This is a genomic window from Pseudarthrobacter sp. MM222 (genome assembly GCF_947090775.1).
In the GTDB taxonomy this organism is placed as follows: Bacteria; Actinomycetota; Actinomycetes; order Actinomycetales; family Micrococcaceae; genus Arthrobacter.
The window spans coordinates 3,039,159-3,096,829 of the sequence record NZ_OX352321.1 but is presented as its reverse complement, the minus strand read 5'-3'; the positions used below and the strand labels follow the sequence as shown (position 1 = coordinate 3,096,829).

Here is a 57,671-nt window from a genome sequence, read left to right as displayed (position 1 = left end):
GAGTGACGCCGTCGAGGGCCACCACTTCCTTCTTGCCCTGCCGGTAGACCTTGCGAAGGTCGGTAACTGTGATCATTGATCCTCTGGCGTTTGGGGATTGGGCGCGGCATAACACACGCACGCGTCTGAACTAAATTATGTCAGCGCCGCGATTCGGCAGCCACTTACGCAGAAAATTCAGATATTCGCCGGGAACGGTACCGAATATTCGGAACCTGGAGGACCTCGGCCACGTGGCGGCGGTGGCAGGCCGGGCTGTGCGGAATCCCTGCCCTGCCCTTCCCGCGCGCGGGCGCCGGGAACGCCCTGTGATCTCCGTCCCAGCGGCCCCCGGGGGGAGGACCAGGAGCCGGGCTCGCTGGGCCGCAGCCAGCGCGCGCTGGGCTAGAAGTCCCCGCGGCTGGCATCTTCCGGGGGAAGCACGGGCCAGTCGCCTTCGATCACGGCGGCTGGCTTGGTCTTGCGCAGGTACGTCTGGAAATCCGTGGCCTGGGCGGAGGCCCAATCGACCTGCAGCTGGTGCAGGTGGCTGGCCGGCATCCTCAGCTTCGGAAACTTCCCGGCCATGGCATCGAGCACGCGCAGGGTGGCGAGGGCGTCCGCCGCGGAGGTGTGGGCGTTGTCCAGGTTGACGCCGTACTCCTCGCAGAGGGCGGTCAGGGTGCGCTTGCCTTTGCGGTAGCGGTCCACCTGTTTGTTCATGACGTAGGGGTCCAGCACCGGGAAGCGGCTCAGCTGAGGCACCCCGTACCGGGCCGATTCGGCGGCGAGCACAGTGAAGTCGTAGCTGGCGTTGAAGGCGATCACGGGCACGCCGGTGTCGAACAGTTCCTGGAGCACGGCCGCCAGTTCCCGTGTCACGTCCGCGGCCGGCCGGCCTTCGCTGCGGGCCTTTTCAGTGGTGACGCCGTGGATGTCACTGGCCTCCGTGGGGATCTCCACGCCCGGATCGGCAAGCCATTCATGTTCCTTGATGATCCCGCCGTGGGAATCCACCACGGTGACCGACGCGGTGACGATCCTGGCCGAGCGCGAGTTCCGGCCGGTAGTTTCAAGGTCGAAGGCTGCGCGGGGGAGGGTGTTCCAAGTGGTCATGCGTCAACGCTACCTGCTGCCACCGACAGTAATGCGCCACCCGCGCCGGCCGCGGCGCGGGTCCGTTGAAGGCCCCGGCCAGGACCGGACCGGCCGGTGCCGAGCAGACAGGGCGCCTGCCCGGCTAGGCTTGAGTCATGCGGATGGAGTATGTGGAGGCGGTGCTGGAACTTGTGGCATTGATCCCCGCAGGCACCGCGGTGGCGTACGGCGACGTGGCAGAACTCCTGGGTTCCGGCGGCGCCCGGCAGGTCGGGTCCGTTTTGAGCCACCACGGCAGTTCGGCGCCCTGGTGGCGCGTCCTGAAGGCCAGCGGAGATGCCCCGCCGGGTCATGAGCGCGAGGCGTTGGCGTTGTACGTCCTGGAAGGTACCCCGCTGCTGGGAAGCTACGCGGAGTACCTCCGCACCGGCGAAGGGCGGTGGCGTGTCGACCTGATGTCGGCGCGGTGGGCGCCTTCCGACGGTGACTTCGACCGGATTGACGCGATCGCCGAAGGGCTCGAACGTAGGCGGCATAAAATGTCGGCGCCCGATGATGAAATGACCGTGTGAGCACCTCCAGCCAGAACCCCACTCTCCGCCTGCTTCCGCCCCGCAAACAGCACACCACCGTTCCGTGTCTTTCGGCGGACCAGCGCGCCGCCGTTGACGTCCCGCATGGTTCCGGGCCCGTCCTCGTCCCTGGAGCCCCGGGCACCGGCAAGTCCACCGTTCTCGTGGAGGCCGCGGTGCGCCGCGCCCGGCGCGACGGCCTGGACCCGGAGCGGATGCTGATCCTGGCCCCGGGACGGCTCGCCGCGGACACGCTGAGGGACCAGTTCACGGCGCGGCTGGACCGGAGCCTGAGTACGACGCCGGCCCGCACCTGGGCGTCCTACGCTTTTGATCTGATCCGGCGTGCCAAGGCCGAAGGCATCCTGCCCCTGCCGCGTCCCCCGAAGCTCCTGTCCGGCCCGGAGCAGGACCTGATCATCAAGGAGCTCCTCGAAGGCCATGCCCGGCCCGGACTCGAGCTGCCCTGGCCGGAAGACCTGGGCGCCGCCCTGCAGACCCGGGGGTTCCGGCAGGAGGTCCGCCAGCTCTTTGACCGGATCATCGAATCCGGGCGCACGGCCGAGGATCTGGTGGTCCTGGCGGCGCGCTGCCACCGGCCGGACTGGGTGGCCGCGGCCGCACTGTATTCCGAATACCGTGACGTCCTGGACCTGCGGATGCCCGAGGCTTTTGACCCGGCGGGCATCATCACCGCAGCCCGCCAGATCTTCCAGGACGCCCCGGACTTCCTGGCGGCCGAGCGCGCCCGGCTGCAGCTGGTGCTGGTGGATGATATCCAGGAAGCGAACCCTGCCGTGTTCGAACTGCTCGCGGATATTGCAGCCGGCAAGGATTCCCTCATCACCTTCTCTCCGGACACGGTGGTTCAGGGCTTCCGCGGCGCCCGCCCGGATCTCGTGGCCGAGCTGCCGCGGCTGCTTGCGCCCGCTGGCGGAGCCGTCCTCGAACGCCCGCTCTCGACGGCGCACCGCCACACTCCCGCCGTGGCGGAGGCCTGGCTCTCGGTAGCCGGGCGCATCTCCCGCCGGGCGGGTGGGCAGTCCGCGCGCCGGCTCGAGCAGCCCGGCCCGAACGCAGCGACGGGTACCGGCAGCGGTCCCGCCCCCGCCGCCGGCCTGGAAGCGGCCCGTCCGGAACCGGGGCACCTCGGCGCCGGCCGGGTCGAGGCGCACCTGCTGCCGTCCCCGGTCCACGAACTGCGCTACGTGGCGCAGCGGATCCTCGAAGCCCAGCTGAACGACGGCCGGGAATTGGGCGAGATCGCCGTGATCGTCCGCAACGGCGGCCAGCTCGGACAACTGCAGCGGTACCTCTCGGGCCAGGGCATCCCCGTCCGGATCCCGGTGGCTGAATCCGCCGTCCGCGACGAAGTCGCCGTCCGGCCCCTGCTCGACGCCTACGCCGTGGTGCTGGATCCGGCTGTGCTGACTCCCGAGGCGGCGGTGGCCCTCCTGACGTCACGGATCGGCGGCGCCACGTCGATTGAACTGCGCCGGCTTCGGCAGTCGCTGCGCCGCGAGGAAATCCTCGGAGGTGGCGGCCGCACCAGCGACGCCCTCCTCGTCGAGGCCCTGCTGGAGCCAGGGGCACTGGCCACGCTCGGCATCGAGGGGTACTCCGCACGCCGGATTGCCCGGATGATCCACGCCGGCAGGGAAGCCGCGCAGGCGCCCGGCGGCAATGCCGAAACGGTACTGTGGGCACTCTGGAGCTCCACCGGCCTCGCTTCACGGTGGACTGAGTCTGCGCTGGCCGGGGGAGCCGCCGGAGCCCGCGCCGACCGGGATCTCGATGCCATGATGGCGTTGTTCCACACCGCCGAGCGCTACGTGGACCAGCTTCCCGGCTCAGGTCCCGAACAGTTCCTCGAGTACCTGCTTAGCCAGGAACTGCCCATGGACACCCTGGCGGCGAGGGCGCAGCTGGAGGACGCCGTGGAACTCATGACCCCCGCCAGCTCCGCCGGACGGGAATGGCCGGTTGTGATCGTTCCGGGACTTCAGGAGGGCGTCTGGCCCAACACCAGGCTCCGTGGAGAACTGCTGGGCAGCACCCTGTTTGCGGACGCGGTCGAACACGGGGTGGCGTATGCGCTGCAGCTGGACCCGCTCAGCAGGCTGCGGGAAATTCGCTACGACGAGCTGCGGAGCTTTTCCACCGCGGTCTCGCGGGCCCGGCAGGAGTTGATCTGCACCGCCGTTTCCTCGGAAGACGAGCAGCCCTCCTCGTTCCTGGACTATGTGGCGCCCCTGCACCCGGACCAGGACCGGCGAGGCTTCACCCCGGTGGAACGGCCCTTGACCCTGCGCGCCCTCGTGGCGGAACTGCGCCAGCATGCCCAGCTGGACGCTCCCGAGGCTGCCGAGGCGACCGCCGTGCTGGGCGCCCTGGCTGCCGCGGAACCTCCCGTGCCCGGGGCACATCCCGGCAGCTGGTGGGGTCTTCCGCCGCTGTCCTCCGATGCGCCCGTCGTGCCGCCGGGCGGCACCGTCTACGTCTCACCGTCGAAGGTTGAAACGGTGCAGAAATCGCCGCTGGACTGGTTCGTCCAGGCTGCAGGAGGCGAGGCGGCGACCGATTTCGCCCGCAGCCTCGGGACTCTCGTGCACGCCATCGCGCAGGACCTGCCGGACGCCTCGGGCAATGAATACGTAGCCGAACTGGTGCGCCGCTGGCCGGCGCTCGGGATGAAGGACAACTGGGAAGGCAGGCTCGACTTCCAGCGCGCCGAAGCCATGGTGCGGAAGCTGGCACAATACGTGCTGCTCATGCGCGCCGAAGGCCGCAGCCTGGTCGGCGTCGAGCAGGATTTCGAGGTGAAGCTGCCCGACGTCGCACCGGACTCCCCGGAACACAGCACGGGCAGCGGCGACGCAGGTGAGCGCTGGCCGGCCCGCCCGGCCGTGCTGCGCGGCCAGGTTGACAGGCTGGAGATCGACGCCGAAGGCCGACTGGTCGTCGTGGACCTCAAGACCGGGAAACGCCAGCCCGGCAAAGCCGACCTGGAGCGGCACCCGCAGCTGGGCGCCTACCAGGCCGCCGTCCTGGCAGGAGGCTTTGCCGGCCCTGACGACGGTCCGCCCCCACTTCCGGGCGGTGCCGTCCTGGCCCAGCTCGGGACCACCACCAAAAGCCCGGGCATCCAGGCCCAGGCAGCACTGGAGCCGGCGGAGAACTGGGCGCTGGACATGGTGGGCGACGCCGCGCGCGTGATGTCGGGCACCACCTTCGAAGCGCGTCACGACCCGTCCAAGAGCGGGCACGGCGGCCACGGCTGCCGGCTGCCCGAGGTCTGTCCGCTGTGCGCACGTGGAAAGCAGGTTACCGAATGACCACCGAGGCAACGCCGCCACCCCGGCAGGCGGTGCTTCCGGCACCCCTTCCCGTCCCCAGGTTCAGTCCCGAGGAACTCTCCGCGATGCTGGGGGAGAAGAACAGCCCGACGCCGGAACAATCCCTGATTATTTCGTCCCCCCTGGCACCCCGCCTGGTCATTGCCGGTGCAGGCTCTGGAAAGACGGCAACCATGGCGGACCGTGTCGTCTGGCTCGTGGCCAACGGCTGGGTCCGGCCCGAGGAAGTCCTCGGCGTGACCTTTACCCGCAAGGCCGCCGGCGAGCTCGCCACCCGCATCCGCGCAAAGCTGGCCGCGCTGCAGCGGATCGCCGCCGAGGACTCCGCGAACCAGGTCTTTCCGGCCGGCCTACTCAGTACCGACGCACTTGAGCCCAAGGTCTCCACCTACCACTCCTACGCGAGTGGAATCGTGTCCGACTACGGTCTCCGGCTCGGCGTGGAACGCGACGTTGTGCTGCTCGGCGGTGCCCAGTCCTTCCAGCTGGCCAGCGAGGTGGTGGAGGCGTTCGACGGCGAGTACGAGCATTTCCGCGCAGCCAAGTCCACCTTGGTCAAAGCGGTGATCCAGCTCGCCGGGGAATGCGCTGAGCACCTGCAGGACCCTGCCGGGGTGCGCGGCTGGCTGCTGGAACGGGTGGCGGAGTTCGAATCCCTGCCCTACCTCGCCACGGCCAAGAAGAACCCGAGCCAGGCCGCGGGCGAGCTCAGCGCCCTGCTCCGCACCCGGGCCAGCGTTGCGGACATGGTGGGACGCTACTCCGAGGCCAAACGTGCCCGCGGCGCACTGGACTTCGGCGACCTCGTGTCCCTGGCGGCGCGGGTGGCGAACGAAATCCCGGTCGCCGCGGAAACCGAGCGCCAGCGTTACAAGGTGGTGCTGCTGGATGAATTCCAGGACACCTCCCACGCCCAGCTGGTGCTCTTCTCCCGGCTCTTCGGCGACGGCCACGCCGTGACCGCGGTGGGCGACCCGAACCAGTCAATCTACGGCTTCCGCGGGGCGTCCGCGGGGCAGCTGTTCCATTTTGTCCGGGAGTTCCCGCTCCGGATCGGCGCCGCCGAAGGCGCCGATGAGGCCACCGGAAGCGCCGAAGGCGAGGCGGACCGGAACGCCGGAGCGCCCCGCTTCGCCGTGGCGCCGACGTCGTACCTCACCACCGCGTGGCGCAACGGCCGGAACATCCTCTCGGCCGCGAACGTCATTTCGGGACCGCTCAGCCAGGCAGCCGCCCATGCGGGAGCCGCCGGCGCGCGGGACACCGCCGAAACCGTCGAAGTGCCGCCCCTGCAGCCGAGCCCGGCCGCGGTCCAGGGCCGGGTGGTGATGGGCCGCTTTGCCACGGACGAGGATGAAGCCGCGGCCATCGCCGGCGACGTGCTGAAGTTTCGGGTAACGGACTTCGAGTCGTCGGCGGCGCATCCCGAGCCCCCCGCGATGGCGGTACTGTGCCGGCGACGGGCGCAGATGGAGTGCGTCCGCCGTGAATTCGAGCAGCGGGGCATCCCGTACGAGATCGTCGGACTCGGCGGATTGCTGGACACGCCCGAAATAGTGGACCTGGTTGCCACCTTGCGGGTCTTGGCCGATCCGGGGCGGTCGGACGCCCTGATGCGGCTGCTGGCCGGAGCGCGCTGGCGGATCGGGCCGGCCGACCTGATGGCCTTCTCCGACTGGTCCCGTTTCCTGGCCCGGCGCCGGGGACGCCCCGGCAGCCCCGACGCGGACGACGCCGACGCCGACACCGGCGCGGATGAAACGGTGATCGAGGGCGACCTCACAGATGCCGCCAGCCTGATCGAAGCACTGGACTGGCTGCCGCGCGAAGGCTGGGTTTCCCGCCACGGCCGCGCACTCACCCCCGAGGCCCTCGAACGGCTCCACCGCCTCTCGGCGGAACTCCGCCAGCTGCGCGGGTTCATGGGCGACGACCTCACCACGCTGCTCGGCGAGGTGGAGCGCGCGATGCTCCTCGACATCGAGGTCGCCGCGCGACCGGGCATCAGCATCCACCAGGCGCGACGGAACCTGGACGCTTTCCAGGATGCCGCAGCGGGATTCCTGTTCACCTCCCAGCGCGTCGACGTGCTGGCCTTCCTCGCTTGGCTGGAGGCCGCGGCCGCCGAGGAAAACGGCCTGGACGCCGCCGCACCCGAAGTGAACCACGAGGCCGTGCAATTGCTGACCGTGCATGCGTCCAAGGGCCTGGAATGGGATGTTGTGTTCGTCCCCGGGCTCAATGCAGGCGCCTTTCCCAGCAGCCGCGACTCGCGCTGGAGCAGCGGCAGCGCCGCCCTTCCCTGGCCATTGCGCGGGGACCGGGCGGACCTGCCGCAATGGGACGTGGACCAGCCGGACCAGAAGGGCTGGCTCGACGCCGAGAAGGAGTTCAAATCCGCCGTCCAGGTGCACGGCGAGGCCGAGGAGCGGCGCCTGGCCTACGTGGCCTACACCCGCGCCAAACATGTCCTCTGGGTATCCAGTGCAGCCTGGGTGGGATCCCGGGCGGGCATGGCGGAGATGTCACCTTTCCTGGCCGAGCTTGAGGTGCTCGCCGGCGACGGGCGCGCGGAGATCCATCCCCGGTCCGTCAGCGAGGAATCACTGCCGGAGAAGAGTCCGCTGACCTCGGAACTGGAACTGGCGCTGTGGCCCTACGACCCGCTCGAAGGTCCGGTCGACCCGCGCACTGGCTCGCGGCTCAGGCTCGTCGCCGGGCGGCGGGCGGCCATGGAGGTGGCCGCGGCACGAGTGCTGGCGTCCCTCTCCGGCGGCGCGCCCGAAGCCGTTCTGGACCCGATCGGCGCGGCGGAGGCCCACAGGAGCGGGGAACAGCCCCGGCTCCTCCGGGGACCGGCCGGTGGCTGGGCCCGCGAGGCAGCGATGCTGCTGGAGCGCCGCTCCCGGCGGAGCGTCGTGCAGGATGTCCACTTGCCGGGCCACATTTCCGCGTCCACCCTGGTGGACCTGGAAGACGACGCCGGCTCGGTGGTCGCCAGACTGCGGCGGCCCGTTCCGAGGGAACCGGGGATGTCCGCGCGCAAGGGCACCGCCTTCCACGCCTGGGTGGAAGAGTACTTCGGCGCCGCCGGAATGCTGGACCTCGGCGAGGCGGCCGGCTCGGACGACCACATCGATGAGGCCTACGGGCTGGACGCGATGGTGGAGACGTTCCGCCAGTCGGAGTGGGCCCACCGTGCACCGGCCCATGTCGAAGTGCCGGTGGAGACGCGCATCGGAGACGTTGTGGTCCGCGGCCGGATCGATGCCGTTTTCCGGGACGCGGACGGAGGCTGGGATTTGGTGGACTGGAAGACCGGGCGCCGGCCGGCCGCAGGCCAGCTCAAAGTCAAGGCCGTTCAGCTTGCTGTCTATCGGCTGGCATGGTCTCGGCTCAAGGGTGTTCCGCTGGACGAAGTCCGCGCCGCGTTCTACTACGTGGCGGACAACCAGGTGGTCCGCCCGCACGACCTGGGGTCAGTGGAGCGTCTTGAGTCAATCGTGGCGGCCGCCCTGGGCCAGGGCTAGCGCGGCTTGGCCTCGACGACGGGCAGCGCGGTGGTCGAGGTGTCCTCGGGGGGCGTGGCGGCCACCACGGAAATGGACTGCGTCGAGGTGTCGTCCGCGGCGACGACGGTTGCCTGCGGGGCCTGAACCACCTCAGACGGCTCCTCGGCAGAGTCAGTGCCGTCGGCAGCGGCTTCGCTGGACTCGCCGGGCGCGTCGGCGGCGTCGGCAGCGGCGTCGCTGGACCCACCGGGCCCGTCGGCGGTGTCGGCCGTAGCGTCGTCGGCAACAACACCTTCGGCATCGACCGGGACAGCGGGCACATCGTCGCCTGGTTCGTCCGCAGCGCTGCCGGCGCCACCGTCATTGCCGCTGACGTCGTCGAGCGGGATGGGGGTCACCTGGACGGCGGGCATCGCGCTGCTCGACGGAACCGCCGGCAGGCCGGAGACCGAGTCCGGCGCGAGCAGCGTCACTTTGCTCACGGCCGGCACCGGAATGCTCTCCGGGTCCGTGGGCTGGTCGGGGGCGGGCGGGACCACCGGCTGCGGCAGCGGTTCCACACTGATCGGCTGTCCGCCGTGTTCCGCGACGTCCTCGGCCAGCGCCGTGAGCATCGATTCGGCCTCGTCAATCATTTCCTGGTTCCCGGCGGAAAGACCCTTGACCAGGTACTGGGCCAGGGCGAATTCGGCGGACAGGGCGGCGCGCCGGAGCAGATGGGCGTCGGGGGCGTCCCGCCGGCTGGAGGTGTAGTGCTGAAGCACAGCGTCCACGAAGTCCTGGTCGTTCGAGGCGACCAGCCAGGCCATGTCGTCCGCGGGGTCGCCGATGCGCAGATCCGTCCATCCTGTTACGGCGGTCACCCGCTCGCCGTCGACGAGCAGGTTGTCCTCGTGCAGGTCGCCATGGACGACGCAGGGGTTGAACCGCCACAGCGACACGTCCTCCAGCGCGTGTTCCCACCGCCTGAGCAGGAGCGGCGGGATCTTGCCGGTGGTTGCCGCCTGGTCCAGCTCGTTGAGGCGGCGCTGGCGGAACTCGTTCGGCGTGTAGCTCGGGAGATCGGCGTTGCTGACGAGGGAGTGCGGCAGATCATGGATCGCGGCCATGGCGGCCCCGATCTCCCGGGCCAGGGCGGCGGATCCCTCGCTGAGGTCCTCGACGGAGCGGGTGGACCCGCCCAAATGCGAGTACACGAACGTGCTCAGCGGTCCCTGCCGCACGGTGCCGGCGACGGTGGGCATCAGGAAGGGGAGCTCGGCGCGGATGGCGGGGGCGAAGGCCCGCAGCACCATGAATTCCGTCTCCAGCCGGGCGCTGGCTTCGGCATGCCGGGGGGACCGGACGCGCCAGCGCTTGCCTTCGGAGTCCAGGAGGAGCGCCGAATCGAAGTCCGCCGGATCGTCAGGCGCAGAGCTAACGGCGGTCGGGGTCAGTCCGGGGACTGCCGCGGTTGCCACAGCTGCCAGTTCGATTGGTTTTCTTCTCACGCTTCCACGGTAGATTGAGCAGCGCCCAAGACTGCGATGCACCACGGCGAGTCTTCAGATCGGGAATAAATAGCACGCGGAGAGCATGCGCTGCGGCCCCTGCGTGCCCCCGGTCACCGGGCCACGTGACCGCTCCCGCAAACACCTCCTGCAAATGTCAATTGTCAGCGGGAGTCAGTACGGTGGGTACATGAGTCTTGCGGAGTCACCGTCATCATCATCGGCAGCATCGGCACCGTCACCGGCATCCAGGAACGAATCATGGTCGGGCACGCCAACGCCGCCGGGACCGGGCCTCCTGGCCAACCACCTGCAGAACACCGTTCTTCCCGTGCGCGCCGCGCTGATCGACCGCGGATCCGCCGCGCGGATGAAGCCGAACATGCTGGAAGACCTCGTCGGCTCCGGCACCGCCCGGGCCATGGTGCTCTCCGGACGGCAGGCCCTCATCGACGGCGACAGCCTGGTCCTCCTGGACGCGGCCGAACTTGTCGACCACCTGCGGGACACAGACTATGCTCCGGACCAGTTGATCTACCTGGGCTCGGCGCTGCCCGGCTCGGACCTCGAGGCGGGAACGCAGCTGGTCCTCTTCCTCCTGCCCCGGCAATTCGAGGTCAAGGCCGAGGAATTCGAGTCGCACATCGCGGGCATCCCGGCGGGGGCACAATGGGCCGGCTTCCGGGACGTCGCTGCCCGCCTGAACCCCACGGACGCTGCCCTTTTTGTGGAAGCCAGTGCCATCGCCAACTGGCATGCGAGCCACACGCATTGCCCGCGCTGCGGTACCGCCACCCAACCGGAGGCCGGCGGCTGGGTCCGCCGCTGCCCCACGGACAGTTCCGAGCATTACCCGCGCACTGACCCCGCCATCATTGTCACCGTGGTGGGCGCCGACGGGCGGCTCCTGCTCGGCGGCGGAGGACCCCTGGACGCCCGGAACTATTCCACGCTGGCGGGTTTCGTTGAACCGGGGGAGTCCCTGGAGCAGGCTGTGGTCCGGGAGATCGGCGAGGAGGTCGGCGTCCGCGTCACCGCCTGCCAATACCTCGGGTCCCAGGCTTGGCCGTTCCCGGCCTCGCTGATGCTCGGGTTCACCGCGACGACCCAGGACACTACCGCCACGCCCGACGGCGTCGAGGTCACCAGGGCGCGCTGGTTCAGCAGGAGCGAACTGCAGGACGCGGTTCTTAGCGGCGAAATCGTGATCTCCAGCCGGCTGTCCATTGCCCGGGCCCTCATCGAGCACTGGTACGGCGGCACCATCCAGGACCGACCGGATACTCAATGAGGTCCGGATGAACACCCTCAGCGATCGCGTGGCCCCGCGGTGCCGCCGGCTACCCGAAACCCACCAGCGACTAAAGCGACTAAGCAGCATGAAGTGACGACAGAGAACGTGAACACCAGCACCTTTCCCGGCCTCCTTCCAGGCGCCGAAACCCCGCGCGACATACCAGCCCAGGAACCGGACGGCCGTTCCCTGGAGGAGCGCATCCTTGGCGGCCTCGACGCCGAACAACGCGAAGTTGCCAGCACGCTGAACGGACCAATGTGTGTGCTGGCGGGTGCCGGTACCGGCAAGACCCGCGCCATCACCCACCGGATCGCGTACGGCGTGCACTCAGGCGTCTACAGCCCGCAGCGGCTCCTGGCCGTTACGTTCACCTCGCGGGCCGCCGCCGAAATGCGCAGCAGGCTCCGGGACCTCGGCGTCGGGAACGTCCAGGCCCGCACCTTTCACGCCGCCGCACTCCGTCAGCTGCAGTTCTTTTGGCCCCAGGCGGTAGGCGGCGCGCTGCCGAACCTGCTCGACCACAAGGCGCAGATGATCGCGGAGGCCGCGCGTCGGCTCCGCCTCAGTACCGACCGCGCCTCGATCAGGGACCTCGCCTCCGAAATCGAATGGGCCAAGGTGTCCATGCTGACCCCGGCCAACTACCTCGAAAATGCGCAGACGCGCGGAAACCCCGGCGGGTTCGACCTGACGGCCGTCGCCCGGGTTTTCCAGTCCTACGAGGACGTCAAGACAGACCGCAACGTGATCGACTTCGAGGATGTGCTGCTGATTACGGTGGGCATCCTGCAGGAGGACCCCAAGGTCGCCGCCACGGTCCGTGAGCAGTACCGGCACTTCGTCGTGGACGAGTACCAGGACGTCTCACCGCTGCAGCAGCGGCTGCTGGAACTGTGGCTCGGCGGCCGCGATGAGCTGTGTGTCGTGGGCGACGCCAGCCAGACCATCTACTCCTTTACCGGCGCCTCCCCGAAGCACCTGCTCGGCTTCAAGGCGATGTACCCGGAAGCAAATGTGGTCAAGCTGATCCGCGATTACCGTTCCAGCCCGCAGGTGGTGAGGCTGGCGAATGAGCTGCTGGCGGGCCGGCGCAGCGGCGGTCCGGTGGCGGACGCGGCCTGGGCAACACCCTTGCAGCTGGTGGCGCAGCGTCCGGCGGGCCCGGTTCCGCAGTTCACGGAATGCTCCGACGACGAGGCGGAGGCGGCCACGGTGGCGGTTAAGGTCCGAGGGCTGCTCGACGCCGGCACGCCCGCGAGCCAGATCGCGGTGCTGTTCCGCACCAACGGGCAGTCTGAAGCGTACGAACAGGCCCTGGCCTCGGCCGGGATCGGCTACCAGCTCCGCGGCGGTGAGCGCTTTTTCGCCCGCAAGGAAGTCCGCGACGCCATCCTCCAGCTCCGGGCCGCCACCCGCGCCGTCGCGGAAACCGCCACGTCCGAACCGCTCGGCCAGCTGGTCCGCGACATTGTCGCCTCCCTGGGCTACACGGACGCGGCCCCGCACAGCGGCGGCGCTGTCCGGGAACGCTGGGAATCGCTGGCGGCCCTCGTGGCCCTCGCCGACGAACTCGTGCTCAGCCGCGGCGAGCAGTTCAGCCTCTCCGAGTTCGTCAACGAACTTCAGGAACGCTCCCTCGCCCAGCACGCCCCGACCGTCCAGGGCGTGACCCTGGCCTCGCTGCACTCCGCCAAGGGCCTCGAATGGGACGCCGTCTTCCTCGTCGGGCTCAGTGAAGGACTCATGCCGATCTCCTTCGCGGACACCCCCGAATCCGTGGACGAGGAGCGGCGCCTGCTGTACGTCGGGATTACCCGGGCCCGCGAGCACCTGTTCCTGTCCTGGTCCACCGCGCGGACACCGGGCGGGCGCGCCAACCGCAAGCCGTCCCGCTTCCTGGACGGACTGCGCCCGGATTCGGTGGCCAGCTCCTCCGTGCGCGGCAAGGGTGCGGCGCCGCGCCGCAAGGCCGCCGTTCCGGCGTCGTGCCGGGTCTGCGGGAGCATGCTCTCCTCCGGCGCGGAACGCAAGGTGGGACGCTGCGGTCAGTGCCCGCCCAGCTATGAGGAGCAGACCTTTGACGCGCTCCGGCAATGGCGAAAGGACGTCGCCCTCGAGGCGGACGTCCCGGCGTTCGTCGTCTTCACCGACGCGACCCTCACGGCCATCGCCGAGGCCCGCCCCGAGTCGCTGGAAGAGCTGGCCAAACTCGCAGGAGTGGGTCCGTCGAAGCTGGAGAAATATGGCGAAGCGGTGCTGGCCGTGCTCGTCGAAAGCACGAGCCTCTGATGGCCGGCGGTGCGGACGGCCGGGCGGGTAACCGGACACCCGCCCACGCGGCCGCGGCGGCGGTTCCGCTGACCACGCCCGAGGGCGCACCCGTGGAGGTGCGACGCTCGGCCCGCCGTCGCCGTACAGTTGCCGCCTTCTGGGAAAACGGCACCGCCGTGGTCGCCATCCCCGCTTCCTTCACCCGCACCCAGGAGCGCGAGTGGGTCCACCGCATGCTGGAGAAGCTCCGGCTTCAGGGGGAGCGGGGAGCACCAGGCGCCGGCAAGCGCCGTCCGCGCAGCGATGCCGCCCTGGCCGGCCACGCCGCGGAGCTGTCAGCAAAGTACTTCAGCGGCCGCGCCGTGCCGTCGTCGGTCCGCTGGGTCAGCAACCAGAACTCACGTTGGGGGTCGGCGACGCCCTCGGACGGAAGCATCCGGCTCTCCGACAAGCTTCGTTCCATGCCGCAGTGGGTCATCGACTATGTGCTGCTCCACGAACTGGCGCACCTGCTCGTGGCCGGCCACAACGCCGCGTTCTGGCGGCTGCTGGAGGCCTACCCGGAAACGGGACGCGCCAAGGCTTTCCTCGAGGGCGTCTCCTTCGCCACGTCCCGCGGCCTCACCCCGGCAAGCGAGGAAGACGACGTGGACGGCCCGGACGCGGCGGCCCCGGCCGAGTAGCGCAGCCTTTGCCAGCGGCGCGGCCCGCGCGGATGACAGCGGGCACAGGAGAGCCCCGGCAGGAACCGAAGTTCCGGCCGGGGCTCTCCGGCTCAATTCCTAGGACTTGGGGCTTCCGCCTTCTCCGGGGGCATCGTCCGGTCCGGGTTCTCCCGGTTGTTCGGCTTCGCCGGATTCCCCGGTGTCTTCCCCGGGCTTTTCGGCGTCCTCCGGTTCATCGAAGCCGCCGTTCAGCAGCTTCTGCAGCGCGTCGTCCACCTCGGTGTCGCTCGCTTCGGCAAGCTTGCGGCGCCCGCTGAAGCCCTGCGGATCATCCAGGTCCTCCGCGGTCGGAAGCAGGTCCGGGTGCTGCCAGATCGCGTCCCGGCCCTCGGCGCCGCGTTCCTCCTTCAGGAAAGCCCACAGCGTGGCGGCTTCCCGGAGCCGGCGCGGACGAAGCTCCAGGCCGACGAGGGAAGAGAATGCATGTTCGGCCGGGCCTCCGGTGGCACGGCGCCGCCGGACGGTCTCGCGAAGGGCGCCGGCCGAGGGCAGCAGCTTCTCGGTGGCGGCCCAGGTCAGTTCATCAACCCAGCCTTCCACCAGGGCGAGGGCCGTCTCCAGCTTCTCCAGCGCTTGTTCCTGCGCCGGCGTGCGCTGCGGCATAAAGACGCCCTGTGAGAGCGCTTCCTGGATGCCCTCGGGATTGCTCGGGTCCAGTTCCCGGGCGAGTTCCTCGATCCGGGAGGTGTCGATGTGGATGCCGCGCGCGTAGGCCTCGATCGCGCCGAGCAGGTGGCCCCGGAGCCAGGGCACCTGCACGAACAACCTGGCGTGGGCCGCCTCCCGGACGGCCAGGAACAGCCGGATGTCGTTCTCGGGCAGGCTGAGGCCTTCCCCGAATTTCGCCACATTCGAGGGCAGCAGCGCCATTTCGAGGTCCGCGAGGGGAACGCCGATGTCCGTGGAGCTGACCACTTCGGCGGAGAGGGCGCCGATGGCCTGGCCCAGCTGCATGCCGAAAATCGCCCCGCCCATGTTCTGCAGCATCGACGAGGCGCCGCCCATCATGGACTTCATCTCTTCGGGCATCTGTTCGGTCATTGCGGAGGACAGCGCGTTGGCGATGCTGTTGGCGACCGGCTCGGTCAGCCGCTTCCACGTCCCCAGGGTCTCCTCGACCCATTCGGCCCGGGACCAGGCCCGGCCGATCAGCCCGGTGGCGGGCAACCCGGTGACCTGGTCGAGCCAGAGCTCGGCGAGGCGCAGGGCCTCGTCGACCTGGCGTGTCTGCTGGTCCGTGACGGAGGGGTCGGAGCCGCTCGCGGCCACCCGGCGCGCGTTCTCATGCGCGAGCTGCCAGTTGACCGGCCCTTCGGAGGGGGCGCTCATCATTGCCTGGACCTGGGAGAACATCTGGGCGAGGAGGTTCGGGTCATCCGGGAGCCCGGCCGCCTTGGCGAGTTCTGCGGGGTCGATATTTCCCATGCCCTGGCCCCCCATCAGGTTCTTCAGCATCTCTGCCAGCGGATCCTTGGGTTCCTCGTCACCATTGGACGGATTGAGTGGGTTGGAGGTCATGATCCCGCCGATCGTCGGTGTGGCTTCTTCTCAACTTCACGGTACCCCGCGTCGAGAGGGGCTGTCTGCCGAAAGTGTGCCCCGTTCGCTCTAGGCAAAGACCGCGTTCGCCGGGCCGTTGCGGCGGGTGAGCGCGTACTGTTAGAAGCTGGAATATTTGCAGGCAGCAGCCGCCGCTGCGGCGGCGGTGCGCTGTTCACGGGTTCCACACGGTCCCGGGCGCCGGCACGGAGAGGTCCTTCATTGACGATTACCCAAGGCGAGCAGCCCGCCAGCGAACCAGCGGCCGGCCAGACGCGGGGCCGCAGGGCATTGCTCGGTGGACCGCGTGCGCCCCGCAATGACAAACGGTCCTCCGCCATGCTCGTCTCGGGCCTTCTGGCGCTGGGCTTGGGCATCACAGCGGTGAGCCTGCCCGTCCCGTACGTGGTGGAATCGCCCGGCCCCACGTTCAACACTCTGGGCGATGACAGCGGCAAGCCGGTCATCAGCATCACCGGGCACGAAAATTTTCCCGCCACGGGCAACCTGGACCTCACCACCGTCTACGTCGACGGCGGCCCGAACGGGCCCGTCAGTGTCTTCGAAGCGTTCTCCGCCTGGCTCGACGGCACCAAGGCCGTGTACCCGGAGGAACTGGTCTTCCCCAAAGGTGTGACCAAGGAGCAGTCCCAGCAGGAGAGTGCCGTCGCGATGACCACCTCCCAGGAAAATGCGGTCGCCTCGGCGCTCAAGGAACTCAACATCCCGTTCGAGCAGAAAATGCAGGTCGCAGGTCTCCCGGAGGACTCCGCCTCCAGCGGCAAGCTGCAGGAGGGCGATGTCCTCGTCGCCATCAATGACAAGCCGATCACCGCCCTGAGTGTCGTCCAGGCGGAACTCGCCGCGGGCAACGGCGCGCCGGTGACGGTCGCCGTCGACCGGGCCGGCACCCGTATTCCGGTCGCCATCACCCCCGCCAAGGCCGCCACCGGTCGGTTCATTCTCGGCGTGATGCTGCAGTACAAGTTCACGTTCCCCTTCGAGGTCAAGATCTCGCTCGAAAAGGTCGGCGGTCCCAGCGCCGGGATGATGTTCGCCCTCGGGATCGTCGACAGGGTCACGCCCGGGGATCTGACCGGGGGCAAGCACATCGCGGGAACCGGGACCATCACCCCCGACGGCGCAGTCGGCCCGATTGGCGGCGTCGCCCAGAAGATGTACGGCGCCCGGTCCGGCGGGGCCACCCTGTTCCTGGCCCCCGCAGCCAATTGCGATGAGGTGACCGGGCACATTCCGGCCGGCCTGCAGGTGGTCAAGGTGGAGAATCTGGCCGAGGCGAGGAAAGCCGTCGAACTGGCCGCGTCAGGCGCCGACACATCCGGTCTGCCGGCCTGCTCCAGCAACTAGACTGGCCCCGGAACTAAGATCCGCCGCCACTCGTGGCACCTATGACAGTATTGCCCGCCCGGCAGGGCGGTGCCCGCTGTCGCTACAATGCAGCAACACCACGGCTTGACCGCACCGACTGATAATTAAAACCAGCAGCTCACGACCAGCTATGAGGTACCGAGTTTGTCCCGTCCCGCCAGCACCGTCCCGCCCGGAAGACCGCAGACACGACGAGGCGCCCTGACGCCGACGTTGATCGTCGTGGCATTGATCGTGGTTGGGTTCATCTTCTTCGCCAATGTCTGGACGGACGTCCTCTGGTACCAGCAGCTGGGCTTCTTCGAAGTCTTCCTGACCGAAAACCTGGCGCGCATCGCGATCTTCCTGACAGGCTTCGTCGTGATGTTCACGGCGGTGTTCTTCGCCATCCGGATCGCCTACCACGCACGGCCGGTCTACGCCCCGGATTCAGACATCCGGGACAACCTGAACCGCTACCAGGTCCAGCTGGAGCCGGTCCGCCGCGTCGTTATGGTCGGCCTCCCGATCCTGTTCGGCCTCTTCGCGGGCAGTGCCGCCGCAAGCCAGTGGCAGAAGGTGCTGCTGTTCCTGAACCAGGAGCCCTTCGGCAAGCCCGACCCGCAGTTCAACATGGACATCAGCTTCTACCTCATGACGCTGCCGTTCCTCGGCTTCATCACCGGCTTCCTGATCAGCGTCACCATCGTCGCGGGCCTGGCCGGAATCCTCACGCACTACCTCTACGGCAGCATCCGGATCATGGAACGCGGCATCTTCACCAGCCGGGCTGCCCAGATCCATCTGGCAGTCACCGGCGCGGCGTTCCTGCTCCTGCTCGGCGTGAACTTCTGGCTGGACCGGTACTCCGCCGTGCAGAACAACGGTGGACGGTGGGCCGGTGCGTTGTACACGGACGTCAACGCCGTCATCCCGACCAAGTCGATCCTGGCCGTTGCCGCGGCCCTCGTCGCCGTGCTCTTCGTCGTCGCTGCCGTGATCGGCAAGTGGCGGCTGCCCGTGATCGGTACCGCGATGCTCGTGATCACCTCGATCCTGGCCGGCGGCGTGTACCCCTGGGTGATCCAGCAGTTCCAGGTCCGTCCCTCCGAGCAGACCCTGGAGAAGCCGTTCATCGAACGCAACATCACCATGACCAGGGACGCCTACGGCCTGGATAAGATCCAGGAAAAGCGGTACAACGCCACAACGAACGCCGCCACCGGCGCGCTGGCGGCGGACGCCGAAACCACCGCCAACATCCGCCTGCTGGACCCGAACCTGATCTCCGATGCGTTCTCGCAGCTGGAGCAGTACCGGCCCTACTACCAGTTCCCAAGCGCCCTAAACGTGGACCGCTACGAGGTGGACGGCAAGATCCAGGACACCGTCATCGCAGTCCGCGAGCTCAACCCCGACGGCCTGGCCACCAACCAGCAGTCCTGGCTGAACCGCCACGTGGTCTACACCCACGGGTACGGCGTCGTTGCCGCCAAGGGCAACAAGTTCACCGCCGACGGCAAGCCGGACTTCCTGCAGGCGGGCATCCCGTCCAACGGTGTGCTCGGCAATGACTCCACGTACCAGCCGCGGATCTACTTCGGCGAAGACTCACCCGAGTACTCGATCGTCGGCGCTCCGGACGGTGCCCCGCACCGCGAGCAGGACCGCCCCGCCGGCAAGGAAGGGGACGCGGAAACGCAGTACACCTTCACCGGCAACGGCGGCCCCAACGTCGGCAGCTTCTTCAACAAGATCCTCTACGCGATCAAGTTCCAGTCCTCGGACCTGCTGCTCTCCGACGGTGTGAACGCCGAGTCCCAAATCCTCTACGACCGCAACCCCCGGGACCGCGTCGAGAAAGTCGCCCCGTACCTGACGGTGGACGGCAACGCGTACCCGGCCGTGGTGGACGGCAGGGTGAAGTGGATCGTGGACGGCTACACCACGAGCCAGTATTACCCGTACTCCCAGCAGGAACAGCTGTCCGCGGCCACCACGGACTCGCAGACGACGGCGGGCCGAACCGTGGCTCTTCCGAACAGCTCGGTGAACTACATCCGCAACTCGGTCAAGGCCACCGTGGACGCCTACGACGGCTCCGTGACGCTTTACGCCTGGGACGACCAGGACCCGGTCCTCAAGGCCTGGCAGAACATCTTCCCGAGCTCGCTGAAGCCGTTCTCGGAAATGTCCGGCTCCCTCATGAGCCACGTACGCTACCCCGAGGACCTGTTCAAGGTTCAGCGCGAACTCCTGGGCCGCTACCACGTCACCCAGCCGGACAACTTCTACACGAACAACGACGCGTGGAGCGTGCCCAACGACCCCACCGTCCAGGATGAGGTCAAGCAGCCCCCGTTCTACATGTCCCTGAAGATGCCTGACCAGGAGAAGCCGGCCTTCCAGCTGACCTCATCCTTCATTCCGCAGGTGGTCAACGGCACAGCCCGCAACGTGCTCTACGGCTTCCTCGCCGCGGACTCCGACGCCGGCAACCAGAAGGGCGTTAAGGCCGAGAGCTACGGCCAGCTGCGGCTCCTGCAGATCCCGCCGGAAGCCCAGGTGCCCGGCCCGGGCCAGGCCCAGAACAAGTTCAACTCGGACCCGACGGTGTCGCAGGCGCTTAACCTGCTGCGCCAGGGAGCGTCGGCGGTGCTCAACGGCAACCTGCTGACACTGCCTGTCGGTGGCGGCCTGCTGTACGTCCAGCCCGTCTATCTGCGATCCACCGGTGAGACCTCCTACCCCACGCTGCAGCGCGTGCTGGTGGCGTTTGGCGACAAGATCGGGTTCGCACCGACGCTTGATGCGGCGCTGAACCAATTGTTTGGCGGCGACTCCGGCGCCACGGCCGGCGACTCGGCGAACAACGGCCAGACTCCGGCGGTCACGCCGCCGGACGGTGCCGCGCCGCCGGCTACCGGAACGGTTGATGCAAAGGCGGAACTGAAGGCCGCGCTGGACGAAGCCAACGCAGCGATCAGGGCCGGCCAGGAAGCCCTCGCCCGGGGCGACTTCGCCGCCTACGGCGACCAGCAGCGGCGGCTCGCCGCGGCCTTGCAGAAGGCGCTCGACGCCGAGGCCAAGCTCGGGGCTACTCCAGCACCGGCGCCGGCTGCCACGCCGACGGCGACCCCGGCCCCGACGCCGAGCAGCTGACCCGAAGGATCTGACCGACGCCTGAAAGCCGGGCCCCGCTGCACAGGAGCGGGGCCCGGCTTTTTCCATGCGGGCTTTGCATGCGAGATGCAGATCACGCCACCTGGATTTGGCCTCAAGTTCACCGGCAGGTAGAGTTGATCTTGCGACGCGGGGTGGAGCAGTTCGGTAGCTCGCTGGGCTCATAACCCAGAGGTCACAGGTTCAAATCCTGTCCCCGCAACTGAAGAAGATGGCCCGGAATTCTGGAAACAGTGTTCCGGGCTTTCTGCTTTAAGGCCGGCCCTTGACTATCCGGCCCCTGACTATCCCGCGCCGCACGGTAGTGGTCGGGAGTCCCGGCAAACTAGGGTAGTGTTGATCTTGCGACGCGGGGTGGAGCAGTTCGGTAGCTCGCTGGGCTCATAACCCAGAGGTCACAGGTTCAAATCCTGTCCCCGCAACTGAAGAAGAATAGAAAGGCCCGGATCATCTGATCCGGGCCTTTCTCGTTCCCCGGCTAAAGGCGGCTGTCCCGTTGATCCCGTTGAATCCCGTTGCCGCGTGAACAGTCCCGGCTCAGGTGTCCTTGAGCCGCTGGTAAGTGTCCAGCGCCCGCGCCCGGGACTCCGGCAGCCCGACAATGGGGTCCGGGTAGTCCAGGGCGCAGTCCGCCTTCCAGGGTTCGTGGATCCGCTTGGCGTCCAGGCCTGACAGTTCCGGGAGGTAGCGGCGCAGGTAGCGGCCCTCGGCGTCGAACTTTTTGCTTTGGGTGATCGGGTTGAAAATGCGGAAGTAGGGTGAGGCGTCGGCGCCGGAGCCCGCCACCCACTGCCAGTTTGCGGGGTTGCTGGCCGCGTCCGCATCCACCAGGGTGTCCCAGAACCAGGCCTCGCCCAGCCGCCAGTCCGCCAGCAGGTTCTTGACCAGGAACGATGCTGCCGCCATCCGGACCCGGTTGTGCATCCACCCGGTCTGCCAGAGCTGGCGCATGCCGGCGTCGACCAGGGGATAGCCGGTGCGGCCCTGCCGCCAGGCCGTCAGTTCGGACTCCGACGGCGTCTGCCAGGCGAAGCGGTCAAATTCCGGCCGGTAGTTCCGGCTGGCAAGCTCCGGGTTCTCGTAGAGCAGCTGCCAGCAGAATTCCCGCCAGCCGAGCTCCGAACGGAAAATCCCGACGTCGGACGGGGCCTGCTGGGGAAAGTGTTCCCGGAGGGTGTGCCAGATCCGGAAGGGGCTGATCTCCCCGAAGCGGAGATGGGGAGAAAGCCGGCTGGTCCCTTCGACGCCGGGGATGTTCCGGCCGGTGCCGTAGTCCTCCACCGGTCCGTCGACAAATTCTTCCAGCCTGCTGTGGGCGCCGGATTCGCCCGGGGTCCAGGTCGCGCCGAGGCCAACGCTCCAGTCCGGCGTGTGGGGGAGCAGCCCCCAGTCCGCCAGGGACTCACTAGCCGGCGGCTGTCCGGAGGCGTCCGCGGCCGGCGGAGGGAGCCGCCGTGGGGCCTCCAGCGGGAGCCTGGGCTCAGTCCCGTCGAGACAGGCCCTCCAGAACGGCGTGAAGACCTTGTAGGGGCCGCCGGCGCCGGTGCGTACTGTCCACGGCTCAAACATCAGGTTCGCCTGGAAGCTTGTGGCGGTGATGCCGCGCCCCGTTGCCCACTCCTTGAGGCCGGCGTCGACGGCACGCTCCGGGCCGCCGTAGCGCCGGTTCCACAGCAGCGTTGTGGCGCCGGTTTCCTCGGCCAGTGCCTGGATGATGCCGGCGGCGGCGCCGCGGCGGAGCAGCAGCCGGGAACCGGCGGCCGCCAGGTCCGCACCGAGAGCGGCCAGTGAGTGGTGCAGCCACCATTTTGCTGCGCCGCCGAGCGGACGCACTCCGGGGGAGGCTTCGTCGAGCACGTAGACGACGGTGAGCGGGCCGTCCAGCGAGGCGGCCTTGACGAGGGCCGGGTTGTCATCGAGGCGGAGGTCATCGCGGAGCCAGACAAGGGACGAAGGATTGGATCCGGAGGGCATGGACCCACGGTACACGCGTAGCCGCAGGCGGGGCCCGGCACAGCACTGCCCGGCACGGCAGAGGCCGGGTCTCCTGAACGTCCAGGAGACCCGGCCTCGGGCACCAGTGCGGTGGCTGGCCGGTCGGCGGCAGCTTTGCCGGGCGGCCTACAGCTTGTCGAAGTCGGCTTCCTCGATGGTGGCCTCGGTGCGCTTGCCCTCGCCGGCGCCAATGGCTGCTGGGGAGCCGCCGGACTTCAGCGCGGCCAGCCGTGCTTCAATCTCGGTCTGCTCGCCAAGATCCTCGAGCGAGTTGAACTGCGCGTCCAGGCTGGAGGCGGCGAGCTCCTGCTGGCCCCGGACCTTGGCTTCTTCGCGGCGGATCTTCTCTTCGAAGCGGCCCACCTCGGACGTGGGATCCATGAAGTCGATGCTCTTCAGGGCATCGTGCACCTGGGACTGCGCCGCGGCAGTCTTGGAGCGTGCCACCAGCTGGTTGCGCTTGCTGGTGAGCTCGTTGAGCTTGCCCTTCATCTGGTCCAGGCCGTGCTTGAGCTTGTCCACAACCTCGCTCTGGGAGGCGATGCTCGGCTCGGCGGCCTTCGCCTCGTTCTCCGACGCCATCTGCCGCTGCAGCGCGACCTTGGCGAGGTTGTCGAACTTTTCGGCGTCGGTGGCGTCGCCGCCGGCGCGGTACTCGTCGGCCTTGCGGGACGCGGCGAGGGCCTTCCTGCCCCAGTCCTGGGCGTTCTTGATGTCCTCGTTGTAGTCGTCCTGCAGCATGCGCAGATTCCCAATAGTCTGGGCCACCGCGGACTCGGCCTCCGCGATGTTGTTCGTGTAGTCCCGGACCATCTGGTCCAGCATCTTCTGCGGATCCTCCGCCTGGTCCAGAAGGGAGTTAATGTTGGCCTTCGCCAGCTGCGCCATGCGGCCGAAAATGGACTGCTTCATGGTGTTACCTTTCGTCCTGCTCAGTGGTTCCCACTGAATTCAGTGAACAGTGAATGTACCGCTTCTATCCGCCGGTCGGAACCTTCCTGCCGGCGCTTAGTCTCTAGGGGCTAGAAGTCGCCGCCGCCGCCGAAGTCGCCGCCCCAGCCGCCGCCGGAGTCGCCGCCACCGCCGAAGTCCCCGCCGGAGTCGCCTCCGCCGCCCCAGCCGCCGCCACCGCCGCCATGCAGAATGGAATTGATCAGGATGCCGCCGAGGATGGCGCCACCGAGGCCGCCACCTCCGCCGCCGCCGAACATCCCGCCGCGGCCGTAGCCCTGGCCCTGGTTGGCGTAGCCGCCGAACTGGTCGACGTCGGATTGTGCCTGCTGGGCTGCCTGCGCGGCCAGCGAGTGGGCCTGCTGCGCGTACTGCAGGGCCGTGACCGGGTCATTCCGGGAGATCGACAGGGCATAGTCCAGGTTTCGCTGGGCTTCGGCGAGGCGCGTGCGCGCCTCGGTTCCCACGCCGCCGCGGCGCGCGGTGATGTAGTCCGACGTCGCGCTGATCTGCGCCTGGGCCGACATGATGCTCTGCTGCAGCGAGGCCTGCGCCCGGCGGGCCTGTTCCTGCTGGTCGCGGATGCCGGTCAGGGCCGTGTCCAGCGACTGGTGCGCCGCTTCGACCCGCTCCAGCGTGGCGATCGGGTCGATCTTGCCGCCCTGGATCTCGGCCTTGACCCGGGCCAGTGCGGCTTCCACAGCGGCGACCGGGCCGGCAAGTTCCGGGTGCGCCCCGGACTGGATCATCGCGCGGGCCTGTGCCAGGTCCTGCGAGGTGTCAACGACGGCGGACTCCAGCCCGCTGCGTGCCTCGTCCAGATTCGCGGCGACCTTGTTGATGGCGTCAATCAGAACGTTCGTCTGGTGCAGGCTCTCTTCCGCCGCCCGGACCGCCACGGCGGCGAGGCTGCCCTCGCCCGTGCTGAGCTTCTCCCGGGCCGTCGTGGAGGCGTTCTGCACAAACTCCAACCGATCCTTGGCCTGGCTGATGTTGTCGGCAACCTGGACCAGCGCGCTCTCGGCGTACTTGTTCCGCAGCCCGGCCAGCAGCTGTTCGGCACTGGCAATCTTGGCTTCGGCCTGCGCCGCGCCGGCGCTGACCGCGGCAAGGGCCTGCGGGGCGTTCTTCTCGAGTTCGCGCAGCGAATCGAAGTCGGCTTTCTGCTCCTGGAGCGAGGACAGGGCGGCCTCGGAACGGCGGATGATCTCGCCGAGCCAGGCGCGCTGCTGCTCCTCGGTGTCGGGGATGTGGTCGTCGAGCTGCTGCTGCAGTTTGAAGGATTCCGACATGTGGCCCTTGGCATCCTGCAGCGCCTTGGTGAAGTTGCCGACGGCGGCGTCGCCGTACTGCGCCTGCGCGAAGCCGAGTTCCTGTTCGCTGGACTTGATGGCGTCGTCCGCTTCAATCAGGAGCGAACCGCTCTTGCGGCGCAGGTCCTCGACACTCATCGACGCCAACGGGTCCGGCTCCGTGCCCTGCTGCCCTTGGCCCGGGCCGGCGGCCAGAGCCGCCTTCTTCCGCTTGTTGCGCAGGTACAGGTAGGCGCCGACACCGCCGGCGGCCACGACGCCGGTTCCGACCAGGACGGCGCTGCCCGCGCCGTCCGCGGAGGGTACGTTGCCGGCCCCGCCGCCGGCCGCATCGCCAATGGCTGCGGCGGCATCGATGGCCGCCTGCGCGTAGTCACCCTTCCGGAGTTGCGGGTCCACCGCTTTATCCCTGATGTTGTCGCGCTGGGCGTTGGTGATCTTGCTGTTGGAGGGCTTGCTCAGCTGGTACTGGCGGGTGTCCGTGGCGACCGTCAGCAGCATGGCGTTCGCTCCCAGGCTCGCCTTCTCGGCCACTGCGTTGGCCCAGGCAACCCGGTCTGTGGGGTTCTCGAACTTCTTGACGTAGACGACGTGGAAGGTCATCGCGTGGTCGGTGCCGAGCTTCTGGATGGCTGCCTGGACGTCAGCCTTCCGGCTGCCCAGCACTCCCGCGGAGTCCACAACCTTCGTGGCCGGATCAAGGGCCACCGGATCTTCGGCCAGGGCCGGAGCGGCAGGAAGCGCCAGCAGTCCGGCGACGCCAAGAACAGCGAGGATACGTTTGAACTTAGACCGCATGTGCAACCCTTCAGCACTTCTGCGACCGATTCGGCCGAACCAGTCGTTTTCGAATGCAGCAGCGCCCCCACGCAGGTGTGAAGCCGCAGGTCGCTGTGGCGATTCAATTTGATTCTATGGTCCACCCATTTGGCCGTCCACCGGTGGGAATATGCCACCAGCGAAACGCGCTGAAAGCTGTAGAACGGGCCGGAGACGGGGCTGCCCTGCGGCCGTTCAGGAACCTCCCAGCAAATGTCCGCTCTAGTATCAGTCAAAGCGTCCATAGTTAATCCAGACGAGGATGAAAGGAAGTCCCATGACTGAGAACCCACTGCAGGGTGCGTCACCAGAGAACCGGGAGCCGGCGAAGCCGCACGAGGGCTCGTCGGAGCAGCGGCAGGCCGCGCCCACACCGGACTCAGCTTACGAAAACCCAACCCTCCGGCTGGACCGAACGGACGAAGGCGCCCCGCGGCCGGTCTACCCCCAGCGCCCGCCGTTCTACGGCGAGCAGTCTGCGCCCACAGGGCCCCAGCAGTACGGCGCGCCGCACCACAGCCAGCCGCAGAACCGGTCCCAGTATGGTCACTCCCAGCACGGACAGCAGTACACCCAGCACGCTGACGCCCAGCCCCAGCAGACCCCCGCCCCGTACGGCCAGCCCCAGTACGCCTCGTCCGCGAACGCCCCCAAGCGCAAGGCCGCGTTCGGCGTTCCCACCCTCGTCGCCAGCATCCTGGCCGCCGGACTGGTCGGCGGCGGCGTCGTTGCCGGCACCACGCAACTCCTGGGCGACGCACCTCCCCTTTCCTCGGCCAGCAGCAACAGCAGCCAGGCCGGCCCCGTCATCGTGAACAACAAGGATGACGTCAACGCCATCACGGCCGCCGCCGTCAAGGCCAGTCCAAGCGTCGTCACGATCAAGGCCACCAGCGGCAGCGAGGGCGGGACGGGCTCCGGGATCATCCTGGACGGCGAAGGCCACGTCCTGACCAACACCCACGTCGTCACGCTCGACGGCACGGTGGCCAACGCCAGCATCGAGGTGCGGATGAGTGACGGCAAGGTCTACTCCGCCAAGATCGTCGGAACGGATCCGCTCTCTGACCTCGCGGTCGTCCAGATCCAGAACGGCTCCGGACTGGTCCCGGCAACGCTGGGCGACTCCGGCAAGCTCAACGTCGGCGACACCGCCGTCGCGATCGGCTCGCCCCTGGGCCTCACGGGAACGGTCACCGACGGCATCGTCTCCACCCTTAACCGGACCATCAGCGTCGCCTCCTCCGCGGCGCCCAAGGAGGGCGCCGACAATTCACAGGGCGGCGACCAGGGCTTCCAGTTCGCCCCGCCGGACGGCGGCCAGGGCCAAAGCACGGCGAACCAGGGTTCCATCTCCATAAACGTGATCCAGACCGACGCGGCCATCAACCCCGGCAACTCCGGCGGCGCGCTGGTCAACACCAAGGGCGAGATCATCGGTGTCAACGTCGCCATCGCCTCGGCGGGCGGGGACAGCACCAGCAGCGGCAACATCGGCGTCGGCTTCAGCATCCCGATCAACCACGCCAAGCGCGTGGCGCAGGAGATCATCAGCAGCGGCAAGGCCACCCACGGCCAGTTCGGCGTCAGCGTGAAGCCCAAGACCGCGAGCACCTCGTCCTCCGGGTTCTCGGTCGGGGCCGAAGTCGCCACCGTCGAGCCCGGATCCGCCGCGGACAAAGCCGGCATCAAGGTCGGTGACGTGGTCACGAAGTTCCAGAACCTGTCCATCAGCGATCCGAACCAACTGACCGCCGCGGTCCGCGAACAGGCCGCCGGAGCCACGGTGAAGGTAACCGTCCTCCGCAACGGCCAGGAGCAGCAACTCGACGTAACGCTCGGTGCGGCTGCAGAGCAGTAGCACTGTCCACAGGGAAGACTGTCCACTAGAACGGGCCGGCACCAGCAGGTGCCGGCCCGTTTTCTTGCGTTCCTCCGGCATTGCACTGACATCGACGTTAACCCGGGCCGCGTTCCGGCTCCGCTATGTGGTTAGCTAGGAACACCCCGGCATCCCGGGCGTTCCGTGGCCACGACCCCACCCGGCTGGCTGTCCACCCGCATGGAAGGCTGCTGTACACACAGTGGAAGAGACTTTGAAGATCATCGTGCTGGTCAAGCACGTTCCTGACGCCCAGTTCGACCGGCATCTGGCCGGCGCCGGCAGCACGATTGACCGTTCCGAGAGCATCCTCTCCGAGCTGGACGAATACCCGCTGGAGGCAGCGCTCCAGCTGATCGAGGCCCGCGGCGGAGAAGCGGCCGGCAACAAGGTGATTGCACTCAGCATGGGCCCCGCAGGTGCCGTCAACGCGGTGAAGAAGTCTCTGCAGATCGGCGCGACCGAGGGGGTGCACCTCAGCGACGAGGCACTCGCAGGCTCCGACGCCGCTGCGACCTCCCTGGCCCTGGCCGCGGCCATCCGGCACCTGGAAGCGGACCGGCCGGCAGACCTCATCCTGACCGGTATGGCCTCGACCGACGGGGAAACGTCGCTGGTCCCGGCCCAGCTCGCGGAACGCCTGGGCCGGCCGCAGGTCACCTTCGCTTCCTCGCTGGAGCTCGACGGCGGTAGGCTCACGGCCCGCCGCGACGGCGATTCCCATGCAGACACGATCGAAGCCACACTGCCCGCCCTCGTCTCGGTCACGGACCAGATCAACGACCCCCGGTACCCCAATTTCAAGGGCATCATGGCGGCCAAGAAGAAGACCATCACCACGCTGGCCCTCGCCGACATCGGCGTCGACCCGGCCCAGGTGGGCAAGTCCGGGTCGTGGACCTCCGTAGAAACCGCCGAGGCCCGCCCCCCGCGCACCGCGGGCACCATCATTACCGACGAAGGCGACGCCGGCATCAAGCTGGTCGAGTTCCTGGCCGCCCAGAAGCTGCTCTAAGGGGATCATCCGAACATGGCAAAAGTTCTCGTATTCATCGACAATCCCGGCCAGGCGCTGAAAAAGTCCAGCCTTGAGCTGCTCACCATTGCCCGGTCCCTCGGCGAACCGGCGGTCGCCTTCAACGGGGAACTGCACGACGACGTCGCGGCTGCCCTGGGCGCTTACGGAGCGCAGGCCCTTTACCGGCCCTCCGCCGCTGACCTTGACGACTACCTGGTGGGGCCGAAGGCGTCCTATCTGGCCGCTGCCGTGCAGACCTCCGGGGCCAGCGTCGTCCTGGCCGAGAACTCCGCCGACGGCAAGGAAATCGCGGCCCGGCTGGGCATCAAGCTCGGCGCTGGTGTGATCACGGACGTCGTGGCGGTGGACCCCGACGGAACGGCGCACAAGTCAGTGCTCGCCGGTTCCTACATGACCACGGCGAAAGCCACCACGCCCGTGGCCGTGCTCACGGTCAAGGCCAACAGCACCATTCCGGAGCCTGCCGTCACCGGCACGGCACCGGATGCCGTCACGATCGAGGTCCCGGACACGGCCACCGCCGCTTCGGCCCGGATCACGGCGCGCAATGAAAAAGCCGCCAGCGGCCGCCCCGACCTCTCCGAGGCGCGCATCATCGTGGCCGGCGGACGCGGTGTGGACGGGAATTTCGGTCCCCTGGAAGACCTTGCGGATGCGCTGGGAGCCGCTGTGGGCGCCTCCCGCGCCGCGACGGACGCGGGGTGGATCGGACACGACGCCCAGATCGGCCAGACGGGCAAAACCGTCTCGCCCCAGCTCTACATTTCCGCCGGCATCTCCGGCGCCATCCAGCAGAAGGCCGGCATGCAGACGGCCAAAGTGATCGTGGCGGTGAACAAGGACGCCGAATCGCCGGTCTTCGAGATCGCCGACTTCGGAATTGTCGGAGACCTCTTCAAGGTCCTCCCGCAGGCCACTGAAGAAATCAAGAAGCGCCGGGGCTGATTCGTTGAGCACCAATGCCACCACGGCGCAAAGCCCGTTCGACCCGGATAAATCCCGGATCGGACGGGTGCTTTGTTTCGCCGCGCACCCCGACGACATTGATTTCGGTGCCGCAGGCACCGTGGCCGCCTGGACCGCCGCCGGGGTTGAGGTCAGCTACTGCATCATGACCGACGGCGACGCGGGCGGCTTCGACCCGGAACAGCGGGACGAAATCGTCCGGCTGCGCAGCGAGGAGCAGCGCCGTGCCGCCGCCCTGGTCGGCGTGACGGACATCCACTACCTGCACGAGCGCGACGGTTATCTCGAGCCCACCCATGAGGTGATCCGGCAGGTGGTGCGGCTGATCCGCCAGCTGCGGCCCGACGTCGTGCTTGCCATGCACCCCGAACGAAACTGGAACCGGATCCAGAAGAGCCACCCCGACCACCTGGCGGTGGGGGAGGCCGTGACCCGGGCGGTGTATCCCGCACTGGAGAACCCGTTCGCCTACCCGGAGCTCGCCGCAGCCGGCCTCGAGGCCTACAAGCTGCCCTGGCTGTGGCTCTTCGCCGGGCCCGAGGAACGTGAAAACCACTTCGTGGACGTCACGGCCCAGGTAGACCGCAAGCTCGCCGCCATCCATATCCACGTCAGCCAGCACCCCGACGTCGAGGCGATGGAACGCACCGTGCGGGGCCTGATGGGCCAGACCGCCGAACGCGCCGGCCTGCCCGCCGGCCGCAGTGCCGAGGCGTTCCATGTCGTAACAGTTAACGGTCCCGGGACCATCGCGGGCTTCTAGTGTTGCCCCTTGCCTGCCCCTGCCATATGCTGGCCTCTGTTTAAATCATATTTATTATGGAAGGCAGACTTTAATGGCGAAGACTGCGCAACAACCCGTGCTCGTGATCATGGGTGTTTCGGGATCAGGCAAGTCAACGGTGGCCGGCCTCGTGGCCGGCCGGCTCGGTTGGGATCTCGCCGAAGGCGACGACCTGCACCCGCCGGCGAACGTGGCCAAGATGCAGGCCGGCGAGCCGCTGACCGACGACGACCGCTGGCCGTGGCTGGAATCCATCGCCGAGTGGATCCGGGCGCACACAGCGGCCGGAACGCCCGGCGTCGTGACATGCTCGGCGCTGAAGAAGCGCTACCGGGACGTCCTGCGCGGCGAAGGTGTGGTGTTTGTCTTCCTTGAGGGAAGCAAGGACCGCATTTCGGACCGGCTGGCCTCCCGGCACGGGCATTTCATGCCACCAGCCCTGCTTGCGTCCCAGTTCGACGCCCTTGAGGCGCCCACAGAGGATGAGACCTTTATCACCCTGTGTGTTTCCGCGACGCCCGCGGAGGAAGCACAGGAAATCATCGACCGGCTGGGTCTTGAAGCCGGCGGCGCCACCCGGCCGTAGCCGGCACCGCCGCCGTCCCACCAGTCATCTCAGCTAGGAACACGTTTTGAATTCTCTTATGCCCTTGCAGCTTCCCGCTGCCCTCGAGGCCTGGACCGGCCACGACACCCGCCTTCTGGTGGTCGCCGCCCTGGGCATCGCGCTCATCGTGGTGCTGATCGCCAAATTCAAGCTGCACCCTTTCCTCGCCCTCATTCTCGGCTCCGCCTCCGTTGGCCTCGCCTCGGGCGTGGAGCTGGCCAAAATCATCACCAACTTCGAGGACGGAGTGGGCGGCGTCCTGAAGGAAGTGGGCCTGCTGATCGCCCTCGGCGCCATGCTCGGCAAGCTGCTGGCGGACTCCGGCGGGGCCAACCGGGTGGTGGACACGCTGCTGGCGAAGGCCACGGGCAACAAGCTCGTCTGGTCCATCACGCTCGTGGCGGTCATTATCGGCCTGCCGATGTTCTTCGAAATCGGTCTGGTGCTGCTGCTGCCCGTGATCGTCCTCGTGACCCAGCGCTCCAAGATGCCCCTCATGCGCATCGCCATCCCCGCGCTGGCCGGCCTGTCCGTGCTGCACGGCCTGGTGCCGCCGCACCCCGGACCGCTGATCGCGATCAGCGCCGTCAAGGCCGAACTCGGCACCACGCTGGCGCTGGGCCTGCTCGTCGCCATTCCCACGGTCATCATCTGCGGGCCCCTGTTTTCCCGGCTCGCGGCGAAGTGGGTTCCCGTCGGCGCCCCCGCCTTCGCGGGCGGCATCGACACCCAGCACGGCGCGGACATGGAAGGCGTCAAGCGCCAGCCGAGCTTCCTCGTCACCCTGCTGACCATCATCTTCCCGGTGGTCCTGATGCTCCTGAAGGCCATCGTGGACATCATCTGGCCCGATGCCGCGACGGCGCCCGGGATCCGGGGCTTCTTCGACTTCGTCGGCCAGCCGCTCGTCGCCATGACTTTGGCCGTGCTGCTCGCGATCGTTACCTTCGGCTACGCGGTGGGCTTCACCGGCAACAAGATCACCGCGAAGATCGGCGCAAGCCTCGGCCCCATCGCCGCTATCCTGCTGATCGTCGGCGCCGGCGGCGGCTTCAAACAGACCCTCATCGGTGCCGGCGTCGGCGATGCCGTCAAGAAGTGGGCCGAGGGCACCAACATGTCCGTCCTCGTGCTCGGCTTCATCGTGGCCGTCGCATTGCGCCTGGCCACTGGCTCCGCCACCGTGGCGACCGTCACGGCGGCCGGCATCGTGGCGCCCCTGGCCAGCTCGCTCACTCCGACGCACGCAGCGCTCCTGGCCCTTGCCATCGGTGCCGGCTCGCTGTTCCTCTCGCACGTGAACGACGCCGGGTTCTGGCTTGTCAAGGAACTCTTCGGCCTGACCGTGGGCCAGACCTTCAAGACCTGGTCGGTGATGGAAACGCTGATCTCCGTGGTCGGCTTCGGCTTCGTGATGCTGCTCTCGCTGATCGTCTAGCGGAGCACGCCCGCAACCCCGCACGGACGCCACCACGGCCCAAAAAAGCCGCGCCGGCCTTGATCTCCTGACGGAGCCAAGGCCTGCGCGGCTTTGTCGTTGGTCCTGCTGCCGGTACTCGCTGTCCGGAACCGGCGCCCGAAGGCTACGCTCCCAGCGTGGCGGCGGCAACCGTCGGCATGGTCGGCGACGTCGAACCGCCTGCCGGCTCCACCGTGATGCCCAGGGCCGCAGCCGTGCGGATACCCTTGACGACCGCCGGCTTCGAGAGTGCCTCGGCGTCCATGAGGCCCTGTGATACCGGCGCCGAACCGTCCTTCGGGATCAGCCACATCTGATAGACCTTGCCGGGAGGCGGTGGCGGGACGTTGTTCATCTTGACCACCACCGCGTCCTTCGACGGGGAGACCGACACGGTGGCCGTGCCGCCGCCCGCCACGTCGACGGTAGCCTGGCGGATGTCACCGGCCTGCATGACCTGGTTAAGCGGATCATTCTGGTTCGCCACATAGGCGCCGACGCCGACCCCGCCCAGGGCGATGGCGGCGGCTGCCGCGACGCCCACGAGCCAGGTGCGCATGCCCTGCGGCCGGCGCCGTTCTTCCCGGCGACGGCGGGCCGCGTCCAGTTCATCGGTGGGGTGCGGCGCCGAGGATTCCTGGGCAAAGGGGGCGGGCGCGGTGGCCACCGGAGGTGCGGAGGGGGGCGTGGCGGCCGTCTGCTGGCCCTGTTCGGCATCGTGTACCGGCAGCGACGACAGAATGCGGTTCAGCAGTCCGGACGGCGGTTCGGCCTCCGCGGTGAAACTCGCCGCCAGTGTTTCCTGCGCCTGGTGCACCCTTTCGTTGAAAGCGGCGCGCTCTGCGGCCGGGGCCGAGGCGACATAGCGCTCGATGGCGGCGCGCTCGGCGTCGTCGACCGCATTGAGGGCGTAGACCTCCGCGAGGTCCACTGCCCTGCCCGAAGTGAGGTCGGTGGCGATGTCGGCCGCAAAGGCGCCGGGAACACGTGCGTTGTTGTGCGCATTCATCTCGGTCATCTCAACTCACCCCCAGACAGGTCTTCAGGCGGATCAGTCCATCGCGGATGCGGGACTTGATGGTGGGCACGGCAGCGTTGAGTCTTTCTGCGACTTCCCGGTACGTGAGCCCGCCGTAGTAGGCGAGCCGCACGGACTCCTGCTGCGTGTCCGTCAGCGTCTCGAGGCAGCGGACCACGGCCTCGGCTTCGAGCCGGCTGCCGACCTCGTCGGAGACGGAGTCATGGTCGATTTCCTGGCTGCTGGCACCGTATTTCGCCTCCCTGTCCGTGGAGGACTGGGAGGAACGGACCTTGTCCACGGCCCGTCGGTGCGAGATGGTCATCAGCCAGGCAAGCGGACTGCCGGCATCGGGATTGAACTTGGACGCGTTCTGCCAGACCTGGAGGAAAACTTCCTGCGTCGTGTCCTCGCTGAGTTCCGTATCGATCAGGACCCTGCGGGCCATGCCGTAAACGCGCCGCGAGGTGAGCTGGTAAAACTCGGCAAAGGCGGCCTGGTCACCCCGGGCGATCAGTTCCAGCAAGGAACCCAGTCGACGGTTGACGTCGGCTGACGTGCCGGGGGGAGCGGCGGCCTCGGGATTCGGGGCGTTGGGAGTGTCCATCACCTTCAAGCATAAGGCGCCGGGCGCCGATCCCGGGCCAGGATAGTCCGCCCAAGGAGCGCGACCGCCCGCGGCCCGGCGGTTTGGGCATCTGTCCACCTGCACTGTCGTCACCTGCAGTTCCTCGCTCCTCTCCCCGTGCTCCGTGCGGCTGCCCCGTGTACCGGGCTTCATAGGGGATTCGGCGCGGCGGCACGCCCGGATGGGCTGCAGCGGACGGAATCTTGCGTGCTTGGATCTGCTGCTAGAGCCGGGCCCCGGCGAAGCCGTTCTGGCGCCACGCCTCGTAGACCGCGATCGAGGCCGCGTTGGCAAGGTTCAGCGAGCGCAGGGCGGGCAGCATCGGCAGGCGGACGCGGGAGGTCACGTGGGGATCGTTCTTGAGCTCCTCGGGAAGCCCCACGGACTCGCAGCCGAACAGGAGAACGTCTCCCGGGCGGTAGCTGATGTCCGTGTAGGAGGCCTCGCCGTCGGAGGTGAAGGCGAAGACCCGGTCCGGTGCCAGCGCCTCCCAGGCCGCGTCGATGTCTCGGTGGACGGTCACGACGGCGAGGTCGTGGTAATCGAGGCCTGCGCGCCGCAGCTTGGCGTCGGAAAAATCAAAGCCCAGCGGTTCGACCAGGTGCAGCTGGGCCCCCGTGATCGCGGCCAGCCGGATGGCGTTGCCGGTATTGCCGGGGATTTCGGGGGCGTGGAAGAGGATGCGGAACACGGTCCCATCCTAGCGAGATGATGCCGTGCCGGATGCCGGCTAGTGCATTCCCCGCAGCAGCCGGGCGAGCACGGGCACAGCGACGGTGTTCGGCGCCGGGCCGGAGCTCAGGAACTGCTTGAGCCCGCGGGCCAGGCCGGCCGCATTCACCACCTGGACCGTTTCGTGCGCGCCGGAACGGCGGTGCCGGTCGATGACCGGTTCGTGCAGGTTGCCGTCGGAGCTGTGGACCACCGTCCAGCCCGTGACATTCAGCTCCGGAAAGATATCCTGCATCCGGCGCACCACATGGGCAAGCTGGGGCGGGGCGATCGAGCGCCCGCCGTGCGTCAGGGCGCCGCCGTTCCAGGCATAGGCCCCCGGCGGAAGCAGCATGGAGCCGACGATCGCCATCCGGTAGCCGGAGAGGACCACGTGGTCGATGTGGCTGTTGTCCGCCGGTGACTGCAGGCCGTTGATGAGGCGTGCGGCGGGGATGGCGGGGAGGATCTGCCGGCTGATCAGCTGCACCGTCCGCATCTCCCGCTGGATCCTGGCCTCCGCACCGAAAATCCCACGCTTCCGCGGCAGCCCGTGGACCTGCTGGCGCGCCAGTTCCTCGGGGATCAGCGGCACCTCGCCGGTCTGCGCATATTGCTCAAAGGGAGGGACATAGACCGGGGCGTCGGCTGCGGTATTCCGCGGCGTGTTAGGGCGCCGGACATTCGCCGAAGCACGGCTGCCGGCGGCCGGGGCATCAAAGTGGGCACCCTCGTCGTCGGACGGGACGGTGAAGGCGCCGCGGCCGCTGCCGTAGGACCGGTCGTAGTCGGCCCGGCTCTTGGCGTCGATCAGCGTCTCGTAGGCAAGGGTCACCCTACGAAAGGCCGCAGGGTCGCCACCATGGTCCGGGTGCGCAGTGCGGGCGGCCTTGCGGTAGGCCACCTTGATCTCCTTGTCCGTCGCCGTCACCGGGATGCGGAGGACCTGGTAATGCGAGCTGTTCCCCTGGGTCAACCAAGAATCCTTTACGTTGATGGCTCCGGCCCATCCTGGGCGTCCGGTATGGCCAGCTTAACCGGCTAGGGGAACAACGACCGCGCGGGCCCGGATGGTTCCCGCGGGGCAAGCCGGCCACCGCGCGGAGTTGGCGCTCCGCGGGCTTGTGGCGGCCCTACCGGAGCTTCCCCGGTGACAGCCGGTTCAGCGCCAGCGCTCCGACCAACAAACCGAAATCGCGAAGGGCCACATCGAAGAAGGCGCCCAGCACGAGCAGGTTGATGATGATGCCGAACAACCAGACGGCAACCAGCAGCGATCCGAAGCGGGGCCGGAACGCCACCGTGAGCCCGGCAACGATTTCCACGACGCCGACTGCGTACATGATGGTCTGGGCCGGAAGCGGGATCACGGACGTGGCCACGGGCGCCAGATAGATCGTCCAGTCAGCCATCAGATTGGTGAATTTGTCCAGTCCGAACAGTATGGGCGCCACGGTGAAGACCGTCCTCAGCAGCAGAAAGGCCTGCCGACCTGGTCCCTCGAGCAACGGACGGGTAGCGGTGGAACGGATTGTGGAGGATTCCATCTCAAGCTCCTTCTAAAAGTGAATAACTTGATTTTAGAACCGCTAGGGCTATTAAACAATGGATCTTGTTTTTAGAGTTAGAATGCCTCATGAGCACACTTCCCTGGCGGCGCAGGATGGCCGCCGTGGCCTCCCTCGGCGACGAGACCCGCCGGAAGTTGTTCGCTTTTGTTGCGTCAGCGGAGGAGCCGGTAAGCCGGAACGACGCCGCCGGCGCCCTGGGCGTGCCGCGGAGCACCGCGTCCTTTCATCTGGACCGGATGGTGCACGACGGGCTTCTTGCTGTGGAGTTCCGGAAGCTCGGGGGCCGGGAGGGCCCCGGTTCCGGCCGTCCCGCCAAGCTATACAAGGCCGGAGTCCAGGAGGTAGCCGCCTCCGTACCTGAGCGGAACTATGATCTGGCAGCCGAGCTGCTGGTCGCCGCGATCGAGGAGTCGACGGCGGCTGGCGTCCCTGCCCGCGAGGCGCTGCTCCGGTCCGCTTATGCGCGCGGGCGGGCCGCCGCGGACGGGAAGGATGCGGCGGCCTTTGCGGAGCTGCTGGCCGCGGAAGGCTATCGGCCCGAGGACGACGGTGCGGGCGGGTTGGTGCTACTGAACTGCCCGTTCCACCGGATCGCGGCCGGCCATGCGGACGTGGTGTGCGCCATGAACGGCGCCTTCCTGGGCGGAGCCGCCGCAGCTTGCGGCGTTGCCCCGGAATGCGTGGAGGCGCTGGCCATCGAGGACCTCCGTGCCAGCGGAGCCGCAGGGCCCGGGCAATGCTGCGCCCGGATCCGGCCGGCCTGAGCGCGCCCGGTTCAGGCTGCCTTGAGCCTGGACCGCCCCTTCACCCCGGTCAGCAGGACGCCCGCGATCACCATCAGGCCGCCTATGACCTGTACCAGGGTCAGCGGCGTCCCCAGCGCGACGGTGATGACGGCGGTGAAGACGACCATGAGATTGAGGTAGTTTCCCGCAGTGCCCGGCGGGGTGGACTTCAGCGCCAGGTTCCAGAGCAGATAGGCGCCAAGGGACGGGAAGACCGCGATGTAGGCAAGGGACCAGCCCTCGGCCGGGGTGTCGGGAAACTGCACGTTCAGGGCGAGGGCGAACGGTGCCAGGCTCACGGTTGCCATCACCACCTGGACGGCGGTAGCCGCGATGGCCGGCAAGTTCAGCCGGCGGGCAATGATCGTGTAGAAGCCCCAGACGATGATCGCGCCGATCATCAGGAGCTCGCCGGTGTTCATTGTGAAGCTGAGGAGCCTCTGAAGCTCGCCCCGCGTCAGCACGAGGAGCACGCCCAGGAGGCCGAGGCAAATACCGAGCCAGCCCAGTCGGGTCGTCTTCTCCCCGAGCAGGATAATCGCCATCACCACGATCAGCGCCGGGTTCGCTGCCGTGATGAGGGAGGCGTTCATGGCGGACGTGTAGCCGAGCGCCCCGTACAACAGCAGCGTGTAGCCGCTCATCCCCAGCATGCTCAGGACCAGGAGCGCCGGCCAGCGGCGCAGCACCGCGCGCCAGTCAGGCTTCTCGACGAACTGGGCCAGGAGCAGCAGCGGCATGGCCGCCAGGGCCCAGCGCCAGAAGGTGAGCTCCAGTGGCGTCATGGAGGCGACCGCGGCCTCGCCGACCACGTAGTTTCCGGACCAGAACAGGGTGGCCAGGACAAGGTAGAGGGACGCTTTCACCCGCTCGAATGTACACGAGCGGCGGGCCTTGCCAGGCTGCTTCGCCGGCAGCCGCCGCGGGTAGAATTGGGGCTGTGCCTGTTTATCTCGACCATGCCGCCACCACCACCCTCGCCCCGGAGGCGCTGGCAGCGCTGACCCGCGAATTGGCCCGCACCGGCAACCCCTCGTCGCTGCACGGCTCTGGCCGCCGGGCCCGCCGGGCTGTCGAGGACGCGCGGGAAGTGCTGGCTTCGGCCGCCGGGGCCCATCCCTCCGAAATCATCTTCACCTCCGGCGGGACCGAGTCCGACAACCTGGCGGTCAAGGGCCTGTACTGGGCACGTCGCGCCGAGAATCCGGACCGGACGCGCGTCCTGTGCTCCGCCGTCGAACACCACGCGGTGCTGGACACCGTGGAATGGCTGGAACGGCATGAGGGCGCGGACGTGTGCTGGCTCCCGGTGGATGCCGAGGGCGTCGTGGACCTTGCGGTGCTGCAGGCCGAACTCTCCCGCGATCCGGCATCGGTCTCCCTTGTCACGGTCATGTGGGCCAACAACGAGGTCGGCACCATCCAGCCCATAGCCAGGATCGTTGAACTGGCGCACGCCGCCGGCGTCCCCGTGCACTCCGACGCCGTCCAGGCCTTCGGCTCCGTGCCTGTGGATTTCCGCGGCACCGGCCTCGATGCCATGTCCGTCTCCGGGCACAAGATCGGCGGGCCCGTCGGCGTCGGCGCGCTCCTCCTGGGCCGCGCGGTGAAGCTGACCCCGGTCCAGCACGGCGGAGGCCAGGAGCGCGACGTCCGCTCCGGGACGCTCGACACCGCCTCGATTGCCGCCTTTGCTGCGGCTGCCGAGGCCGCCGCGGCGAAGCTCCCCGAGGAGGCCGTCCGGATCGCGGCGCTCCGGGACCGCCTGATCGACGGTGTCCTGGCGGCGGTGCCGGAGGCAGTGCTGCGCGGAGCCCCCGGGGCGGGGCGGCTGCCGGGCAACGCACACTTCACCTTCCCCGGCTGTGAGGGCGACTCCCTGTTGTTCCTGCTGGACCTCGCCGGCGTCGAGTCCTCCACCGGGTCGGCGTGCACGGCAGGTGTCCCGCGCCCGTCCCACGTGCTGCTGGCCATGGGCCTGGACGAGGCCGCGGCCAGGGGGGCGCAGCGCTTCACGCTGGGGCATTCCTCCACCGCGGAGGATGTCGACGCGCTGCTGGCGGCCCTGCCGGGTGCTTACGCCCGCGCCCGCCAGGCCGGCATGGCCGGGCACGAATCGAGCATCCAGACCGCCGGAACGCTCGCCCGCCAAACAGCCCGTCAGGCTGCCGGAAGAAGCTGATCCAGTGGAACCTCCGGATCGGCCAGGGCCTCAGGCGCCACCGGAGTCTTGGCTGCAATGAGCGCCTTGATCGCTTTCTGGGGTTTTGCGGACCGTGGCCAGTTGACGCTCATCCCGGCCACCACCTGGCCATCGCGCTGCCAGAACGCCACGAATTCCTTGGCATCCAGGGACCCTCGGATTACGGGCGGCCCGGAGACGAGGCTGGGGAATCCGGAGTATTCCATGCTGACGTCGAACTGGTCGGTATAGAAATACGGGATGGTGTCCAGCGCGGCGTCCTGGCCGAGCATCGCCTTGGCCGCCACTTTGCCGCCGTTCAGCGCATTGGACCAGTGCTCGCTGCGGTGGTGCTCCCCGGTGAACGGGTGCAGGGCATTGGCGACGTCGCCGGCCGCGAAGATCCCGGGAGCCGAGGTCCGCAGCGAGGCGTCCGTCAGGATCCCGTTGCGCATTCCGATCCCGGCGGCTTCGGCCAAGGCGCCATCCGGTACCACCCCCACGGCCACGACCACCAAATCCGCGGGAAGGACCTCTCCGGCGTCGGTCAGCACCCCGGTCACCCGTCCCGACCGTCCCTGGATTTCGGCCGCCGACGCCGGAAGCCGGAACCGCACACCGTTGGCTTCGTGCAGGGTACGGAAGAAGGAACCCAGCTCCGGCCCGATCGCCACCCCCAACGGCACCTCCTCCAACCCCAGCAGGGTGACGGCATTTCCGTAGCTGCTCGCGGCGGCGGCCAGTTCCATTCCGATCCAACCCGAGCCGATCATCACAATGTTCCGCCCGCCCTCGGCGAAACGGGCCCGCAGCCGGCGGCTGTCCTCCACGGTCCGGAAGGAGCTCACGCCGTCCAAGTCGTTGCCCGGCAGCGGAATGCTCCGGGGCCGCGCTCCGGTCGCGAGCAACAGCGAGGCATATTCCAGCCGGCTGCCGTCAGCCAGGCCCACTGTCCGCGCGGAGGGATCCAGTTGCGTCGCCGGGACTCCCAACCGCAGCTCGACGGCGTTTTCGTCGTACCAGCCCTCCGGCACCACGGGCAGCGCGTCATCCCCGGCCTTGCCCAACAGATACTCCTTGGACAGCGGCGGACGTAGGTAGGGGTAATGCCGCTCGCCGGCCAGCAGCACTACCGGTCCACTGAAGCCTTCCGTCCGCAGGGTCCTGGCGGCTGTGGCACCGGCCAGCCCGCCGCCGACGATCACGATGTCCTCAACAGCCATTTCCGCTCGACCCCCGCCGATGGCATTCTAAAACTGATAATCCTGACTTTAGAAGCGGGGGGCGCACCCGTCAAGGCTTTTGGGGGAGTAATCGGCGTGGCGATAGAATGGGGCGGCGGGCATTGTGTTAGTTCCGTGGCCAGCAACCGGCTTCCGGCATCCGTGCCCGCCGAACGCCCCAACTCCTAGAGAAAGCCAGTATGCGAGTTCTTGCAGCAATGAGCGGCGGCGTTGACTCCGCCGTCGCCGCCGCCCGTGCCGTCGAAGCCGGACATGACGTCGTCGGTGTCCACCTGGCGCTGTCACGGATGCCGGGCACCCTGCGTACCGGCAGCCGAGGCTGCTGCACCATTGAGGACTCCCGGGACGCCTGGCGCGCCTGCGACGTGCTGGGCATCCCGTACTACGTCTGGGACTTCTCCGAGCGCTTCAAGGAGGACGTGGTCCAGGACTTCATTGACGAGTACGCCGCCGGACGCACGCCCAACCCCTGCATGCGCTGCAATGAACGAATCAAGTTCGCTGCGCTGCTCGAGAAGGCGATCGCGCTGGGGTTTGATGCCGTCTGTACCGGGCACTACGCCAAGGTGATCACCGACGCGGACGGCAACCCCGAGCTGCACCGGGCCGCCGACTGGGCGAAGGACCAGAGCTATGTCCTCGGCGTGCTGACCCACGAGCAGCTCAAACACTCCATGTTCCCGCTGGCTGAGACGCCGTCCAAGGCGGAGGTGCGCGCCGAAGCCGAGCGCCGAGGCCTCTCCGTTGCCAACAAGCCGGACAGCCACGACATCTGCTTCATTCCCGACGGCGACACCGCCGGCTGGCTGGCCGAGAAAATCGACATGACCACCGGTGACATCGTGGATGAATCCGGCGCGAAGGTCGGCGAGCACCCGGGGGCCAACGCGTTCACCGTTGGCCAGCGCCGCGGCCTGAAGCTGGGCACCCCGGCCGCCGACGGCAAGCCCCGGTTTGTCCTGGAGATCCGCCCGAAGGAAAACAAGGTTGTGGTCGGGCCTGAGGCCCTCCTTGCCATCGATGAAATCCGCGGCATCAAGGTGTCCTGGGCCGGGTTGCCGATTGCAGAAGTCGCCACCGGCGAGGAATTCGACTGCTATGCCCAGGTCCGCGCGCACGGTGACCCCGTGCCCGCAACCGCCCGGATGGAACCCGCGGACGCACCCGGTGCCGGCGGGCCCGGAAACCTCGTGGTCACCTTGGTGGAACCCCTGCGTGGCGTCGCCCCCGGACAGACGGTGGTTCTCTACCAGGGCAGCCGGGTCCTGGGGCAGGCCACCATCGACGCCGCACGTTCGCTGCAGCGCGAGGCGCTCTGACCGCCAGGCCCTGGGCCGCCCGGGACTCATGCAGGAGCACCGCACATGTTCGACGTGCGGTGCTCCTTCCCGCTTAACGCGTTCCTCAAGCGGGGGGAAGGCCCTCCGGGCGCCGATTATTGGGCAGAAATCCTGAAGATAATGGCGGGTTCCCGGCGTCCGTGTAAATTTTGTGTCTCAACTCACAAGATGTAACGGTTCACCAGCGGGTCTTCTGATTGAATCTAGGAATCAGGACAGTGTCCGCACGCCGAAGTTCCTTTTCTCGCTTCCGTGCTGCGCGCACGAGTACTCATCGAACAGAAAGTTCACAGATGGCAATGAACAAGAAAGCCCTGCAGAGCGCTATCGCGCTCGCCGGGGTATCGGCCTTCGCACTGACCGCCTGCACCGGACCTTCCGGCGGCGGGACGGCCACCGGCAGCGCCGCCGGCGGGGGCACCATTACGTACGGAACCACCGACAAGGTCGTCACCCTCGACCCGGCCGGTTCCTATGACGCCGGCTCCTTTATGGTGATGAACCAGATCTACCCGTTCCTGCTCAACGCGAAGCCGGGCACCGCGGATTCCACCCCCGACATCGCGGAGTCCGCGTCCTTCACCAGCCCGACCGAGTACACCGTCAAGCTCAAGTCCGGGCTGAAGTTCGCCAACGGCCATGCGCTCACTTCCTCGGACGTGAAGTATTCGATCGACCGTGTCGTCGCCATCAAGGATGACAACGGCCCGTCCTCGCTGCTCGGCAACCTGGCGTCGGTGCAAGCCACGGACGACACCACGGTGGTCTTCACGCTCAAGGCCGGCAACGACCAGGTATTCCCCGGCGTCCTCGCCGCAAACGCCGGACCGGTCGTCGACGAAGAGGTCTTCCCGGCGGACAAGCTGCTCAGCGACGACGAAATCGTCAAGGGCAAGCCGTTTGCGGGCCCCTACACGATCGAAAGCTACAAGAAGAACGAACTGGTCAGCCTGAAGGCCAACCCGGACTACAAGGGCCTGCTGGGCAAGCCGGCCAACGACGGCGCCACCATCAAGTACTACGCGGACTCGAACAACCTCAAGCTGGACGTCCAGCAGGGCAACATCGACGTCGCCGGCCGCAGCCTGACCGCGACGGACGCCGCGGACCTGGAGAAGGATTCCAAGGTCAAGGTCCACAAGGGCCCCGGTGGCGAGCTGCGCTACATCGTGTTCAACTTCGACACCATGCCGTTCGGCGCCAAGGCGGCCGACGCCGATCCGGCCAAGGCGCTCGCCGTACGCCAGGCGATGGCCAACGTGGTGGACCGCGACGCGATTGCCACCCAGGTCTACAAGGGCACGTACCTGCCGGCCTACTCGGTTGTTCCGGACGGCTTCGTCGGGGCGATCCAGCCGCTCAAGGAAATGTACGGCGACGGATCCGGCAAGCCCAGCCTCGACAAGGCAAAGAAGGCTTTCGCTGACGCCGGCGTGACGGCTCCGGTCACCATCAAGCTGCAGTACAACCCGGACCACTACGGCAAGTCCTCCGGCGATGAGTACGCCATGATCAAGGAGCAGCTGGAAAAGTCGGGCCTGTTCAAGGTGGAACTGCAGTCCACCGAGTGGGTCACGTACTCCAAGGACCGGACCGCCGATGCCTACCCGGTCTACCAGCTCGGCTGGTTCCCGGATTACTCCGACGCGGACAACTACCTCACACCGTTCTTCGTCCCGGGCAACTTCCTGAAGAACCACTATGAGAACTCGGCTGTCACGGACCTGGTCGCCAAGCAGCTCACCACGGTGGACAAGGCAGAACGCGAGAAGGTGCTCGGTGAGGCCCAGACGGCCGTCGCCAAGGATCTCTCCACGCTGCCGCTGCTCCAGGGCGCCCAGCTGATGGTCGCGGGGAAGGACGTCAAGGGCGTCGAAACGACCCTCGATGCCTCCTTCAAGACCCGCCTTAGCGTGATCTCCAAGTAGCACCAATCCCCATCCGGTTCTGACCAGCCAAGGAGGCGGGGCGCCTGCACGGCGTCCCGCCTTTCTTGCTCGTCAGGACAACAGATTCCCGACGCTCACGAGGCCGAGGGAAACACACATTTAGGTACCAATGACATCACTTATCGAGGCGCCGCCGACCGACGCCGACGGCCTGCTGCCGTCAAAGAAGAAGAAGTCCGGTGGGGGACTGGGCCAATACCTCGTGATCAGGTTCTTCCTGATCTTCCCGACGATTCTCATCCTCGTCACCATGGTGTTCTTCCTGATGCGGATCACCGGCGACCCCATCACCGCGGCCCTGGGCGGACGGCTTCCGCCCGAGCAGCTCCAGGAGCGGATCACCGCGGCCGGCTACGACCGGCCCATCTTCGTGCAGTATTTTGAGTATCTCGGCCAGCTCGCCACCGGGAACTTCGGCACCACGCTTTCCGACAACCGCCAGGTCTCGGAGATGCTCGCCACCTATGGCGCGGCCACCCTGGAACTGACCATCAACGCACTGGTGGTAGCCCTGCTCGTGGGGATCCCGCTGGGCATGCTCGCCGCGCACCGCCGCGACAAGGCTCCGGATGCCGTGCTGCGCATCTTCGCCATCCTCTGCTACGCCACGCCCGTCTTTTTCGCCGGTCTGCTCTTCAAGCTGACCTTCTCGGTCTGGCTGGGCTGGCTCCCCGTCGCCGGACGCGCGAAAACATCCACCGAGCTTGCCCTGACCGCCCTCCAGGCGCCCAGCGGCGTTTACTGGCTGGATGCAGTCCGCAGCGGAAACATGGCTGCCCTGGGTGATGTCATGGCGCACGCCGTCCTGCCCGCCCTCGCGCTTGGCCTGCTGACCGCCGGCATCTTCCTGCGCCTGGTCCGCACGAACGTGATCGGAACCCTCGGCAAGGACTATGTCGAAGCCGGCCGCTCCCGCGGCGTGAGCGAATTCCGCCTGGTCACCAAGCACGCCTACAAGCCGGCGCTGATTCCCATCATCACCGTGATGGGCCTGCAGATTGCCGTGCTGTTGGGCGGCGCGGTGCTGACCGAGACCACCTTCGAGTGGAAAGGGCTGGGGTTCCAACTGGTCAACTACCTGACGGCGCGCGACTTCGTGGCGGTCCAGGGCATCGTGGTCCTCCTCGCCGTGATCGTGGCCGTGACCAACTTCATCGTGGATATCCTCGCCGCGCTGATCGACCCCCGCGTGAGGTACTGATATGAGCATTGAACCCAGCATTGCAGCCGAGAACCGCCGTGTACCGTGGTACCGCCGGCTGCCGGTTGTATCGCACTTCAACAAGAGCGTCGGGCTCCAGCGGGGCATGCTCGTGGCCGGGCTCGTCCTGACCACTGCGTTCCTCTTGACCGCGATCTTCGCGCCCCTGATCGCGCCCTTCGGTTTTTCCCAGATTTCGGACGCCGACGGCGGCTTCCCCGCGCAGGAGGCCCCCGGCGGCAAGCACCTCTGGGGTACCACCGTCGGCGGATACGACGTCTTCTCCCGGGTTGTCTGGGGGGCGCAGACCGCCGCCCTGGTGATCGTCGTCGCCGTCGTCATGTCGATTTTCATCGGCGTCATCCTGGGCCTGGTCAGTGGCTACATCGGCGGCTGGCTGGACCGGATCGTCGTCGTGATCGCCGACGCCATTTACGCCTTCCCGCCGCTGCTCGTTGCCATCGTGATGGCCATTGCCATCAGCGGCGGCAGGTCCAACCTCTGGGGCGGCATCCTCGCGGCCGCGTTTTCCATCACCGTGGTCTTCATCCCGCAATACCTTCGCGTCATCCGGGCCGAGACCATCCGGCTCAAGGCGGAGCCGTTCGTGGAATCGGCGAAGGTGGTGGGCGCCTCGAACATCCGCATCATGAGCCGCCACATTTTCAAGAACGCCACCCGCACCCTGCCGCTGATCTTCACGCTCAACGCCTCGGAGGCCATCCTGACGCTCGCCGGTCTGGGCTTCCTCGGCTTCGGCATCGAACCGACCTCTGCGGCCGAGTGGGGCTTCGACCTCAACAAGGCGCTCGCCGACACCACCTCCGGCATCTGGTGGACAGGCGTGTTCCCGGGCTTGGCGATTGTGCTGACCGTCCTGGGACTGACGCTGGTCGGGGAAAGCATCAACGACCTAAACGATCCCCGGCTGCGCGGCCGGAAGGCAGCCTCCGCCGGCAAGAGCGGCCCGGATTCCCCCGCAGCGGCGCAGGCAGCCGTAGAAGCAGAAGTGAGAAGTTCATGACCACCAATATCGACCAGCGCGGCCGCGGCGCCGGGCCCGTCCTGGACATCGACCATCTAAAGGTCACCTTCGCCACCGACGCGGGGGACGTTTATGCCGTCAAGGACGTCAGCCTGGAGGTCAATCCCGGCGAGGTGCTGGCCATTGTCGGCGAATCCGGCTCGGGAAAAACCGTCACGGCGAAGACCATCCTCGGACTGCTGCCGGAAACCGCGCTCAGCTCCGGAGCGGTACTGATCAACGGCAACAACGTGATCAGCGTCAGCCCGTCGAAACTCCGCGAGATCCGCGGCCGCGACGTCGCCATGGTCTTCCAGGAGCCGTCCACCGCCCTCAACCCCGTCTTCACCGTCGGCTGGCAGATTGCTGAAGGCATCCGCGCCCACGCGGGCCGCGGCGGAGCCGGGCGGGTTAATGCCAAGGACGCGAAGTTGCGTGCCATCGAGGCCCTCCGCAAGGTGGGCATCCCGGATCCGGAAACCCGGGTCAACCACTATCCGCACCAGTTTTCCGGCGGGCAGAAACAGCGCGTCGTGATCGCGGCGGCGCTGGCCCTGAACCCGGGACTCATCGTCGCCGACGAGCCCACCACCGCCCTGGACGTCACCGTGCAGGCGGAGATCCTCGAACTGCTGCGTGATCTCCGGGACCAGTACGGCACCTCGATCGTGCTCATCACGCACAACATGGGCGTGGTGGCGGACCTCGCCGACCGCGTCGTCGTGATGTACCAGGGCGACGTCGTGGAAGAGGCAAGCGCCCGGACGCTCTTTGCGGAGCCCAAGCAGGACTACACCAAGAAACTGCTGGCCGCGGTCCCGCACCTCGGCAGGAACTCAGCCTCGGAGGGACTGATCGAGCGCGCCCACCAGGGCGGAAAGGTCCTGGTCGAGGCCAGGAATCTGACCATCGAGTACCCCGGCCGGCTCGGCAGCCCGGCGTTTAAGGCCGTCGACGGCGTGGACTTCACGCTCTCCGAGGGTGAAGTGTTCGGCCTGGTGGGCGAGTCCGGCTCCGGCAAGACCACCATCGGCCGCGCCATCGCCGGGCTCAACAAAACCACGGGCGGCAGCCTGAAGGTGCTCGACTACGAGATGCTCAACCTCAGGGAGCGCACCTTCAAGCCGCTGCGCAAGGAGATCGGCTTCGTGTTCCAGGACCCGGCCGCGTCCTTTAACCCGCAGCTGACCATCGGCGATTGCATCGCGGAACCGCTCATCATCCACGGCAAGCCGACCCCGGCGCAGGCACGCCAGCGGACCCGCGAGCTGCTGGAATCCGTGCAGCTGCCGGCGTCGTACGCTGACCGCTACCCGCACGAACTCTCCGGCGGCCAGCGGCAGCGGGCCTCGCTGGCACGGGCGCTGATCCTGAACCCGAAGCTGCTGATCGCCGACGAACCGACATCGGCCCTGGACGTGTCCGTCCAGGCGAAGGTGTTGGAGCTGTTCAAGGAGATCCAGGCCGAGTTCGGCTTCGCCTGCCTGTTCATCAGCCACGACCTTGCCGTCGTGGACATCCTGTCCCACTGGGTGGGCGTGCTTTACAAGGGCAAAATGGTGGAGCAGGGGCTTGGGAACCAGGTGATGGGCAACCCGCAGCACGCTTACACGCGGAAACTCATCGCGTCCCTGCCCGTTCCCGACCCGGACGAGCAGGCCCGGCGCCGGGCGGAATTCCGCGCCGTACTGCACAGCTGAGGCCCCCTCGCGAACTCGCCGGAAGGACATGTCCACCGTTCACCTTGAACTGGTCCCCGAACTGTGGACATGTCCTTTTTGGCGCCGACGAAAGGCAGCCTCCGCCCCCGGCTGGGCGGCGCTTAACAGCAGGAACGAATAGCGGCGGTGCCCCTAGACTGGGTCAATGACCGAGCAGAACCAGACTCATCCCGATGCCGCTTCCTATGATCCTGGGGCCAGTTCCCTGGCCGGTCAGGTGGATCCTGCCGTGATGGCCGAGCTGTTGTCGATCCGCTCCAGCATCGACAACATCGATGCCACCCTCGTGTACCTGCTGGCGGAACGTTTCAAGGCGACCCAGAAAGTCGGCTTCCTCAAGGCCGCGCACAAGCTTCCCGCAGGGGACCCGGGCCGCGAGACCGCCCAGATCGCCCGGCTGCGCCGGCTCGCCGCCGAGGCGCACCTGGACCCGGCCTTTGCCGAGAAATTCCTGAACTTCATCATCGGCGAGGTCATCCGCCACCACGAAGCGATCGCCGAGGACCACGAGGCCGCCGCCCAAGCAAAGGGTTCCGGCCGCGCCGCGCCTGCGGGCCCCGCCGTCTCCGCAGACGCCTGAGATGGCAGCCTCCACGCTTCCCGATCCCGGCCAGGTCACGGCGACGGCGCTCGGCCCGTGGCCCGGCGAAGACCCCGTCGAAACCACCCGGATCGTCCGCGGCGAACTCGGCAGCCCCCACCTGCCCTTCCTGGCCGAACTACCGGACCGCGGGGTCGGCTCAGACGCCCTCGGCCGGACGGCCTCGCTCCTCGTCGAACTTGCCGTGGACGTTCAGCCCTACGGCTGGCGGATCGTGGACCGCCCAGGCAAGGACCTGATGCGGGCGCGCTCAGCACTCTCCACCGATATCAACGTCCTCGCCGACGTGATTGGCGCCGAGGATAGCCCCGCCGGGGACCTCAAAGTGCAGCTGCGCGGCCCGCTGAGCCTTGCCGCGGGCCTGCACCTGCACAACGGGGAGCGCGCGCTGATCGATTACGGTGCCCGCCGCGACATCGCCTCCTCGCTGGCCGCCGGAGCCGGCAGTTATCTGCAACGAGTGGCCGCGGCGGCGCCCGGGGCGCGGATCGTGGTACAGATCGACGAGCCGGAGATCGCCTCTGTCCTGGCCGGCACCATCCCCACGTCCAGCGGCTACCGCACCCTGCGCTCCGTCCCCGGCCAGGAGGCCACCGACTCCTGGCAGTTGCTCGTCGAGGCGCTGCGCGCCGCCGGCGCCGTCGAAATCGTCGTCGCGGTCCCGGAAATCGAGGCACCCTTTGATCGGATCCTGGCCTCCGGGGCGGACGGGATCGCTGTTCCGCTGCGCGCCCTGACCTCGCGCCAGTGGGAGCAGCTGGCCGGAGCGGTGGAGGCGGGCAGGCGGCTGTGGGCCGGTGCGCTGGACGTGGGCTCGCCCTCGGCGACGCTGCCGCGCGTCGCCGACGCCGTCGAAACGGTCTGGCGCCCCTGGCGCCAGCTCGGGCTGCCGGCGTCCACGCTTGGCGCACTGCGGGTAACCCCGGCGGAGGGGCTGGCGCGGCATTCGCCGTCGTCCGCGACGGCGGTGCTGACCCGGCTGACCCAGGTCGCGGATGGACTCAACCAGCTCGCCCTTGGCTAAGGGCAACCCGCGCCGGGACTCAGACCCGGTGTTCCCAGCGGTCCGGCCGGGCATGGCCGGGCAGGTGGCCCGGGACTGTGGTGCCGCCGGGGTAGGGTTCGAGCCGGTAGTCGAAGTGCCCCGCATAGACCAGCACCAGGCCCAGCTGCGGCTGGATCACTTTGACCTGGATCCGGTGCCTGCCCTGGCCGTTTTCCTGCGGCTCCCACCACTGTTCGGCGTAGGCCTTGGCGTCGAAGGCCTGGGGCAGGGGGATCCGAAGCGGCCCGAGGAACAGCCGCGACGCCTCCGAGACGCCCCGGAGACGGCCGTCGTCGGTCACGCTGAGGTTGAGGTCCGTCGCGAGCCTGCGGTACCGGCCGACGTAATCGACGAGTCCGCGCCTGCTGCCCGTGTTCTCGAAACTTGTGGTGTCGGAGAACAACCGCGTGGTGCCGGGGAAGAAAATCTCACGGCGGGCCGTCAGGCTCGGGCGTCCGAACGGATCCAGGTGCGCATGGTTTTCGATCCGGAACGGGATGCGCTCGCCGTACTCCGGGAAGAAGGCTTGCTCCCCGCTGGTGAGGCGCAGGAGCGGGCGCAGCCAGGGCTGCGGACAACCCACCACGTCAAAGACGCCCTCGCCGACGCCGAAATGGCCGGATCCCGGGGTGAGGGAGAAATATTCCTGCAGCTGGGGTTGCAGCCTGGAAAACGAATCCCCCAGGGCAAGCAGATAAATCGGTGTGGTCACGGGAGCCTCCTGCGGGTCCTGGCCGGAATGGTGCCTTGTGCACAGCATGCAGGACTGGCGGCAGGTTGTCACAGCGGGACCACGTGCGGCCCCGGGTCCGGCCGCGGACAATGCCTCCGCGCCATGCCCGGAAAGCGCTCAATACGACAAAGCCAATTCAATAGGGGAATATATAACTATGAAGGCACGCATTCTGGTAGTGGACGATGACGAGGCGCTCGCCGAGATGATCGGCATTGTGTTGCGCAATGATGGCTTTGAACCCGTTTTTTGCGCCGACGGCGCGCAGGCGCTCGAAGTCTTCCGTGCGTCGAAGCCCGATCTGGTGCTGCTCGACCTCATGCTCCCGGGCATGGACGGTATCGAAGTGTGCCGGCAGATCCGTGCCGAATCGGATGTCCCGATCGTAATGCTGACGGCGAAATCGGACACCTCGGACGTGGTCCGGGGGCTGGAGTCCGGCGCCGATGACTACGTACCCAAACCTTTCAAGCCCGCGGAACTCGTGGCCCGGGTCCGGGCCCGGCTTCGCCCCGGCGACCAGAAAGCGCCGGAAACCCTGCGCATCGCGGATGTCACCATCGACGTCGCCGGCCACCTGGTCAGCCGCGGCAGCGAACGGATCTCGCTCACGCCGCTGGAATTCGACCTCCTGGTGGCGCTGGCCCGCAAGCCCTGGCAGGTCTTCACCCGGGAACTCCTACTGGAGCAGGTCTGGGGCTACCGTCACGCCGCTGACACCCGGTTGGTCAACGTCCACGTCCAGCGGCTTCGGTCAAAGATCGAACGTGACCCGGAAGCCCCCGAAGTTGTATTGACGGTCCGTGGTGTCGGCTACAAAGCAGGTTCCTGAGCCCTCGGACGGCCAGCCCGGGGCAACCTCGGAACACACCCTGCTGGCGCAGGCCACTGAACAAGCCCGCTCCCAACATGCCACCCAGGAGCTTGAGCCGGAGCCGGAGCCGAAGCCGGAGCTTGAGCCGGAGCTTGAGCCGGAGCCGGGCGACCAGCGCCCTGGACCGGCGGGCTGGCACCTGATCCGCTTCCGCACCAGGATCTGGCTGCGCCGTGCCTTGATCATGGCGGTCCGCGTCGCGCGCCTGGTGCGGACCGGGGCCTCCCGGCTGCTGCCGGGCATCCGTTACCTGCTGCGGACCCTGCACCGCAAATGGCGCCGCTCGATGCAGTTCCGCACGGTACTTACGACGCTGATGCTCGCCATCAGCTCGTTTGCCGTGGTAGGCGCGTACCTCTCCAACCAGATCGCCAATAATCTTTTCCAGGAACGCCTCGCCCAGGCGGAGTCCGAGACGCGCTACAACGTGAAGCAGGTCCAGGACACGTTCGACGGCGCCCAGGTCACCGACCAGTCCAGCGTCATCACGCTCGTCTATGACACCCTGAACGCTGTCGAGGGCCGCGGCTCCGTGATCCAGCGCCGGTACGTCTTCGAAGCCATGCCCGAACAGACCAAGCCCCGCAACCGGTGGGTGGAATCCCGGGCCTCGGACCAGCTGACCATCAGCGTCATTCCGCCGGAGCTGCGCAAGGCCGTGCAGGATTCCGGCAAGGAGCAGTTCTGGGCCTCCACGGAATTCCCGGTGGGAACCGAGGACCGTCCCGGCATCGCGGTGGGCAACAAGGTCACCTTCAACGGCACCGTCTACGAGCTCTACCTCATCTACGACCTCAACACGGCACAGAAGACCCTCGACGAGATCCAGAACGTCCTGCTGGCCGGCGGCGCGGCGCTGGTGCTCATGATCGGCGCCGTCGCCTGGTACGTGACCCGCAACGTCGTGAGCCCCGTCAGCCATGCCGCCGTCGTGTCCGAAAAGCTGGCCGCCGGGCAACTGCAGGAGCGCATGGTGGTCAAGGGCGAGGACGAGGTGGCACGGCTCGGCGCTTCGTTCAACCACATGGCCGCCAGCCTCCAGGAACAGATCACGCAGCTCGCCACCCTCTCCCAGATGCAGCAGCGGTTCGTCTCCGACGTTTCCCATGAGCTGCGCACGCCGCTCACCACGGTGCGGATGGCCGCGGAGGTGCTCTACGATGCGCGTGAGGATTTCGACCCCATCAATAAACGCTCCGCGGAACTCCTCTACAACCAGGTGGAACGCTTCCAGTCACTGCTCGCGGACCTGCTGGAAATTTCCCGCTTCGACGCCGGGGTGGCAACGCTCGACGCCGAGCCCACCGACATCGTCCAGCTCATCACCCACGTAATTGAAGGCGTGGCCCCCGTCGCGGCCGGGTACGGCTCCGAGGTCACCCTCAACGCCCCCGAGGGCAGCATCATCGTGGAGATGGACGACCGCCGGATCGACCGGATCCTGCGCAACCTCATCCTGAACGCCCTGGAACACGGCGAGGGCCGCCCGGTCAACGTGTCCGTGGCGGCCAACGGCACCGCCGTGGCAGTGGCCGTCCGAGACCACGGCATCGGCATGGGCGCCGCCGAGGCCGCCCGCGTCTTCGACCGGTTCTGGCGCGCCGATCCGGCCCGGGCCCGGACCACGGGAGGCAGCGGCCTGGGCCTGTCCATTGCCGCCGAGGACACCAAGCTCCACAACGGGTGGCTGCAGGCGTGGGGGGACAAGGGCAACGGGTCCAACTTCCGGCTGACCCTTTCGCTGCGCCAGGGCGAGACCATCACCCGATCGCCGCTCCAGCTCGAACCGGCCGACGTCGGACTGCCCGGTTCCGGACCCCAGCGCACCATGGTGCTGCTGGACCCCTCGCCCGTTCCGGAGGGCAAGGCTGCCGAGCCGGGAACCGTGCCCCGCGCCGGCGGCAGTGATGACGGAAGCAAGGGGGAGTCATGAGGGTCTCCTCGAGCAAGGTCAGGAAGGCGTGCGCCGCCCTGCTGGCCGTCGTCCTTTTGATGCTGACGTCCTGCGCCCAGATTCCGCGCTCCGGGCCGGTCGGCAAGAGCACCGACGAGAGCGCCGGCAACCCCAATAACGCTCCCGTGTTCTTCCCGTCCGCTCCCCGCTCCGGCGCCGGACCCGAGGCCGTGATCGAGGACTTCTACCTGGCCGGCAGCGGTTACGAGGACGACTACGCGGTCGCCCGCCAGTACCTCACCCAGGCCTCGTCCGTCTCCTGGAAACCGGACCAGCGGGTCCTCGTCTTCCGGTCCGCGCGGGTGGTGCCCACCGGGGTCGAAAACGTCTTCAACTACGAACTTGACGTGGCTTACTCCGTGGACGCCGACGGCGTTGCCACCCAGCTTCCTCCGGGGACCACCGAAAACATTCCCGCGACCTTGACGCAGGTCGACGGTGAATGGAGGATCTCGGAAATCCCGGACGGCACCGCCATCCCGGAAGAGACGTTCAAAGTCATCTACGGTGCCTACCCGATCTACTTTTACGATCCCACCTTCACCTACGCTGTCCCCGATGTCCGCTGGTTCATCAAAAAGAAGACCGTCAAGTCCATGACCAGCGCCCTCCTCGGCGGGCCCGCCCCCTATCTCAAGGGCGCCGTCGTGAGCGCCTTCCCTTCGGGCATCAAACTGGCCCGGGAGTCGGTCCCCGTGGTCTCCGGTGCAGCCCAGGTGGATCTCACCGCCAAGGACCTCGTGGAAGCCTCCAACGAGGACAGGCTGCGGATGCAGACGCAGCTGGCCCTGACATTCCGGAGCCAGCCCGACGTCATCAACGTTGAACTCCGGGCCAACCAGGACCTCGTCCGCGTCGAGGACAACGGATCCGTGCTGGCGCCGATCCGCGAGAAGAACATCCCGGCCCACCAGATCGCGGTCAGCAACAACGAGCTGGTCCGGTACGAGAACAACAGGGTGTCACCTCTTCCGGATATCCAGTCCGTGGCAGCCCTTGCCCCCCGGGCCCCGGCGGAGTCGCCCGTCTCGCAATCCGCGGCCTTCCTCAATGCCGGCCGGACCACCCTCTACTCGATCGTGCCCGGTCAGGCCGCACGGGCGCTGACGACCCGAGCTACCTTGTCCCGGCCCTCCTTCGGCCGGTACGACTGGGTGTGGACCGCCGGTCCGGGAGCCAGCGGCGCTACCGAAGTCGTTGCCTACCGGCCCGTCGGATTGGCCGAAGGTGCTCCCGTACCGACCGTCTCGCTGGCGCCAAGCTGGCTGGCCGGCCGCACCGTCAAGGAGTTCCGGGTGTCCCGTGAGGGCGCACGGGCGCTGGTAATTTCGGAGCAGAACGGCAAGACCAAAGTCCAAGTGACTGGCATCATCCGGGCCGCTGACGGCACGCCCCGGGACCTGACCGCACCGATGACCCTCCTGACGGCCCGCGACCCCGACCAAGGGGTCTGGGTCGACGACGCCACCGTGGCCGTTCTGAAGGGCTCGGCGAGCGAAACCGTGATCCCCGAGCTGTTGTCCCTGACGTCCGCCCAGCCGGAGCTGCTTGCGCCCTGGCCGGGGCTCACAGCCCTCAGCGCCGGCAACGGCCCGGAGGAGATCTACGCGCAGTCCGCCGAAGGCATCTTCCAGCGGCTCGGCAACGGCTGGTCGCCCCAGCTCAAGGGTCCTGTCGATCCGGCCTTCCCCGGCTGAACCCAAGTCGGAGGCCCGATGTCGGCCTGTCCGCTCTTCCGGCACGACAGCGTTGGGCACCTGACCCTGTTGTGCACATAACCTGCTGGCTGGTGTCGATGTTGGCCGTGCCGCGTCAACCTTGAACCATGACGAGGCACAGGCACAAGGGCACGCAGTCCCACCGGTATGCCGCCGATCCGGACCTGTCCCCGCCGGCATCCAGCGGGTCGAAACATCGAGGGGACTATCCTCGCGGGCTGACGCGGCTGGCGGACCGGACCGAGGCCGCAGCGGCTGAGCTGCTTGCCCTGGCTGTTCCTGTGTGTTGTGTCTGTTGCGGGGCGGAGGATCTGGTGCTCTGTGCCACCTGCACGCGTCAGATCCGGCTCCTGACCCGGAACCCGTTCCGGGCCGAGGCGCAGGCCCCCGCGCTGATGGACATGGACGGCTCCGTGCTGCTTCCGGTCGTTGCCGCCGGCGTTTACCGCGCGGAGCTGGCGCAAGCGGTGCTGTCATTCAAACGGTACGGCCAGATGCGGCTCGGCGGGGTGCTGGCCCAGGCGCTCCGCGGGGCCGTGGGCGCCGCGGTGGGGGAGCCGGCAGGGGTTTGGCTGGTGCCGGTGCCCACGAGCAACAGCGCCTTCCGGAAACGGGGGTTCAGCCCGGTCCATGTGCTGCTCAGGAGGTTCAGCCGGGACGGGAGTTCCGGGCCGCAGGATCCCGCCGGTCCTCGGGTCGTCGACGTGCTGCGGAAGGCGGGAGTCCTGCGGAGGGCGGCCTGGTCCGGGACCCGGCCGCTTACGCCGTCCCCGCCCGGGTTCCTGATCCGCGCGCTGACGGGGTCCGTGGGGTCCCTGCCCGGCGGGCAGAAAGGGTTGGGCCGTGGTGCGCGGTCGCAGCGGGTGCGGGGTTCGATGCGGGTACGGAGCGGGCCGCGGGCGCCGGAGCTGCGCGGGCAGCCCATCATCATCATCGATGACGTGCTCACGACGGGTGCCACGCTTGCAGAGGCAGCCCGCGCCCTACAGCTGGCCGGAGCGCTGGTCCGGGGCGCCGTGGTCCTTGCTGCGACACGCCCGCCCGTCGCGTCCGACTTTGCGGCCGGTCACCGCACAGCGGCGGGGAAGGCGGGTGTCAAGGAAAAAAATAAACCAAAAAAGGATGAATAACAGGAGGCTATGAACTAACGTCGGAGATGGGTACCAAGAACAGATGTACCTGTCGATAGCGGCTCGGAAAGGGGCTCGACTGTCAGTCAGAACAGCCCCGGGAAGTGCCGCCGTCGTGTCACCGAAGTCATTTGGAGGGCACCATGGAGTTCATGATCAGCGGACGTAATTTGACGGTCTCAGACCGCTTCCGCGAGTATGCCGACGAGAAGATCTCGAAGATTGCGTCGTTGGGGGACAAGGTCCAGAGGGTAGACGCGAAGGTTTCCAAGGAGACCAAGGCCCGCCAGACCGATGAGATGCTCACTGTCGAGCTGACAGTCCTGGGCCGCGGCCCCGTGATCCGGGCCGAGGCCAGCGCCGCGGACAAATTTGCCGCGTTCGATCTTGCCTACAACAAGCTTCTTGAACGCCTGCGCCGGGCGAAGGACCGCAAAAAGGTCCATCACGGCCGGCACACCCCCGTGGCGGTGCGCGAAGCCACGGCGTCGCTGGAACCGGCCAGCACCAGCGCACCCCTCTACGAGGAAGCGAGCCGCCGGCAGGAGGCCCAGACGACTGAATCGGTGAAGTCGCCGTATGACGTGGAGAACGACATTCCCGCCGGGGACTCCCCGGTGCTGATCCGTCGCAAAGTTTTCACCGCAGCGTCCCTGACCCTGGACGACGCCGTGGACAACATGGAGCTCGTGGGTCACGATTTCTATCTGTTCGTTGACAAGGAGACGAAGGCACCCTCTGTCGTCTACCGCCGCGAAGGCTGGACCTACGGCGTGATCTCCCTTGACCAGACCTGCGAGCCGGGCGAGGCTCCACTGGAAGCGAAGGTCATCGCGTACCGTTCCGAGGATGAGCCCGCCAGCACCTAGACTGGTGCGGACCATCCAACGAAGGGACCGACGTGCACGAATCGCTGAGCCTTAACCAGGCCCGGCGGATCGCATTGGCAGCCCAGGGATTGGACAAGGTACGGCCCGCCGGACCCGTGAGTGCACGGGCGGTGGGCCGTACCTTTGCCCGCCTGCACCTGGTCCAGATCGATTCCGTCAACGTGCTGTCCAGGAGCCATTACCTGCCGTTCTTCTCGCGGCTGGGCAACTACGACCGCGGCATCCTGGACCGGATGGCTGGCACGCATCCGCGCCGCATGATGGAGTACTGGGCGCACGAGGCAAGCTTCATCCGGCCCGACCATTTCCAGGACCTCGTGCAGTGGCAGCGCCGGAAGTGGGTGGGGGCACACGCCATGGACCCGCAGCTGCGGAACGGGATCGCGTCGCGGGTGCTGGAGGTCCTCGCTGCTGGCAAGCCCATGACCGCGGCGGAACTCACGGGCCGCCTCGGGCACGTTGAGGACCAGCAACAGGACAACTGGGGCTGGAACTGGAACGTCGTCAAGAGGGTCCTGGAGCACCTCTTCGAGGAAGGTCTGGTTTCCTCGGCTTCCCGGACCGAGTCCTTCGAGCGCCGCTACACCCTGACAGCCAAGGTCCTGACCCTGGAACAGGAGGGCCCGGACGGGAACGGGGCGGATCCGGAAGCCGCGATGGACCGGCTGATCGACGCCGCCGCCCAAGCCCACGGGATCGGCACCGTCCGGTGCTTCGCCGATTATTTCCGGGTACCGCTCAAAGCGGCCGCCGTGTCCGTAGGGAACCTCGTCGAGGCCGGGCGGATACGGCCGGTCGTGGTCACCGGCTGGGACAAGCCGCTCTACCGGCACGTCGAGGCGAAGCTGCCGCGCACTGCGACCGGCAGGGCACTGGTGAGCCCGTTTGATTCGCTGGTCTTTGAACGCCGCCGGCTCGAGGCACTGTTCGGCTTCCACTACCGGATCGAGATCTATACCCCCGAGCCGAAGCGCCGCTTCGGCTACTACGTGCTGCCGTTCCTGCTCCGGGACGGGATGGTCGCCCGGGTAGACCTCAAGGCCGACCGTGCCCGCGGCCTTCTCCTTGCGAGGGCCGCCCACGCCGAGCCCGGTGCGCCGGCGGACACCGCCGTCGAACTCGCCGCCGAGCTGCAGCTCATGGCAGA

At 67.8% G+C, this 57,671-nt stretch carries 44 protein-coding genes and 2 tRNA genes (2 of these 46 cut by a window edge); 31 read left to right on the top strand and 15 right to left on the bottom strand.

The features are described 5' to 3' along the window. Positions 1-76 carry the 5' portion of a methionine ABC transporter ATP-binding protein gene (locus tag OM977_RS14070; protein ID WP_264354543.1) on the bottom strand. 1,028 nt of this gene lie to the left of the window's left edge, so the window shows 76 of its 1,104 coding nt (coding positions 1-76); its start codon is at positions 74-76; the stop codon falls past the left edge of the window. A 308-nt stretch (positions 77-384) separates the two neighbouring features. Beyond that, on the bottom strand, positions 385-1,095 hold the full coding sequence (locus OM977_RS14065) for a 3'-5' exonuclease (protein ID WP_264354542.1): 711 nt from the start codon (positions 1,093-1,095) through the stop codon (positions 385-387). A gap of 137 nt (positions 1,096-1,232) precedes the next feature. Here OM977_RS14065 and OM977_RS14060 point away from each other — a divergent pair, with 137 nt between their 5' ends. From OM977_RS14060 to OM977_RS14050, 3 genes are read left to right on the top strand one after another with little or no spacing between them, the layout of a single operon-like run. Beyond that, entirely contained in the window at positions 1,233-1,649 is a 417-nt protein-coding gene (locus tag OM977_RS14060; protein ID WP_264354541.1) for an MGMT family protein, read from the top strand. Further along, entirely contained in the window at positions 1,646-4,984 is a 3,339-nt protein-coding gene (locus tag OM977_RS14055) for an ATP-dependent helicase (protein WP_264354540.1), read from the top strand. Before OM977_RS14060 ends, OM977_RS14055 begins: the two co-directional genes overlap by 4 nt. Further along, positions 4,981-8,535 (top strand): ATP-dependent helicase, encoded by a 3,555-nt coding sequence (locus OM977_RS14050; RefSeq protein ID WP_264354539.1) that lies wholly within the window; start codon positions 4,981-4,983, stop codon positions 8,533-8,535. Before OM977_RS14055 ends, OM977_RS14050 begins: the two co-directional genes overlap by 4 nt. Here OM977_RS14050 and OM977_RS14045 read toward each other — a convergent pair. After that, complete coding sequence (locus OM977_RS14045; protein WP_264354538.1) at positions 8,532-10,007, bottom strand: macrolide 2'-phosphotransferase; 1,476 nt, start codon at positions 10,005-10,007, stop codon at positions 8,532-8,534. The genes OM977_RS14050 and OM977_RS14045 overlap by 4 nt on opposite strands. A gap of 190 nt (positions 10,008-10,197) precedes the next feature. Between OM977_RS14045 and nudC the strand changes: the two genes are divergently transcribed. From nudC to OM977_RS14030, 3 genes are all read left to right on the top strand, one after another. Continuing rightward, positions 10,198-11,298, top strand: coding sequence for an NAD(+) diphosphatase (gene nudC / locus OM977_RS14040; protein ID WP_264354537.1), 1,101 nt, complete (start codon positions 10,198-10,200; stop codon positions 11,296-11,298). 162 nt (positions 11,299-11,460) lie between these two features. After that, positions 11,461-13,593 (top strand): ATP-dependent DNA helicase UvrD2, encoded by a 2,133-nt coding sequence (locus tag OM977_RS14035; protein ID WP_264357430.1) that lies wholly within the window; start codon positions 11,461-11,463, stop codon positions 13,591-13,593. Next, the gene (locus tag OM977_RS14030; RefSeq protein WP_264354536.1) at positions 13,593-14,258 is read left to right on the top strand and encodes a M48 metallopeptidase family protein; all 666 of its coding nucleotides are present in this window, start codon (positions 13,593-13,595) and stop codon (positions 14,256-14,258) included. Before OM977_RS14035 ends, OM977_RS14030 begins: the two co-directional genes overlap by 1 nt. 99 nt (positions 14,259-14,357) lie before the next feature. On the opposite strand, the gene OM977_RS14025 is transcribed toward OM977_RS14030, so the two are convergent. After that, the gene (locus tag OM977_RS14025) at positions 14,358-15,818 is read right to left on the bottom strand and encodes a zinc-dependent metalloprotease (RefSeq protein ID WP_264354535.1); all 1,461 of its coding nucleotides are present in this window, start codon (positions 15,816-15,818) and stop codon (positions 14,358-14,360) included. Between the two features lie 243 nt (positions 15,819-16,061). On the opposite strand from OM977_RS14025, the gene OM977_RS14020 reads away from it, so the two are divergent. From OM977_RS14020 to OM977_RS14005, 4 genes are all read left to right on the top strand, one after another. Further along, positions 16,062-17,207 (top strand): YlbL family protein, encoded by a 1,146-nt coding sequence (locus OM977_RS14020; protein ID WP_264354534.1) that lies wholly within the window; start codon positions 16,062-16,064, stop codon positions 17,205-17,207. A gap of 165 nt (positions 17,208-17,372) precedes the next feature. Further along, positions 17,373-20,369 carry a UPF0182 family membrane protein gene (locus OM977_RS14015; RefSeq protein ID WP_264354533.1) on the top strand — a complete coding sequence of 999 codons (2,997 nt, stop codon included), beginning with the start codon at positions 17,373-17,375 and terminating at the stop codon, positions 20,367-20,369. Between the two features lie 149 nt (positions 20,370-20,518). Further along, positions 20,519-20,592: transfer RNA gene (locus OM977_RS14010), tRNA-Met, on the top strand. Between the two features lie 146 nt (positions 20,593-20,738). Continuing rightward, positions 20,739-20,812: transfer RNA gene (locus tag OM977_RS14005), tRNA-Met, on the top strand. Between the two features lie 115 nt (positions 20,813-20,927). Here OM977_RS14005 and OM977_RS14000 read toward each other — a convergent pair. The 3 genes from OM977_RS14000 to OM977_RS13990 all read right to left on the bottom strand — a co-directional run bounded on the left by OM977_RS14000 (position 20,928) and on the right by OM977_RS13990 (position 25,447). After that, positions 20,928-22,364 (bottom strand): cryptochrome/photolyase family protein, encoded by a 1,437-nt coding sequence (locus tag OM977_RS14000; RefSeq protein ID WP_264354532.1) that lies wholly within the window; start codon positions 22,362-22,364, stop codon positions 20,928-20,930. A gap of 147 nt (positions 22,365-22,511) precedes the next feature. Continuing rightward, positions 22,512-23,297 (bottom strand): PspA/IM30 family protein, encoded by a 786-nt coding sequence (locus OM977_RS13995; protein WP_264354531.1) that lies wholly within the window; start codon positions 23,295-23,297, stop codon positions 22,512-22,514. Positions 23,298-23,407: 110 nt separating this feature from the next. Then, the gene (locus tag OM977_RS13990) at positions 23,408-25,447 is read right to left on the bottom strand and encodes a TPM domain-containing protein (RefSeq protein WP_264354530.1); all 2,040 of its coding nucleotides are present in this window, start codon (positions 25,445-25,447) and stop codon (positions 23,408-23,410) included. A 298-nt stretch (positions 25,448-25,745) separates the two neighbouring features. Here OM977_RS13990 and OM977_RS13985 point away from each other — a divergent pair, with 298 nt between their 5' ends. From OM977_RS13985 to OM977_RS13960, 6 genes are all read left to right on the top strand, one after another. Continuing rightward, on the top strand, positions 25,746-27,329 hold the full coding sequence (locus tag OM977_RS13985; protein WP_264354529.1) for a S1C family serine protease: 1,584 nt from the start codon (positions 25,746-25,748) through the stop codon (positions 27,327-27,329). 235 nt (positions 27,330-27,564) lie between these two features. Continuing rightward, positions 27,565-28,365, top strand: coding sequence for an electron transfer flavoprotein subunit beta/FixA family protein (locus tag OM977_RS13980; protein ID WP_264357429.1), 801 nt, complete (start codon positions 27,565-27,567; stop codon positions 28,363-28,365). Positions 28,366-28,380: 15 nt separating this feature from the next. Continuing rightward, positions 28,381-29,334, top strand: coding sequence for an electron transfer flavoprotein subunit alpha/FixB family protein (locus tag OM977_RS13975; RefSeq protein WP_264354528.1), 954 nt, complete (start codon positions 28,381-28,383; stop codon positions 29,332-29,334). Positions 29,335-29,338: 4 nt separating this feature from the next. Next, the gene (locus OM977_RS13970; RefSeq protein WP_264354527.1) at positions 29,339-30,118 is read left to right on the top strand and encodes a PIG-L deacetylase family protein; all 780 of its coding nucleotides are present in this window, start codon (positions 29,339-29,341) and stop codon (positions 30,116-30,118) included. 73 nt (positions 30,119-30,191) lie between these two features. After that, complete coding sequence (locus OM977_RS13965) at positions 30,192-30,725, top strand: gluconokinase (RefSeq protein ID WP_264354526.1); 534 nt, start codon at positions 30,192-30,194, stop codon at positions 30,723-30,725. Between the two features lie 58 nt (positions 30,726-30,783). Beyond that, the gene (locus tag OM977_RS13960; RefSeq protein ID WP_264354525.1) at positions 30,784-32,184 is read left to right on the top strand and encodes a GntP family permease; all 1,401 of its coding nucleotides are present in this window, start codon (positions 30,784-30,786) and stop codon (positions 32,182-32,184) included. A gap of 145 nt (positions 32,185-32,329) precedes the next feature. On the opposite strand, the gene OM977_RS13955 is transcribed toward OM977_RS13960, so the two are convergent. The 5 genes from OM977_RS13955 to OM977_RS13935 all read right to left on the bottom strand — a co-directional run bounded on the left by OM977_RS13955 (position 32,330) and on the right by OM977_RS13935 (position 36,109). Beyond that, the gene (locus OM977_RS13955) at positions 32,330-33,223 is read right to left on the bottom strand and encodes an anti-sigma factor (RefSeq protein WP_264354524.1); all 894 of its coding nucleotides are present in this window, start codon (positions 33,221-33,223) and stop codon (positions 32,330-32,332) included. 1 nt (position 33,224) lies between these two features. Further along, on the bottom strand, positions 33,225-33,830 hold the full coding sequence (gene sigK, locus OM977_RS13950) for an ECF RNA polymerase sigma factor SigK (protein WP_264354523.1): 606 nt from the start codon (positions 33,828-33,830) through the stop codon (positions 33,225-33,227). Positions 33,831-34,074: 244 nt separating this feature from the next. Then, a complete protein-coding gene (locus OM977_RS13945; protein WP_264354522.1) occupies positions 34,075-34,542 on the bottom strand; it encodes a tRNA (cytidine(34)-2'-O)-methyltransferase in 468 nt (155 codons plus the stop codon). A 39-nt stretch (positions 34,543-34,581) separates the two neighbouring features. Then, positions 34,582-35,538, bottom strand: a complete 957-nt coding sequence (locus tag OM977_RS13940; RefSeq protein WP_264354521.1) for a J domain-containing protein — start codon at positions 35,536-35,538, stop codon at positions 34,582-34,584. 157 nt (positions 35,539-35,695) lie between these two features. Next, on the bottom strand, positions 35,696-36,109 hold the full coding sequence (locus OM977_RS13935; protein ID WP_264354520.1) for a hypothetical protein: 414 nt from the start codon (positions 36,107-36,109) through the stop codon (positions 35,696-35,698). 89 nt (positions 36,110-36,198) lie between these two features. On the opposite strand from OM977_RS13935, the gene OM977_RS13930 reads away from it, so the two are divergent. Next, entirely contained in the window at positions 36,199-36,897 is a 699-nt protein-coding gene (locus OM977_RS13930; RefSeq protein WP_264354519.1) for a helix-turn-helix domain-containing protein, read from the top strand. A gap of 11 nt (positions 36,898-36,908) precedes the next feature. Here the strand turns inward: OM977_RS13930 and OM977_RS13925 are convergent, their stop codons facing one another. Next, positions 36,909-37,784 carry a DMT family transporter gene (locus OM977_RS13925; RefSeq protein ID WP_264354518.1) on the bottom strand — a complete coding sequence of 292 codons (876 nt, stop codon included), beginning with the start codon at positions 37,782-37,784 and terminating at the stop codon, positions 36,909-36,911. A gap of 74 nt (positions 37,785-37,858) precedes the next feature. On the opposite strand from OM977_RS13925, the gene OM977_RS13920 reads away from it, so the two are divergent. Beyond that, positions 37,859-39,100, top strand: a complete 1,242-nt coding sequence (locus tag OM977_RS13920; protein ID WP_264354517.1) for a cysteine desulfurase family protein — start codon at positions 37,859-37,861, stop codon at positions 39,098-39,100. Here OM977_RS13920 and OM977_RS13915 read toward each other — a convergent pair. Continuing rightward, on the bottom strand, positions 39,079-40,323 hold the full coding sequence (locus OM977_RS13915) for an NAD(P)/FAD-dependent oxidoreductase (RefSeq protein ID WP_264354516.1): 1,245 nt from the start codon (positions 40,321-40,323) through the stop codon (positions 39,079-39,081). The genes OM977_RS13920 and OM977_RS13915 overlap by 22 nt on opposite strands. A gap of 218 nt (positions 40,324-40,541) precedes the next feature. Here OM977_RS13915 and mnmA point away from each other — a divergent pair, with 218 nt between their 5' ends. From mnmA to OM977_RS13880, 7 genes are all read left to right on the top strand, one after another. Then, positions 40,542-41,663 carry a tRNA 2-thiouridine(34) synthase MnmA gene (gene mnmA / locus OM977_RS13910; RefSeq protein WP_264357428.1) on the top strand — a complete coding sequence of 374 codons (1,122 nt, stop codon included), beginning with the start codon at positions 40,542-40,544 and terminating at the stop codon, positions 41,661-41,663. 314 nt (positions 41,664-41,977) lie between these two features. Beyond that, positions 41,978-43,612, top strand: a complete 1,635-nt coding sequence (locus OM977_RS13905) for an ABC transporter substrate-binding protein (RefSeq protein ID WP_264354515.1) — start codon at positions 41,978-41,980, stop codon at positions 43,610-43,612. 130 nt (positions 43,613-43,742) lie between these two features. Next, entirely contained in the window at positions 43,743-44,834 is a 1,092-nt protein-coding gene (locus OM977_RS13900; protein WP_264354514.1) for an ABC transporter permease, read from the top strand. A 1-nt stretch (position 44,835) separates the two neighbouring features. Further along, positions 44,836-45,858: an ABC transporter permease gene (locus OM977_RS13895; protein ID WP_264354513.1), complete on the top strand. Its 1,023-nt coding sequence runs from the start codon at positions 44,836-44,838 to the stop codon at positions 45,856-45,858. Next, positions 45,855-47,558: an ABC transporter ATP-binding protein gene (locus tag OM977_RS13890; RefSeq protein WP_264354512.1), complete on the top strand. Its 1,704-nt coding sequence runs from the start codon at positions 45,855-45,857 to the stop codon at positions 47,556-47,558. Before OM977_RS13895 ends, OM977_RS13890 begins: the two co-directional genes overlap by 4 nt. 166 nt (positions 47,559-47,724) lie before the next feature. Beyond that, positions 47,725-48,159 carry a chorismate mutase gene (locus tag OM977_RS13885; RefSeq protein ID WP_264354511.1) on the top strand — a complete coding sequence of 145 codons (435 nt, stop codon included), beginning with the start codon at positions 47,725-47,727 and terminating at the stop codon, positions 48,157-48,159. A gap of 1 nt (position 48,160) precedes the next feature. Further along, entirely contained in the window at positions 48,161-49,204 is a 1,044-nt protein-coding gene (locus OM977_RS13880) for a hypothetical protein (protein WP_264354510.1), read from the top strand. Between the two features lie 19 nt (positions 49,205-49,223). Here OM977_RS13880 and OM977_RS13875 read toward each other — a convergent pair whose 3' ends face one another. Beyond that, a complete protein-coding gene (locus tag OM977_RS13875; protein ID WP_264354509.1) occupies positions 49,224-49,937 on the bottom strand; it encodes a DUF4166 domain-containing protein in 714 nt (237 codons plus the stop codon). A 178-nt stretch (positions 49,938-50,115) separates the two neighbouring features. Between OM977_RS13875 and mtrA the strand changes: the two genes are divergently transcribed. The 6 genes from mtrA to OM977_RS13845 all read left to right on the top strand — a co-directional run. Further along, complete coding sequence (gene mtrA, locus OM977_RS13870) at positions 50,116-50,790, top strand: MtrAB system response regulator MtrA (protein ID WP_264354508.1); 675 nt, start codon at positions 50,116-50,118, stop codon at positions 50,788-50,790. A gap of 226 nt (positions 50,791-51,016) precedes the next feature. Then, positions 51,017-52,765, top strand: a complete 1,749-nt coding sequence (gene mtrB, locus OM977_RS13865) for an MtrAB system histidine kinase MtrB (protein WP_264357427.1) — start codon at positions 51,017-51,019, stop codon at positions 52,763-52,765. Then, entirely contained in the window at positions 52,762-54,483 is a 1,722-nt protein-coding gene (locus OM977_RS13860; protein WP_264354507.1) for an LpqB family beta-propeller domain-containing protein, read from the top strand. Before mtrB ends, OM977_RS13860 begins: the two co-directional genes overlap by 4 nt. Positions 54,484-54,818: 335 nt before the next feature. After that, positions 54,819-55,634, top strand: a complete 816-nt coding sequence (locus OM977_RS13855; RefSeq protein ID WP_264354506.1) for a ComF family protein — start codon at positions 54,819-54,821, stop codon at positions 55,632-55,634. Between the two features lie 143 nt (positions 55,635-55,777). Beyond that, positions 55,778-56,503, top strand: a complete 726-nt coding sequence (gene hpf, locus OM977_RS13850; protein WP_264354505.1) for a ribosome hibernation-promoting factor, HPF/YfiA family — start codon at positions 55,778-55,780, stop codon at positions 56,501-56,503. A 32-nt stretch (positions 56,504-56,535) separates the two neighbouring features. Beyond that, on the top strand, positions 56,536-57,671 hold the 5' portion of the coding sequence (locus OM977_RS13845) for a winged helix-turn-helix domain-containing protein (RefSeq protein ID WP_264354504.1). It continues 115 nt past the right edge of the window; the window shows 1,136 of its 1,251 coding nt (coding positions 1-1,136); it begins with the start codon at positions 56,536-56,538; its stop codon lies beyond the right edge, outside the window.

Bases quoted from the DNA above. Each gene is read 5' to 3' on its own strand.
- OM977_RS14065 (WP_264354542.1), bottom strand. From the start codon at position 1,095: ATGACCACTTGGAACACCCTCCCCCGCGCAGCCTTCGACCTTGAAACT.
- OM977_RS14060 (WP_264354541.1), top strand. From the start codon at position 1,233: ATGCGGATGGAGTATGTGGAGGCGGTGCTGGAACTTGTGGCATTGATC.
- OM977_RS14050 (WP_264354539.1), top strand. From the start codon at position 4,981: ATGACCACCGAGGCAACGCCGCCACCCCGGCAGGCGGTGCTTCCGGCA.
- nudC (WP_264354537.1), top strand. From the start codon at position 10,198: ATGAGTCTTGCGGAGTCACCGTCATCATCATCGGCAGCATCGGCACCG.
- OM977_RS14030 (WP_264354536.1), top strand. From the start codon at position 13,593: ATGGCCGGCGGTGCGGACGGCCGGGCGGGTAACCGGACACCCGCCCAC.
- OM977_RS14025 (WP_264354535.1), bottom strand. From the start codon at position 15,818: ATGACCTCCAACCCACTCAATCCGTCCAATGGTGACGAGGAACCCAAG.
- OM977_RS14000 (WP_264354532.1), bottom strand. From the start codon at position 22,364: ATGCCCTCCGGATCCAATCCTTCGTCCCTTGTCTGGCTCCGCGATGAC.
- OM977_RS13995 (WP_264354531.1), bottom strand. From the start codon at position 23,297: ATGAAGCAGTCCATTTTCGGCCGCATGGCGCAGCTGGCGAAGGCCAAC.
- OM977_RS13990 (WP_264354530.1), bottom strand. From the start codon at position 25,447: ATGCGGTCTAAGTTCAAACGTATCCTCGCTGTTCTTGGCGTCGCCGGA.
- OM977_RS13985 (WP_264354529.1), top strand. From the start codon at position 25,746: ATGACTGAGAACCCACTGCAGGGTGCGTCACCAGAGAACCGGGAGCCG.
- OM977_RS13975 (WP_264354528.1), top strand. From the start codon at position 28,381: ATGGCAAAAGTTCTCGTATTCATCGACAATCCCGGCCAGGCGCTGAAA.
- OM977_RS13965 (WP_264354526.1), top strand. From the start codon at position 30,192: ATGGCGAAGACTGCGCAACAACCCGTGCTCGTGATCATGGGTGTTTCG.
- OM977_RS13960 (WP_264354525.1), top strand. From the start codon at position 30,784: ATGCCCTTGCAGCTTCCCGCTGCCCTCGAGGCCTGGACCGGCCACGAC.
- OM977_RS13955 (WP_264354524.1), bottom strand. From the start codon at position 33,223: ATGACCGAGATGAATGCGCACAACAACGCACGTGTTCCCGGCGCCTTT.
- sigK (WP_264354523.1), bottom strand. From the start codon at position 33,830: ATGGACACTCCCAACGCCCCGAATCCCGAGGCCGCCGCTCCCCCCGGC.
- OM977_RS13935 (WP_264354520.1), bottom strand. From the start codon at position 36,109: ATGGAATCCTCCACAATCCGTTCCACCGCTACCCGTCCGTTGCTCGAG.
- OM977_RS13930 (WP_264354519.1), top strand. From the start codon at position 36,199: ATGAGCACACTTCCCTGGCGGCGCAGGATGGCCGCCGTGGCCTCCCTC.
- OM977_RS13915 (WP_264354516.1), bottom strand. From the start codon at position 40,323: ATGGCTGTTGAGGACATCGTGATCGTCGGCGGCGGGCTGGCCGGTGCC.
- mnmA (WP_264357428.1), top strand. From the start codon at position 40,542: ATGAGCGGCGGCGTTGACTCCGCCGTCGCCGCCGCCCGTGCCGTCGAA.
- OM977_RS13905 (WP_264354515.1), top strand. From the start codon at position 41,978: ATGGCAATGAACAAGAAAGCCCTGCAGAGCGCTATCGCGCTCGCCGGG.
- OM977_RS13900 (WP_264354514.1), top strand. From the start codon at position 43,743: ATGACATCACTTATCGAGGCGCCGCCGACCGACGCCGACGGCCTGCTG.
- OM977_RS13895 (WP_264354513.1), top strand. From the start codon at position 44,836: ATGAGCATTGAACCCAGCATTGCAGCCGAGAACCGCCGTGTACCGTGG.
- OM977_RS13890 (WP_264354512.1), top strand. From the start codon at position 45,855: ATGACCACCAATATCGACCAGCGCGGCCGCGGCGCCGGGCCCGTCCTG.
- OM977_RS13885 (WP_264354511.1), top strand. From the start codon at position 47,725: ATGACCGAGCAGAACCAGACTCATCCCGATGCCGCTTCCTATGATCCT.
- OM977_RS13880 (WP_264354510.1), top strand. From the start codon at position 48,161: ATGGCAGCCTCCACGCTTCCCGATCCCGGCCAGGTCACGGCGACGGCG.
- mtrA (WP_264354508.1), top strand. From the start codon at position 50,116: ATGAAGGCACGCATTCTGGTAGTGGACGATGACGAGGCGCTCGCCGAG.
- mtrB (WP_264357427.1), top strand. From the start codon at position 51,017: ATGGCGGTCCGCGTCGCGCGCCTGGTGCGGACCGGGGCCTCCCGGCTG.
- OM977_RS13860 (WP_264354507.1), top strand. From the start codon at position 52,762: ATGAGGGTCTCCTCGAGCAAGGTCAGGAAGGCGTGCGCCGCCCTGCTG.
- hpf (WP_264354505.1), top strand. From the start codon at position 55,778: ATGGAGTTCATGATCAGCGGACGTAATTTGACGGTCTCAGACCGCTTC.